The sequence below is a fragment of the Salibacterium aidingense DSM 18341 genome, assembly GCF_000429685.1.
Lineage (GTDB): Bacteria > Bacillota > Bacilli > Bacillales > Marinococcaceae > Salibacterium > Salibacterium aidingense.
In genome coordinates, this window is sequence record NZ_AUCI01000024.1 from 1 (window position 1) to 50504 (window position 50504).

Here is a 50504-nt window from a genome sequence, read left to right on the forward strand (position 1 = left end):
AAAATCGCCAGTTCTTCTTCTTTATCCGCCAGTTCCTTTTCTTTGGCTTTCAACTGGCGTTCCAGGTCTTTGACGTGTTGGTGGTCGACAACCGGTTCGTCGTCAAATTCGCGGTATTGCTTCATCCATTCATACAACGCGCTTCGAGGAATCTGTAAGTCCTCGGCAATGTCGGTGATGTTTTTCTGTTGTTTGTGCTGCTGGACATAACGGACCGTGTCCTTTTTAAAAGCTTCGCTGTACTGTTGACGCTGTTCACCCATGGGGGAACCCTCCTTGTTGGTTTTATCATGCCATGTCCATGAAGAAGGTGTCCACTTTTTATTCTAAATTTATTTGTTCCGCTATCCGGGCTCTGGGGCTGTTTTTTTACACTCTAAAGGGGGAATAACGGAACAGATGTCCGATCCCCCCTTCAAAATGGGAAAAACCGAAGAAATAACGGAATAAATGTCCTCGGCTAGCATGGTTTTTCAATTCAATACCAAAGAGAACTGGGACAATCAACTTTCCAAGGAGGGCATACACTGCCGTCAGACGCTTTCACTTCAAAGCACAAGAAGCGGCATCGGCTCCCAGCGGGTCACCGGCAGCGCCACCGCTTATGATCGGCTGCTGCTGCTTCGACGAACAGGAGGTTCTAGTGCCAGCATCTGCCACAGGACGTGACCGGTTTTAGCTGGCGAACCACTGAATGTCTTCGCTTTCCTGCTCCTGCCCCATGCGTTTCATCTTTAAGGCAAAGAAAAGGAGCTGTACCTTTTATACAGCCCCTTTCGAGTTAAAGTGATAATACTTTTTTTATCAAAGGATGGCCGGCGGGCAATCCTGTATAGGTTGTTAGTGCTCCTTCTTTTCCATTTTCCTGAATCTGCTGCTGCAGTTCGACGGCTTCCGGATCCTGTTCATACTGGAAATCGAGGCAGGCAGCGATGGTACCAGCCAGCGCCTCTGGTTCTTTGTTAAGCTCCATCAGTTCTAATGCCGGCCGGACCAACCTATCTTTAGGTCCCAATTTTCGTATAGGGCCTCTCCCGACTCTTTCCACTGAATCCGAAATATAGGGGTTACGGAAACGCTCGGTGATTTTAAAGCGGTACTGTTTCATATCCTCTGCGGAAAATCCGTGCTTGCTTTCGAGCAAAATGCTGGTCTCTTCTAACACCTGTTTAAATTTTTCATAAACCGCCGGGGTTTCTACGGCCTCTTTAATCGTTGGAAGACCTGCCGCGTATCCATGATAAGCGAGGGCTGCATGTCCTGTATTTACAGTAAACAGCTTTCGTTCAATATACGGCGTTAGATCTTCCACGAATGTAACAGTTGGCACATCAGGCCGGTCTCCTTTTAAGGAAGGAGTTTCCACCGCCCATTCGAAAAAAGGCTCTACCGTCACTGCTAACTCATTTTCGGGAGGCTGTTCCGGTACGATACGATCCACGGCTGCATTGGCAAACCCAACGAACATATCAGCCTGCTGTTTTTCTTCCGAAGTGAGGTGTTCTTTGATATAGGACTTTAATTGATCGGTGGCCCCAGCCATGTTCTCACAGGCAATGATATTTAACGGCCTGGAATGCTCCCGCCATCTTTTTTGCAGGCCTTTGGCCAGAGCCGGAGCAATGCTTTTCAGAACATTAGGGCCGACCGCAGTGGTGATCAGGTCTGCTTCTGCGATTCGTCCCAGCAGTTCCTCTTCCTGATGCATACTGTGAACCGCTTCGACATTCTCCACGTCTATCCCTTGTTTCTCTTCCCCCGCTAGCTCCACACGGTAGGCTTGTCTGTTCTGCAGCTTTTTAATCAAGTCGTCGTTGATATCAGCAAAACACAGCTCATACCCGGCTTCTGACAAAAGCTGACCAATAAAACCTCTCCCAATGTTACCGGCACCTATCTGCAGGGCTTTCATTTATTTCACCTCATTAAACTGAGCCAGCAGCGACGATTTATCAGGGGCCTGCAGCATTTTCGTAATGTTTTCTTCTTCAGAACAGATTAAGGCGATTTTCTGCAGAATTTCCAGATGTTCATTTTCTTTTCCGGCAATGCCGATAAGTACTTTGACCGTATTGCCGCCAAAATCAACCCCGTCCGGCACCTGCACAACAGCCAGGCCGGATGCATTAATTCGATCTTTGGACTCCTCTGTCCCATGCGGGATAGCCACATAATTCCCCATATACGTGGAGGTCAATTCTTCCCGTTCCAGCATTGCATCAATATAAGACTCTTCTACATATCCCTGATCTACTAAAATTCTCCCTGTTTCACGTATAGCTTCTTCTTTCCCGGAAAAGGCTGCGTTCATTTTAATATTTTCTTCCTGGAGAATAGGTTTACTCATTTTGCTCCACTCCTATCCTTTTATAATTTTTCTTTTAACCATTCACGAAAAGCGGAGCCCATATGCGCCTTGATCCGCTTTTCCTCTGCGGAAGCGAACACTTCCATGGCCTCGTCATCTGCGATCAGCTGTTCACTGATGGCACTCAGCACTTCGTACGTTTCTGCCGGATCTTCTTCCGGGGCCAGCAGTATTAAGAAATGCTCCACATCCGTACTGGTGCTGTCCATCGCCAGCAGGGGGATAGAACGGGCGAGCGGCTGAATATAAAAACAGGGACTCTTTACTTCCTTCGTTCTGGAATGAAATAACGCAAGCCGTGATTTCGGCAGGGCAATGCCGCCGCGCTCATACCTTGTCCATAACCCTTGCACTGCTGCTTCAGCATCATTCAGCAGTCCTGCTTTTTTTATTTGGATGCCGGCCGATCTCAGTACTTGATAGGCGTCTGCGTCCTCCGCCAGGGGCAGCACTTGAAATCTTTCCAGCAGCGTTACAATGATTCCGCTGTAACGTTGTATTCCATTTAATACCTGAATAGAATCTCTGCTGGATGTCCCTGTAGAATCCTCCGCAGGAGATGGGGTTTTTTTCCCTGCCAGCTGTTTAATAAAAAACCTGACCTTGTCCACGTCTTGATGGGTTAAAAAAGGGTTCACCACAATATTTGGAAAATCTTCACTGTTCAGCTCCAGTGTCGAAATGACGACATCGTATTGATCCTTATTTTCTTCTAGATCCATCATGGAAATATTTTTCAATTCCTTGATTTCCGGAACTTCTTTCCGCAGCCGGGTAACGAGCATTTTCGATGAACCGATACCGCTGGAACAAACAACAAGCGCATTTACTTTTCGGTGATGTTGTATCTTCTCCAGGGCAGACCCAAAATGGAGAGCTAAATATCCAATTTCTGATTCCGGCAGCTTCAGCTCCGGGAGCGCGTTTTCCGCAGCCTTTTTCACCAGAAGAAATAGTTCTTGATAATCTTTTTTTATTTCTTCCAATAATGGGTTGTGGATACGCATATTTTCCTGAATCCGGTATAAAGCAGGATCCAGATGGGCTACCAGTCCCTGATACAGCGATGGATCTTCTTTCAACGGTTCTCCTGTTGCGTTTTGCATATAGGCTATTAATGCTTTGGCGTGAACTGCAGAGGATAAGTGATCAAGATCAGGCAGATGATCTTGATCTTCTCTTATTTTTGCTCCTCGAAGGTGCATGGTAATATAGCCGATCTCGGCTTCTGGAATTTTGAGCTGAAATACTTTTTCCAGTCTCCATATCAGGGCCTGAGCCATCTCATATTCTTTCGTGTCCTTTAATGTTTCCAGATACGTTTCATTTATCTCAATGTTTTCTCCCTGGGATATGCGTTCTATCGCCAGCGTCAGGTGAACCACGAGACCGATATAGGCGCTGTCGGCGAAATAATAAGGAAGTTCCTCTCTCATATCCGCGAGGATTTTTTCCACAGTCAGCCATTTATCTTTTTCTACCAGACCAAGCAGTCTTTCTGATATCGTTCCGGAATCCGTACTGGAGGCTTTATTCTTAATATTTTCCCGCATGACACGAAATAAATCTGCTTCTGCAAAATTTTCCGCAATCAAACTGCTTATGGCTGCCCGCTTTGCAGATTCACTGCCTTGCACGATGACACCGAAGCCTCTTCTTCTATCCAGGCGGAGGTCAGTGGTTGTGAACCATTCCTCCAGCCTGTCGAGATCATAGCTGATGGTAGCTGTGGTGACCTTAAGCTCCACCGCCAGCGTATTCAGTTTTATCGGCTCCGTGCGTTCCAGCAGCTTACAAAGGATTAACGTCCTTCTTTCTTCACCTGAGTATTCGACCACAGAAGGCTGGAGCAGCGTTAATTCCAGGTCTTGTTTTTTACTTTCAGGCCCCTGGATTTTCACGCCTTTTCCTGTTGATTTTTTTAGTTCAAGGCCGAATTGCTGAACTGTTTTTTCCAGTCCTTTTAAATCCCGGTGGATCGTCCGGGAACTGACGTTCAAGGCTTCTGCCGCAACAGCGACCGGGGTATCGTCTTCCTGTTTTAATAAATAACGCAGCAATTCCCTTTCTCTTGCGGTGATATAGTCCATAGTCAAGGGAAATCCCCCCTTTCAACTACCCTACCATTATTCCTGATCCGCCTTCCAGCGATCTACAAGTTCATCGTACTTGTCGCTGCCAAGGAAATTGTCGACCGATACATGTTCTGCATCGGGACGTTTGGCTTCCGCCCGTTCCGTCAAATCTTTATGGGTAATAATCACATCGGCATCCTCCGGAATTTGATTGATCGCCGAATTTGTCACTTCCATATCAAGGCCGGCTTTTTTCACTTTATCTTTCAGGACAGAGGCCCCCATGGCACTCGATCCCATCCCGGCATCACAGGCAAACACCACTTTGTTAATGTCGTGTGCGGAAAGCTGGCCCGGCTTTGCTCCCTCTTCCTTCAGTCCGGATGTCACACTGCTTTCTTTGCCTTTCATTTCTTCCATTTTAGAAGCAGCGGACCCGAGATCTTCTTCTTCGGCTTTGCTGAAACGCAGAATCGCAGAGGCAATAGCAAAGGAGACGGCAGTTGCGATAATGATACCTAATGCGACACCGACATAGTTTCCGGGGGGTGTCATAGCAAAGTAGGCGATGATGCTTCCTGGAGAAGGTACCGCACGCAGACCAGCATCAAATAATACAAACGTAAATACACCGCTCATTCCGCCACCGATAACGGCAAGTAGCAATTGTGGTTTCATCAGAATGTACGGGAAGTAGATTTCATGAATTCCACCCACAAAATGAATAAGAGCTGCACCAGGTGCCGAGCTTTTTGACATCCCTCTGCCGAATACCCAATAAGCCAAGAGCACCCCAAGGCCCGGACCAGGATTGGTTTCCAGCATAAACAGTATGGACTGCCCGGTTTCGCTAACTTCATTGGTACCAAGCGGAGTCAAAATTCCGTGGTTGATAGCATTATTTAAGAACAATACTTTTGCTGGTTCAATAAAGATACTGGCCAGCGGCAGCAGACCGGCATTTACGATAGCTTCCACACCGGCAGCAAGGATATTGTTGAATCCTGCTACAAACGGGCCAATCGCGTAATAACCAATAATCGTCATCGCGCCGCCGATGATACCGGCGGAGAAATTGTTCACGAGCATTTCAAAACCCTGGCGGATCTTTCCATCCACCGCGTCATCAAATTTCTTGATCAGGTAGCCGCCAAGCGGGCCTATCACCATAGCCCCAAGAAACATTGGAATGTCTGCCCCAACAATGACACCCATGGTGGCAATGGCACCGACGACCCCGCCGCGGGTATCGTGGATCATCTTACCACCGGTATACCCGATTAACAGCGGCAGCAAGTAATTGATCATCGGATCCACCAACGAAGCCAGATCTTCATTTGGTGTCCATCCGTCCGGAATGAACAGAGCGGTAATAATCCCCCAGGCAATAAACGCCCCGATGTTCGGCATAATCATGCCGCTTAAATAGCTTCCGAAGCGCTGGACTTTCGCCCTGATCGAGCCGGATTTTTGGTTTTCTTCTGCACTCATAGAGACCCCTCCTCCATTTAATGTTGACATGATTTAAACGAATTATGACAAATGCCTAAGATGAATGACCTACACTTTTATAATAAAGCGTTGCCATTAGCGCCATCAATAGAAGGAAAAGAGGAATAAGGCAACAGCGATGTTGACAATATTTAAAAAGGGGGACTGTCCTCATGAACAGTTCCCCTTTTTACCTCCCTATATTTTCGAAACAATGTCGACGATCTGTTTTTTCGTGTCCGCCCCTTTTAACGAGTCACGGAATGTTTCATCCATCATCTTCCTCGACAACTGCTGTAAAATCTTTAAGTGATCATCTCCTGCGTTTTCTTCCGGCACGGCGATCAGGAATATCACTTCTACCGGCTTGCCGTCCAAGCTTTCCCATTCAAGGCCTTCTTCTGTTTTTCCAATCGCTATTGCCGCCTGTTGGACCCCGTTTGATTTACCGTGTGGAATGGCAAAACCAAACCCGATTCCGGTGCTTCCTTCCTGTTCGCGTTTTTGGATATCTTCCAGGCATTGGTTTTTGTCTTGAAGTGCGGATGCGGGCAGTAAATCCACCATTTCTTCCAATGCCTCTGCCCTGCTGGTGCTTTTTAATGCTACACTTACCGCGTCTTCCTGTACTAATGTGTCTATTTCCATCTCAGGATCCCTCCACAACTGGTTTCTTTAATACATTAGCGAGCAGGGCTGTCACAATCGTTCCTATGACAATAGCAATAAAGAACATGATCACGTTGTCTATCGCCCCAAATACGGCAACGACCGGACCTCCGTGCGGGACATGATCGGCGACGCCTCCCAGCATAGCAATAGCGCCGGCTGTCATTCCGCCTGCCATAATACTTGGGATGACGCGGAACGGATCCGCTGCGGCCAGAGGAATGGCTCCCTCTGTTATGCCGACAAGCCCCATGGCCACTGCTGCTTTCCCTGCTTCACGCTCGTCTTTTTCAAATTTCTTTTTAAACAAAAGGGAAGCCAGTCCCATGCCGAGCGGCGGTGTGCAGATAGCTGCGGCAATCGCTCCCATCACTTCCGGCTGCCCCTGCGTAATCAGGGCAGCACCGAATAAAAAGGCGACTTTGTTGAATGGTCCGCCCATATCAAAACTAATCATGGCACCGAGTATGATACCAAGCAGAATCCGGCTGCCGCCTTCCATTCCTTCCAGACCATTGGTCATTGCTTCCATTAATCCTGCGATCGGAGCACCTAATACGTAGATGAATATCAAGCCAACAGCCAAAGAAGCCAGAATAGGAATAATCAAAATCGGCATTATGGGCTGAATCATTTCCGGGACCTTTACCTCTTTAATCCACTTTGCAATATAACCGGCCAGAAATCCGGCAAGAATTCCTCCGATAAAACCGGCTCCGGCTTCACTGCCGTAAAAACTGCCATCGTTTGCGATGAAACCGCCGATCATCCCCGGCGCAAGTCCGGGCCGGTCCGCGATACTCATGGCGATGAACCCGGCTAGAATCGGCACCATAAAATTAAATGCCGTGCCGCCAAGCTGGTTGATCGCACTCCAGAACGTACCTTCCGGAATGGCAAGGCCGTCTTCCGTCGGTTCTCCACCCAGGCTTAGGGAGATGGCTATTAACAGACCGCCTACCACCACAAACGGAATCATGTAGGACACGCCGTTCATCAGATGGCGGTAAACCGGGTTCTGCTTTTTCTTCTTCTTCGCTTTATCTTCCTCAATTTTTTCCTTCGCCTTCTCTTTGCCGGAACGTTCGGAATACGTCGCTACCTCTTTGTTTTCAAACTGGGCAAGCAATTCGTCCGCTCTTCTTATGGCATCCGATGAAGCGACTTCAAGTACCGGCTTCCCTTCAAAACGTGATTTTTCTACTGTTTTATCAGCAGCTATAACAACTCCATCTGCGCTTTCTATATCTTCTTCCGTCAGTTCATTTTCTACTCCAATAGACCCTTGAGTTTCTACTTTTATATCTATACCCTTTTCTTTAGCAGCTTTATTCAGATTTTCTGCTGCCATATACGTATGGGCAATCCCATTGGGACAAGACGTAATTCCAACAAGCTTCATTCTGAAACCTCCTTTTTCTGTAAGTACCCTAAAAACTCTTCATACGTTTTTGCTTGTTTCACTTTTTGTGTGAATGTTTTCTGCTCCGATAACTGAAATAATTCCTTAAACAGAGCTTCTGCCTCCCCCGAAGATTCATACTCCACAGCAATAAAAAAGATCAGGGAAATGGTTTCTCCTTCCCATTCCACCGGATGTTCCAATATCCCTATGGCAATAGCGGAAGTCTTAACATCCTCTGCATGACCATGCGGAATAGCTATTTCCGGGGAAATAGCCGTGCTTCCCATTTTTTCCCGTTCCAGGGCATGTCTGCAAAGAGATGGAAAAGCAAACCCTTTCTCTGCCAATTCCCCTGCCAGCTTTTCAATCGCCTGTTCTCTGGAATCGGCTGTGAAGGCCGGGAAAAACAAAGAGGGATCACAATATTGAGCAATCGCAGGCCAGCCATCTTCTTTATCGTTCATCCAATGTACAAGAGCTTCTTGATCCTCTTTTGAAAAGACAGGGGAGATTTGGAATACTCGTTCATCGTCGATGGTTACCGTTGACAGTATTAAATCCGGGTGGAAATGCTGCTCTTTGAGTTTCCAGTTATGAACAGAGGAGACTTCCGTTTCCCTTATGCCCGGGAACAGGTTATTGAACTTTTCTTTGATTAAATAGGCCGTACCCATCCCGGTTTCACAGACAACTAACACTTTGCGCACGGGTTCGTTCATCTGACGGTGTCTCTCAATTGCCGATTGGAGGTGGATAGCCAAAAACCCAATTTCATCTTCCGGCACCTCTTTCAGCAAAGGTTCATCCACTGTCTGTGTCCAATGCCTTACCCATTCAAAGGAAGAAGCATATTCTTTTTTTGTTTCCGCCAGCATCGGATTATCCACTCTAAGCTGATAACGAAGCCGGTGCAGGGTGGTTTGAAAATGAAGCACCAGTGCTCTTTTAAAATCATCATCATAGGCCATATCCGAAGAAAAATCCGATGCTACCGCTTCAATAAATTTTTCCATAATGGACACGGCGTCGTTATCGAGCAGTTTCCAGGAGTCCAAGGTTTCTTTTTCATTCATTCTTTCACGCTTACTTCCCAACAGGTGCAAAGCAAAATAATCTGCCTCCTGCGCCGGTATAGTTATCTGGAAAACCTCGGAAATCCCTTGGACAAATTGAACGGCCAGCTTATACTCCGGATGATCGTTTATTTTTTCGTGAATGTCCGTTGTCGTTTTCTCAATCATTTTTCCTAAACGGAGACGCTGAATAAATATCAAAGTATGATATAACAAATTATTGCGGGCTCTATCGGTCAAAGGGAAACGAAGTGCTTGTTCCATTTTTATAAATTCCTGGAAAACGAGTTGAAAATCATAATCAAACGACGCGGGACGTTCCGTCTCTATGGAAAGATCCTTCATCATTCTACGAAGATTCCATTCATCTCCGCTTATCCGAACTCCTTTCGGCTTCCTCCGCTCCAGGTCCAGACCGTAATGCCGCAGCCACAGCTTTGCCTCGTCCAATAATTGAACAGCTTTGGAGCGGCTGACAAAATAGGTATTCATGATATCCTGTAACTGGATAAATTTACGGCGCCCGGATAATTCTAAAATCAATTCCCGTAAAGGTTCACTTAAGGTATGGGGTTTTGGCTCTAACGCCATTTTTATAATCTGGGCGGTTTTAATAGACGTTCTGAGCTTGATTCCTTCGCTTGGTTTCCGTACAACTTCAGCGTCAAGCTGCCATTCTTCCAACACAGCAGCAATACGGTCCGCATCATTTCGCACCGTCCGGGAGGTCACTTGAAAATGTTCTCCAATGGATTGCGAGGTGTGAAACCCCTCGTGGTTCAATAGAAATAACAACAGTTCTGTCTGCCGGTGATTTAACTGTTCCACCTCATCACCCCCTCTCTTCTGTAACCCCTTACACTATTATTGTATGATGAAAAAAATCCTATAACGTACATACCTTCTTCCGCAATATGTGGAAATGGACAGAGAATCGAAATACGAGGTTGAAGAGGATAAAATCAGAACGTCTATCATCGCTTACAAGAACAAGGTCATATACTCTTCATCCCAGTAAACCCCATTGTGCTTCAAGGCTGCTTTTTCCACCCCGTAAGTCTGAAAACCAAAAGAGTGATAAAACGCTTTGGCTTCCTGATTGGAAGAGACAACGGCGAGCTGCAGCTGTTCCAAATCCCAGATACGAGCCTGAGCAAATACAGCCTGCATCAGAGCCCTTCCAACCCCGGAGCCGCGATATCTTTTTGTTACATACATGGCTTCAATATCTGCTTTATGCCTCATTTTCTGAATCGATTTTTTCCAAACCATGACCGTTCCCACCAGCTGATCCTCATAAAAACTTCCAAATGTAACTGCATCCCGGCAAAGGAGGCGCTGCTGAACTTTTCCCATAAAATCGCCATCTTTCACTTCTTCCTGGTAAGTGGAAGCAAAAGCTTCCGGGCTGTCTGCTAAAGCTTCTTTTCGTAACGAAGCACAGGAAGGGGCATCTTCCACTGTTAGTCTTCTTGTCTGGCCTGTCATTCTTGAACTCCTTCTTTTTTCCACCATCGTTAAGAGGAGGAAATTGTCATATTTTCATAAAATGAGTTGCAAATGGGTAATCTGCGCTTTCCAGAAAGCCATGGGCCATGTAAAACCGGGAAGCTCGTTCCGTATCCGCGAATAAAACGAGCCACTCATAATAAGATTCGGCGTAACGAATCATTTCAGCAAGCAGTCTGGCGCCCACCCCATATTGGCGATAGTCCGCCGATACATAAAAACGTCTGATTCTCCCCGTTTCTTCTATATCGGAATAGGAATCCTTGGTGATGCCGCCGACAGCAATTAATGTGCCATCTTCCAGGCATGCCCCAAAAAGCGCTTCGCCTTGTTCTCCGGACGTATTCTCCCCAATCGCATACTCCCGTTCTAATCGTGTCAAAAAGCGAAGGTCCTCTGCTCTGCTTTCAGCGCAGAGACGATCCCATTCCACCTTATCCATCGTATCAATACGTCTTATCGAAATACGGTCCATCAATACCCCCCCTTTTCGTCTGTTTCTTTATACCTCCTTCTATTTTCCTAAAAATGTTATTTCAGCTACATTTATAAAATAATTGATGATATCATTGAAAAAGTAATTATACCAAATTCAGGCAGGCGGTTGTATATGAAACAGGCACTTCTTTCACGGTCTTTGCTCCTCCTTCTATCTATGTTACTGCTTGCATCTATTTTTCTTTCCTTCCTTTTTGACGAATACCGTTTTTATACCGGAATGGGAAGTGATGCAGCTATCGCACCTCAGGACAGCGGAATCGCTGTTTCTTATTATATAAACGGGAGTACCTATCTGTACACTGCCAACATGGACGGCAGTCATGCGGCCCGGGTTACCAATGCTGCCAGTGCAGACGAGACCAACCCGGTTTTTTCTCCCGACGGGGAGGAATTGCTTTTTTTAGATGAAACCAAGGAGCAGATCCATTCTTTATTTACGGTCCGGCTTGGAGAATCGGAACCACAACGTTTAACCGGGGACGACCTCCATATCCGGGATGCTGTTTTTTCCCCGAACGGTACGACGATATATGCCATTGGAATTCCAACGGAAGATTGGATGGCTGAAGACAGCACATCAGCGGGCAGTTTTGATATTTATGCGATAGAACGCGGGTCTGGGGAAACAGAGAAAATAACAAACAATGATTACTTTATCATGAGCCACTTATCCATTTCTCCGCAGGGAGAATATCTGCTTTTCAATATCACCGAGGAAAATAAGGAAGAAATACGTACTTATCCTTTATCGGAGACGAGTGATATTCCCGCCTCCTATAAACAATTTCCAACCGGAATCTATGGAGCGGTCCTTGCTCCGGATGGACAGCAGGTGGCTTACAGTGCCATATCAAACACTGCCGCAGCGGAGAAGACAAATCAATATGATCTTTTTCTGTTTAATAATGAAACGGGGCAGAGTGAACGATTAACCGCGGACAGCAGTAATATAGAATCCCCGTCTTTCTATCATAAATCCAACCAAGTGATGTATGTAGAAGATGAAAACTGGCCCGACCAGCCGGAGTCCTATAAACTTCGTTCCATGGATCTTGCCGATAAAGAAGCCACCACGATTGAGCTCGATGTTCCCAATCATTCTCAGCAGAGATGGCTTAGCTCGACGGCGCTCTTTCTCATGAATCCTACTACGACGCTCATCCTGTATGCGCTGCTTGGAGGTTTCGCAGCATTCAAACTGCGGCGCTTTCCGAAAGCCATTTTCCTGCCGGCGTGTGGAAGCGCCCTGTTAAGTGGTGCTGCGTATGGCATGAACTATTTTTATCCATGGACCTATCAGGATATTGTTATTGCCCTTGGCCCACCGGCTTTCAGTCTCCTTCTCTGTGCTGGACTCTTTTGGTTGTTAGGATTTAGCTTACGAAAACTGCCTAATAAGAAAAATCGTGGTTAAGACGATAGACCGTGCAGGGATAGGATAGTAGGGGAGGACAGTACAGCATCATTATTTGGAGCTAATGTGTTCCATGCAAAGGTTGGAGAACAGTAAGATTTCATGTTTATCTTTTAGTGTCTTCCAGGAGTATTTGGAGTACACTCCATCTCCTTATCGTTTTTCTAGCAAGCTCAAAAGCCACTTTGGAGAAGAATAAGAGCTGAAATTCGTTTGTTCCAGTTCTCCATAGCTGCCGCCTCCCTTCTTATGTGCCTTCGAGCGTTCGGGGGCTGGATACTTTTTGAACTTAGAACAGTAAAAAGCCGAGGCAACTTTCTTTTGACTCGGCTTTTCCAGTGTAGTTTCAGCTTAGACTCTTTATTAATGTTTGCTCCACATTAGCCAAATGATCGAGCATGGACGTCCGGGCAGCAGAAGGATCACGATCGGCAATGGCCTGGTAAATATTCTCGTGTTCTTCGTACAGCCGCTGCAGGGTTCTTTTTTCCGAGAACAGCCATACCCGGCGGCTTTCAAACATTGTTTTTCGCAGCGTATCAGAGAGCTGATCCATCATATCAACCATCAGGGTGTTACAGGATGCTTCTGCAACGGCCATATGGAAAGCAACGTCTGCCGCTTCGCCGACATTATCTTCCCCGGAAGCAATTCCCATTTCCTCCAATGCCTTTTTCATCTCTGCCAGTTGGGCTGTAGTATGCTTTTCCGCCGCCAGCTCCGCGGCCCCGACTTCCATGATTTTTCTGATTTCAAATAGCTCCAGCATTTCTTTTTTTGATATAATTCGTTCTGGTTTCATCGGGTCCAGTACTTCAGAGAAATCGTAATTATTCACAAACGTTCCTTCCCCCTGCTTTATCGTAACGATACCCACTGCCCGGAGTGCACTGAGCGCTTCGCGGACAGCGGAGCGGCTGACCTGAAACTGGTCGGAAAGGGAGACGACGGAATCCAGTTTATCTCCCGGCTGAATGTCTCCTTTTTTAATCATCTCTTCAATTTGTTCACGTACAATTTCAGAGATTTTCTTTGTTTCGATTTGTTTATACGTCATACGGCGTTCTCCTTCATGACCTATTGGGATTCATTATAACACAGGCTTGCCGCAGGCATTATCGGTCATCAAATAAAATGTACGTAGCACGTATCGGCCCGTGCACCCCCACCACCAGGTCCAGTTCAATATCCGCACTGTTGCTTGGCCCGGAGATAAAGTTAATACAGGAAGGAACGCGGCGCCCTGCTTCTGCTTCTTTATGAATGCTCCTGGTCACCTGGCTCATTCTTGGAACTATTGTACTCAGCGGAATTAATCCGATGTAATAGGTAGGCAGAAGACTGACCGACTGACCTTTGCCAACCCCGTTCATCAGTACTACAGTACCGGATTCTGCCAAGGTGTAATCCGCAAATGTGATGCCGAGGTCTGCCTGTTCCGAAATGCGGATGTTTTCCCGTCCGGGAGCTTCTCCCCAGATGTCAACGTCTTCCCGAACAAGGAAGGAATCCAATCCAAAAGCTGAAAAACGCGGGTCGTCCCAGACTACAGCCTTTTCTGCCCCGTATTTTTTTAGGACCGAATCGATAACAATTGGCAGCTTCTCCATTGTGGTTTCTTCCACGTCCGTATGGATAACCTCACATTGTTTCTTTAATACATCTACCAGTTGGTCCGTGGAGTAGTCCGCCATCACGTCCCATTGTGGCTGTGTCTCATATATCGGCCGGGTTACACCGGACCGCTTCCGCTCTCTCCCCAGTTTGGCGGCAATGTTGTTTAAAAAGGCTTCACGATTGTACATGGTTCCTTTTGTCATGACGAGCTCCCCTTTTTGCTGCGGTTTTTAAACCAGTCTCTAAACCTTTCTTTTTCCGGTGCGGGAAAGCTGCGGATTTCTGTCCAGCCGCTCATCATACCCGGTCCCTTTTCAATAGCTCCCTCTTTTGTTAGAGGAGAAAGCATATAAGGAGCTGTTTTCGTTGCCATCTGAAACAACCCGGGAGAACTGGCGGCAAGCCCGAATCCTTTCATGGCATAGGCCTCCCCGAGAGACGTTTTCTTTTCTTCTTCCGCAATAATTTTCCGGTGCTCAATTAAATGTTCATGAAGCGGTATTTTGACAGGGCAGGCATCCGTACAGGCTGCGCATAAGCTGGAGGCGTATGGGAGATCCTTATGATCTTCATACCCTTCCAGAAGCGGAGTGAGGACCGCCCCGATCGGACCTGGATAAATTGATCCGTAAGAATGCCCTCCCACGTGCCGGTATACCGGACACACATTGATACAGGCCGCACAGCGGATACAGTGCAGAGCGGATTGAAAAGCTGTTCCCAGTATGTTGGATCGCCCATTATCAAGGACGACAAGGTGGAACTCTTCCGGACCATCCAGATCATCTTCTCCCCTGGGTCCCGTCAACCCGGTCACATAGCTTGTAAGCTTCTGGCCTACCGCGCTGCGGCACAGCATACTGACCATGATATCAAGTTCTTCCCACGTTGGTACAATCCGCTCCATCCCCATCACAGAGATCTGGGTTTTTGGTATGGTGGTTGCCAGCCGCGCATTCCCTTCATTAGTTACCAGCGCGACACTCCCTGATTCAGCCACGGCAAAGTTGCACCCGGTAATTCCAATATCAGCTTCCAGAAATTCCTCCCGCAGCTGCTCTCGTGCAAACTGTGTCAATTCTTCCGGTTTCGAGGATTTATCGTATCCTTTTAGCCGTTCAAAGGTGTCCCGAATTTGTTCCTTATTTTTGTGCAGAGCTGGAGCCACAATGTGTGAAGGGGGGTCATGGTCGTCAACCTGCAGAATGTATTCCCCCAGATCCGATTCCACTACTTCGATTCCTATTTCCTCGAGGGCCTCATTCATACTTGTTTCTTCCGTAACCATTGATTTGGACTTAATAATTTTTTTAGCTTCTTTTTCAGCTGCTACCTTTTTCACATATTGATTGGCTTCTTCGGGGGTCTGGGCAAAGTATATATGCCCTCCGTTTTTCACGACATTATCGCTCAGCTGCTCCAAATAATAATCAAGATTTTCAAGTGTATGGGAACGAATTTGCTCGGATAACGTGCGCCACTCCTCCCAGTGCCCCAAGTCGTTTTCTGCTTTGGATTTGTTTGTATACAGCCGCTCCTGCGCAGACCGGACTGTTTCTCTCATGTAGGAATCATCCAGTCCTGTCTGGACACGCTCATTAAATGTTTGTTCCGGCGCGATTTTCATCGGCATAGTCTTCTCCTCCTTCCTGTATTTCTCTGTGGTTTAATACTTGTGCGATATGCATCACTTTCACCTTTTTATTCCGGCGGTTCATCCGGCCCCCGATATTCATGAGACAGCCGCTGTCTGCCCCGATTAAGATTTCTGCTTCCGTCTCTTCTACGTGATCGACTTTTTCATCGACCATCTGCTCGGAAATCGGCGTCATTTTCACCGAAAACGTCCCACCGAATCCGCAGCAATCCTGTCTATTCGGCAAGTCTCTTAAATCAAGACCTGTCACATTCTCCAGCAGCTTATAGGGGGCTTCTTTTTCCCCAAGAAGGCGCATCATGTGGCAGGAAGAGTGGTACGTGGCTCTGGCATGCAATACTGCCCCTGTATCTGTAACTCCCAGTTCTCGGTACAAAAACTGCGTAAGCTCATAGGTTTTTCCTGCCAGTTCTTCTGCACGTTTTCTCCATTTCGGTTCCTCTTCCAGCAGACCGGGATATTCTTTCAGCATCCCCGCACAGGATCCGGATGGGGTCACTACTGCTTCCGCCTCCTCGAACGTCTTAATCATATGCTTTGCGACTTTTTTTGTATCGGAATGATAACCGCTGTTAAATGCCGGCTGTCCGCAGCATGTCTGCTCTTCCGGAAAATCCACTTCACAGCCGTGTCTTTCCAGCAGTTCTACCATGTCTTTGCCTACGCCGGGATAAAACATATCCCCGAGACATGTGATAAATAAGGATACTTTCATCGGTTGTCAGGCCTCCCATGTTTCGTTAAAGATATGGTCATCTGATGACTTATGTTATGATAAGACTACCAAACTTTGTTACCGTTTACAATACGAATTACATTTATACATCTATAAATTCCAGTCCATTTTCCATTGTTCCGGGATGTGAATACCTGCCTGTTGAAAGGCGATATAATACTGGCCCTGATGGATTCCTTCATGCTGGATAGCTGTATGCAGAAGCTCCTCCGGGGCAATATAATCCTGATACATTCTAATTTCAGAAAGATGCGTATTTTCAAAAGATTGAGCCATCTCCTCTGTGCTCCGGCGAAGTTCCTGATGCAGATTAGCTTCATCTGCCACAAGGTAGCCGGGAAACTCAACTTTTCCTGTGACAAACGCGCTGCTGTACACACCCCGCACGCGGATGATATGCCTGAAGAGCTGGCGCACCGTCCCGACTTCATCAATCAGCGGTTTATCCCATAATGGTTCCGGCAGTTCTTCCGCCAGCTGATTGGTCATATCTGCCGCATAAGTAAATCCATCACTTTTCATCATTACTCACATCCTTTCCTACTTTTTCTGCATAGATAGAAAAATTCCTTTAAAAACGCTGAATATTGTTTTGAATATTATCATATCAAAACGCTGTATTTTTCTATTTCTTTGTTATGGAAGATCCCCCTTGGTCCGCTTTCAAAAAAACTTACATACGCACGTGTACGGTCACTATAGACGCGTCTTAGTGACCGTACCAGCGAAGCTCTATTACAGCAGATTCTGGCTTGTTATGAATGGAAGCCCATTTTTTGGGATATTTTGTTTCCCCCTTCATGAATAAGTTCCTTAACAAGATCCATTTGGTCTTCGATATAAACGGTAGGACCAAGTGCACCAATGGCAGCAATAACTTCTCCGTTCATGTCAAAAACAGGGGCCCCAACCCCTGTAACTCCCAGAGTTGTTTCGTCTGATTCTACATACAGTTTTGTTTCACGAATACGTTCCATCCGCTTCCGCATGACGCTGTTATCTGTCTCTGTTTTTGTTGTATAAGAGGCCCTCGGCTTTTCTAAGATTCGGTCACTCTCCGTTTTCGGCAGGAAAGCCAATATGTTCGGACCGAGCACGCCATAAGTATAAGGCCGGCGCTGTCCGATCGATGATGAAAATTTAAGACCGTGGTTTTTTTCCTTTTTATATACATAGATAATTTCATCCCCATCCGGAACAGCCATAATAATCGTCTGGCCAGTTTTCTCGTATATGTCTTCTAAAATTTCTTCTGCTTCCTCCCTTACGTCTAATGCGTATGGCGTAAGGGATCCTAAAGCAAAGAGCTGCACCCCGGGTTTATACTTCATCGTAGATTCATTAAATTGCACCAAACTTCTTCGTTCCAAGGTACACAGGATTCGATAAACGGTGGAATTTGGAATTTGTGTAATTTCTGATAATTCGTCGATATTTAATTCATATTTATCAGCCGAGAAGGCCAATAATATATCAACTGCTCGGTCCACAGATCGGATCGGATTCATATTTACAGTACGCATAAATACCTCCAGGAATAATTTTTCAATTTTAACTCTTTATTTATTCTAACAGATTTTCCGATTAAATAAGAAGTAAAACTCACTGAGCGAGTTATTATGACAACACACTGCCCTCCACTGCCCTTTGTTCTTTTTCCTAAATATTAATTCATATTGACTGTTATCTGAAAAGTTGCTATACTTTCATTACTAAATGAGTTAGTAATCTCACTAAGCGAGTCAGAAATGATAATTTTTACTAAACAAAGGGGGTTTATAGATGATTATAAATAATAAATCGACTCATTTACATATTTTGAAAAATTCAGAAATCTAGTTTTATTTTTTGACTTATGAAAGCGCTATCTTATTACTAAAAACACATTCTATCATAAGAGGTGAAAATATGAAAAAAATTTTGCGAAGGTTATTGATTACAGGAGGAGCTTTTCTTCTATTATCTGCATGCGGGGAAGGAAGTGACGCCGGTAACAGCGTAGAAGGGGGGACGGACCAACAAAACGGAGAAGAAGCAGCAGGGGGTGAAAGTGAACCATTAGAGGAAGGTCAAACACCAGATGAAAGTGGAGATACTTATAGTTTCGCTACTTCTCCTCAGGGAACTTCTGTTAATGCTATCGGAAATGGTTTGGCCAGCATGATTAATCAAAACTCTGATGTTTCCACTTCTATCCAGCCCTATGCCGGTATAAACGCATGGCTTCCACTATTAAATGAAGGGGAAATTGATTTAGGTGTAGACAGCGCACCAGATATGATCTTTGCTTATCAAGGAAACGAAGAAGTTGGTTATGATGAATCTCTTGATGAATTACGTCTTATCGTCCGGGGAAATTTTATCAAAGCAACCGGCTTAGCTGTTCGAGAAGACTCTGATATTGAAAGCGTTGCTGATTTGGAAGGAAAACGTGTCGCTTCGGACTTTTCTGGAGCAACAGTAGCTCAGCTTATATCCGAAGCAACCCTCTATGCCAACGGTCTTTCCTGGGATGACGTAAACGAAGTGCCTGTTCCTTCCATTGACCGAGGCGTCGAAGGGCTTCAGAACAATCAGCTTGATGCTACATTTGCACTTGTGCCATCTACGCCGTTAATGCAGGAAGCGCACAGTACTACCGGGCTGAAAGGCTTTGATTTTTTGGATGATTATGGACCGGATGAAATTGATAATGTTCCGGATGATGTGTTTAACGAAATTAAAACCCGTATACCTGCGGCACAGATGACCTCCGTTCAACCAGAGGGGTACCTGTCTGAAGAAACAACAGCCATCCAATATCCAAATTACCTTGTCAGTTCTACCCATATGAATGGCGAAGATATTTATGAAATGTTGGAGGCGTTATGGGAGCATCACGAAGAATTGTATGATGTTCATCCTTGGTTAAAGACCTGGAACCCTGAACAGATGTTTGATGAATCGCCCGAGATTCCATACCATGAAGCAGCTGTTGAATTCTTCAAGGATCAAGGTATTTGGACGGATGAAGCACAAGAAGCACAAGATGAGTTAACAGGAAATTAACTTTCATCTACTTACTAATATGGGGCTTGTCAAGGCTGATACATGGAAGCGGTAACCAGCCGTTTCCATGTGTAGCCTTCGATTCCAATATTAAAGTGGGAGGTCATCATTCTTATGGCAGATAATCATTCTCAACATTCAACCTCCAGCCCACCTAAAGAAGCAAATCCTGAACAAAAAAGATATCGAACGTTCGATAATACATTCATGAAGATATTAGTGAACTGTTCTTTATCCTTAATACCCATTGTCGGTATATTATTCGTACTGAACATCCATCAACAACTAGGGCTGGTCTTTTTTAACGAACAATATTTTGGTTTGTTTTTTGCGCTTATTTTGTTCGGAATATTTCTAGTCATTCCAGCAGCAAAAAATGCTTCCTTGACCAAAGTTCCTTGGTATGACTGGCTGCTCGCCTTAAGCGGACTTGTCGTCGGAGGTTATCTTCTGATTTATTACCCGGATATTATGTTAATGATCGGCCAGGTTACCACGGAACGCTTCATTTTATGTGTCATTGCTGTACTTCTTGTTTTAGAAGCGATACGCCGTATGCTGGGGATTATTTTATTATCGATTGTTGCTGCCTTTATTTCCTATGGTTTTCTGGCCCCATACTTACCGGGAGTCCTAAGAGGAAGCGGCACGGCGCCGGATCAACTATTCAATTATTTATACCTAGATCCTAATGCCATGATGAGTATGCTCGATTTAGCCTCCACCATTGGTTTAGTCTTTATCCTGTTTGGACAAATTTTAATTTACATGAAGGGCGGGGATATTTTAAACGATATTGCCTTATTCCTCTTCGGCCGGTTTCGCGGCGGACCTGCTAAAGGATCCATTCTCGGTTCCACCTTTATAGGCTCTGTCACTGGTAACCCCGTTTCCAACGTCCTGCTCACAGGAAATGTAACGATCCCTTTGATGAAACGTAACGACTTTAATGGCACCCAGGCAGGAGCGGTAGAATCGGTAGCTTCCACCGGGGGACAGATCATTCCTCCCGTTATGGGGATTGCAGCATTTATCATAGCAGAAAGTTTAGGGGTCCCTTATGTAGAAGTGGCTATTGCAGCCATTATTCCAGCTATTCTTTATTATTTATGTTTATTTTTACAGGTGGACTTTATTGCTGCGAAACGAGGGCTGGATGGGTTAAAGTCTTATATGCTCCCTTCCTTAAAGGGAATCTTAAAAGTCGTTTGGCTCATCATCCCTTCCTTTGGTTCGTTAGTATATTTCCTGTTCATCGTGGGCTACACTCCTGCATTATCAGGTATGTACGCTTCTATCATCGCTTTCTTCACATTGGGGGTTTTCCAATCCTACATCCGTAAACAGCTGTTTACGAAGTTGTTTGACATCCTTTTTGGGACCGGAAAGTTAATGCTTGAAATTACGATTGTATTAGCTGCTGCCGGCATAGTTATGGGAGTAACTGGTATTACAGGGTTAGGTTTCAATATTGGCATGCTCTTGCAGGGGCTAGCTGATTATGGATTGTTGACTCTTCTTATCGTAAGTGCTGGCGTTTGCATCATACTAGGCATGGGTATGCCCTCTGTTGCGGCATATGCCGTTGTTGCTGTGCTAGTAGCACCTACTCTCATCGATTTAGGGGTGCAGCCATTAGCAGCTCACCTTTTTGTCTTCTATTTCGCGATTGTGTCAAACTTCACGCCCCCTATAGCCGTGGCCTGTTTTGCAGCTGCTCCTATTGCTCAGGAAAGTCCGCATAAAATTGGTTTCCGTGCTATGCAGCTGGGTTTAGTGGCTTATATTGTGCCATTCCTGTTTGTATTTGCTCCAGAACTATTAATAAGTGTAGATGGGAGCCAATCATGGACTGCCACCGGAATCACATTAGTAACTGCAGCATTTGCCTGCTATCTGCTTGCCATGGGTGTGGAAGGGTATTTATTTGATCACTTGACCACCCCTAAAAGATTGTTCCTGTTCGTGATTGCAGGTTGTTTATTTTTCCCTTATTCCATTTGGGAATATAGTTGGATTTTGAACTATTCTGCTTTCATTATTGGAATTCTTTTCATTATTAGTGAGTGGAAATTCAGAAATAAAGAAAAAGACTATCAACCGGCCGATCCCTCTGAAAACTATGGTCTCCAAAAAGATCAGCCATAAAGAGATGAATTTTTAACCCGGCCCTTGTTTCCTTTTGTTAAGCTGCCGTGCTTATATTATATACCAAACCTGGCAGAGGGTTGATCAAAATGAGAGAAATCAATGCAAATCCCATACGTGCTGTAGAGCGGAGTATCACCGTTTTAGAAGCTTTTACGATGAATAAGGGAAAATTGAGCTTAGACGAGGTGGTTTCTTTTACCAATATTCCAAGGTCTACCGTATATCGGATTTTATGTACCTTGGAAATCAATGGGATGCTGGAGTTTGACGAAGAAGACCAACGTTACCGGCCAGGCCTTAAGCTTGTTGAAATAGGAGTCTTCCTTTCGTCATCTTTAGATATTTATCAAGAGGCTGAAGACGTTTTGTTAAAGCTTCAGACAGATACGGAACAGACAGTTGTTATGGCACTAGGGGATGAAAAAGACATTATTTATGTTTTTATTAAAGAAAATAATGAAGGCTTAAAATTCTCTTCAGTTGTCGGACAACGGCGCCCTTATACTTATGGCGTACTCGGCTATACCCTTCTCGCTTTTGAAGACAAAGAAAAAATGGAACGAATTTTGCGTGAAGAAATATCCAAACGGACTCCTTACACAGTGACCGACAGAAATGAAATGAAGCACCGTTTTGAAAACATTCGAATTCGCGGACTCTTTACGGAAACGGACGAAACAACCGTCGGAGTGACCGGTGTGGGGGCCCCAGTGTTTGACAGAAAGAAGAAACCTGCTGCGGCCATTGGAATTGTTGGTCCTTCCATACAATTAAAGGACACTAACCTTATAAAAGCTGAGAACCTATTATTTCAAGCAGCAGAAGAGATTTCTAACCGTATGGGCTATAAGGGGAATTTCTTCGTGAATAAATCCGTAAAGAAAGATAATTAATGGGAAAGGAGTCTATCATGAAAGCCATACGTAAAGTAAAACGGAAATATGGCGGGATTGCCATAGAAAATGTCCCTCCTCCCTCTCCTACAGACGAGGAAGTATTGATAAAAATAAAAACCGCATCCATTTGTGGGTCAGACCTCCATGCTTACACCTATTCTCCCACTCATCATTACATTACTACCCCAGTAACAATGGGCCATGAATGTGCTGGAGAAATAATAGAAGCAGGCTCCCAAGTGAAAGATTATCGGATTGGCGACCGGGTAGTGGTAGAGGCAATATTATATTGTGGAACGTGCAGCTCCTGCATGGAGGGAAATACCCATTTATGTGATGAATTTGAAGTTCGTGGGATGAAAAGAGATGGCGTATTCACTGAACAAATTGCCATCCACCCAAAATACCTGCATAAAATACCGAATGATTTACCATTTGATCAAGCCTGCTTGACGGAACCTTTAGCTGTTGCCGCTCATGCAGCTATAGACAATAGCCGCATCTCCCCAGGAGACCTTGTTTTAATTACCGGCCCCGGTCCAATAGGCATGTTAGCTTCTTATATAACCAAAGCAATGGGGGCTGTTCCAATCATTTCAGGAATAAGTTCGGATGAAGAAGTCCGTCTTCCCTTATTAAGAAAAAGTGGGTTTCATACTATTAACAGCGAAAAGGAAGATATACGTTTCGTCCTCCATCATTACTTTGACACCAACCATGTCGATGTCGTTTTAGAATGCTCGGGAACCTCTCAAGTTATCCAACCATCTCTGGGAGTGTTACGTAAAGGCGGGACTCTCACTCTTGTGGGATTATATTCAAAAATCGCTCAAGTCGACTTGACTCAGGCCGTGCGAAAAGAGATTACTATAAGATCCAGTTGCGCCTATAAATGGAAAAATTTTGAACAATCTTTAAAGCTTTTAGATTCTAATACATTGGATATCGATAACATCATTGCTCACTACTCAGCAGAGGATGCAGAACAAGCATTTGAAGATGCTGTAAACAAGAAAGTACCAAAACCAATTTTTCAAATTTCCTAAATTATTTGAGGGGGGATATAATGTCAAACCTACAAGGACAAGTGGCCTTTATAACAGGCGCTGCACATCCTCTTGGAATTGGACGTTCGATTGCCAATCATCTTGGATCTCAGGGAGCAAAAGTTATTATTGGTGATATTGATAAAAAATATTTAGAAAGTGCGGTTTATGACCTAAAGAAGCAAGGTATCGAGTCTGATTGTTATGATATTGATGTCAGTCGTTTAGATGAAGTTCAGACTGCGGTAGAGAAAATTATAAAAGCAGAAAACAAAATTGATATTTTAGTAAACAACGTTGGAGGAACAAGCAAAACAAACAGGGAAAGTGTCTCCGGCGGTGAAGATACCACCGCAACTTCAAGCAGCACTCCGGTTTTAGGAGTTTCCAATGCCACGCCGGAACAGTGGGAAAAAATTATAAATGTTAATTTAAATAGTGTGATTTATTGCTCACAGGCTGTGCTGCCTCATATGAAAAAACGGCAGTACGGACGTATAGTTAATTTCGCATCTGTGGCGGGCCAGCGCGGGGTAAGTAAAATTGAATCCTTTACGTCCGGGCCTTACTCTGTTGCCAAGGCAGCTGTTATCGGCCTTACACGGCAGCTTGCTATAGAAAATGCAGAACATGGTATTAATGTAAATGCTGTCTCGCCAGGATTCGTAAAATCAGCCCGCGGGCAGGCTTTAGATGACTTACCGGAAGAACATAAACAAGCGTTGCTCGAATCAATTCCACAAGGACGGTTTGCAGAATCAGACGAAGTTGCCAGTGTGGTTCTGGGGCTTTGTACCAGCCAATTTCAATACGTCACAGGACAAACGATTAATGTAAACGGTGGGATGTATTTCAGCTGAGCACTTCTATAGAGGCTGTTCCTGAGGTTTGCCGCAGGAACGGCCTTTTTTATTTAAGATAACGCTTTCAACACATATATTGACAACGCATAACATCCATGCTAAGTTAAAAGTGAATAAAGTGAGATGGTCATTCCATCTAGTGAGATGAAAGGAGAAGATAAATGACTACGGCAGCCAGTTATGACGAAAAAACGATTGAAGTAAAAGGCATCAATGTTCGAGTATTGCGGAAAGGAAAAGGGGAACCCCTGCTTTGGTTACACGGTGCAAACGGGGGAGGTTGGAATCCATTTTTAGAAGAATTATCCGAACATTATGACGTTATCGCGCCAGATCACCCTGGTTTTAACCAGTCGGACGTCTCTAAACAGATTGATTCATTTGATGATATGGCTTTTCACTACCGGGATTTTCTCGACGTTCTTCATTTAGAAAGCGTTAACATTATTGGCAGCTCTCTGGGAGCATGGATTGGCCTTCAATTTGCTCTGACCCATCAGCACCGCGTCCGCAAACTTGTCCTCTGCAATGCCGCCGGTATTAATATCCCTGGCGTAGAATCCATTGATCCCTTTAATTTGACTATTCATCAGCTGTCGGAACACTTATTTTATGACAAAGCTAGAGCCCCTGAAATGCCGCCGTTAGACAACATGCCGCTTGAAATGTTAAAAAACCGCTCCATGCATGCAAGACTTATGTGGGAAAAAGGCTACGATCCAAAACTTTTATCCCGAGCTGAAGGGGTGCACGTTCCAACCTTGATTATCTGGGGACGAAATGATGAACTAATCCCATTAAAGAACGGAGAAAACCTGGAAGCGGCCATGCCAAACTCTACCCTGGTCGTATTTGACGAAACAGGCCACTTGCCTTACATCGAAAAACGCGAACAATTGATTGAGGAAATTTTAAATTTTATTTAAAAGGAGCGATATGTGATGGTTCAAGTGTTTGGTTTTCATTTGATGCCTTATAAAAATATGCCTGAAGACTTTAACGAAAATTACAACAGTGCGTGGGTTAATTTTTCGAATTCTCATTTTGACCCGGAAACAGCAAACGAACTGTATAACTCCTACCTTGATGAGTTGGAATATTGCGAAAAAATGGGTTTTGATGGAATCGGGGTGAATGAGCACCATCAAACCGCATACGGGTTAATGCCTTCCCCTAACGTCATGGCCGGCACTTTAGCACGACGAACAAATCGTGCAAAGATTGCCATACTGGGAAACGCGATTTCTCTTCATCAACACCCTCAAAGAGTGGCTGAAGAAGTAGCCATGCTGGATGTTATTACAAAAGGACGCATTATCTCCGGATTTGTCCGGGGCATCGGGGCTGAATCATATTCCTTCCGCTTAGACCCGACGAAATCAAAAGATCGGTTCTTTGAAGCCCACGATATTATTACGCAGGCATGGACAGAAGATGGACCAAGCGCCTATCACGGTGAGCATTACGATGCTTTTAATATTAACTGCTGGCCAAAACCCTACCAACAACCGCATCCGCCAATTTGGTGCCCATCGCAGGGAAGTAAAGATACGATTAAGTTCGCCGCCGAAAAACGATATACCTATTTACAAACCTTCAGTTCGATTAAAAACGTTAAAAAATCTTTTGATGCTTACCGTGAAGCAGCAAAAGAAGCAGGATATACTCCGTCTGCCAGTCAGTTAGGGTGGTCTGTTCTTACCTATTGCGCTGATACAGATGAAAAGGCATACAGGGAAGCGGAAGAACATGCTGTCTATTTCTTTGATAAATTAATGGTTATGCCAAGAGATTTCTTCTTCCCACCTGGTTACGTTCCACCAGAAGCAATGCAGCAGATTTTAAAATCAAAAGCTGGGCTCGGTACACCAGGTGCCTTAAACTTTAGAGATCTTGTAGACGACGGATTTATTCTCGTTGGCTCGCCTGACACCGTAAAGAAAAAATTAAAAGAGTATCATAAAGAGCTCGGGTTTGGCGTTGTAAATATGAATGTTCAGTTTGGAGATATGACGCATGACAGAACGATGAACAATATTAAATTAATCGGGGAAGAGATTATCCCTATGCTTCACCAGCTCGAAGACCAACCGCAAACCGTATAATCATAAGAAGGAAAAGTCCAAAGCTTTTCCTTCTTAATTTAAACATTTAAGGAGACTGAAGGGAGGATAGAGAATGACTCTGAAACCGAAGTCCGCTGCTTTGATTATTATTGATGTGCAAAATGACTTTTGTTCGAAAGAAGGGGTAATGGCGCAGGCAGGAAAAGACGTTTCCCTTGTAAACCGCATACTGCCAGCGATTCACACAGCGATTAATGCCGCCGCAGCAAAAGGCTTGACTATTATATTTGTCCAAACCACTCATGACCCTTTCACCACCTCTTCTACATGGGCCGGCCGGGGGCGCAATATTGAGCAATTATGCAGCACCCATTGGGGAAAGGATTTTTACAACATTGATAAAGAGAAAGCAGATGTCATAATTAAAAAAAACCGTTACGATGCTTTTATAGAAACGAATCTTGACCTCATCTTACGTTCCCAGAATATTGAGGAGTTAGCCTTTGCCGGGTGTACGACAAATGTTTGTGTAGAGAGTACTGTACGGCACGGCTTCATGCTAAATTATGAAACTATTACTTTATCAGATGCTGTTGCAAGCTACACAATATCTGAACACGATCACGCATTGTTCAACTTAAACCAGTATTTTGGAAAAGTCATGACGACCGAAGAATATACAGCGTCTGTCGTTAACGAAGTTATCCCGACATTGCCGGAAAGGAGAAAATCATGAAAATACTAGGCATCTCTGGCACAATTATTGGCAGTAAAACATGTGCCGTTTTACAAAGTGTCATGGCCAAAATCAAGGATCTGTATCCGGAAGCTGAAGTGGAAATCCTGGATCTAAAAGACTACAACCTGCCATTCTGTGATGGCCGGGACCCTTCCGCCTACAGCGGTGATACACGCATCGTTATTGATAAGATCACAGAAGCCGACTGCTATATTATAGCAACCCCCATTTTTCAAGCTTCCATTCCAGGAACATTAAAAAATCTATTTGACCTTCTCCCTGTGGATGCTATGAAACATAAAGTTGTTTCCTTTATCGCAACAAGCGGTACGTATCAACACTATCTTGTTGTTGAAAACCAATTAAAACCGATATTATCCTATTTTAAATCCTATACCACTCCGTCTTTTGTATATATCCACAGGGATCATTTTGATACGAATAATAATATTATTGATGAAGAGATCCTAAACCGTCTACAACGCTTTATAAAGGAGACACTTACTTTTCAACTGACCCTATATAAGTATGAATTACAATAATCCAAAAGCAGGGGGGATTGTTGAGGATGGAAAACCACCAATGCTCTGAGACAGAAGAACTCATTCACCTTCCCGATTTATTATTTGTCCGCTATTGTGAGACGGCAGGCTCTATTAACCGCGGTGTGTATAATACTATTGACCATTACTTTTATCAGTGCGGCAGAACCTCTATCATGGAACGCCGCCGGATGATCATTTTGTTTCTGGATGATTTAACTGAAAAACATAGCATTCGTTCAAAGGGAAAAATAAACTTTGGGAAACAAGGACTCATCTCCCGACTGGAAACATTTAATCAAATATTTACTCAAGAATTATCCGGCTGCCGTGTTATTCAATCCAAGGAGGTAAGTGATCATGCCAGTTCATAAAAACACAGCTTCTGACAAAAATCAGCTGTCAAAACCTATAGTGCTTTATGATGATTTACATTCAAACGTCAGCTATATTATGGGCGGGGAAACGAATCTTGATAAAGAATTAATAAATTTCATGATAAAAAATGCCAAAGGGCTCGTCTCCCTGTGCATGGAACAAAACATGGCCGAGCATCTGAATCTTTTTCCCATAAAAAAAGATAAAAGAAGCGAGGACCGAAAAGAATTTACGGCTTCCATTGATCATACCGATTGTACAACCGGGATTTCTGCTTCCGAACGTTTCTACACCATTCATGCATTAACCAGAGAAGATGCTGCTGCTCGTGATTTTCAACGTCCGGGCCACGTTTTTCCTTTAATAAGTAAACCGAATAAGTTATTAGAACGCGAGGGAATTGCCGAAGCTGCGCTGGTCGCAGCTAAAATTAAAAATCTGGGGGCCTTGGCTGTCGTTTGTGACATTTTAAATGCACAAGGGGATATAGCCTCATTTCCTGAAGTCCAGCAATTAGCAGCCAGGCACCAAATAGAAATTTACAGATTCAGCTCGCTCCTTTCTAACCAAATATCCTCTACATCCTGGATTAAAGTGTTAAATGATGAAATAGTCGATAGTCAGCATCATATTGCAGTTTCTGAAATTAAACACACTCATTATGGGGAAACATACAAGCTCTATTACAATTACCATGAAATACCTGTCCACCGAGAAGTGGTCTATTATCAACCATGCCAAATTGGAGATTTATTAAATATGGCTACTTGCTCGTGTAGTCAGCATTTTATAGACTATTATGAGCAACTGATAAAGGGACATATTGGAGCTATTGCATTTGGAAACTTTCATAAACCCCAGGCAAAAAAGTGGAAAGACTGGTGCATTCAAAATGCTTTTACCCAGCAAGTCCAAAAAACAGCTGACAAAAAAATGACCGCTGTTCCTGTTTCAACATGAGGTTTTGAGCTGAACCTTTTAAAAATTACCTGATAATATTGACAATTGTCAAAATAGTTGCTAGAGTAATTTAAAATGAGATTGCCAACTCATTTAATGAGATTAGTTTATTAAATTGAACAGTTGGGGGCATGGTTATGTCTAATGAAACAGTAGTAATAGCTGGAGCCGGGCCTGTCGGAGTAACCCTCGCGGAAATTTTAAGTCTCAATGATATCCCTGTACTGCTTCTTGAAAAAGAAGCAGAGCCAAATAGAGAATGGCGTGCTTCCACCTTTCACGCCGGCACGATGGAGTTGTTAGAACAGGAAACCGGCGTCGTAAATCAAATGTTAGAAAAAGGATTCAAGGCATACAAAGTTCATTACAGGGACAGAAATGATGGTCTCTATGCTGAATTTGATTTTAGCAAGATTTCAGATAAAACGAATTATCCTTTTCGATTACAATGTTCACAGGCCACGTACGTAAAACTCGTATTCGAACGTTTGAAAGCGCGTTCAAATGTAGAAGTAGTTTTTAACTCTGAAGTTGTCAATTATGAACAAAACGAGAACGAAGTGAATGTAACTATCCGCACCATGGATGGTGAACAAACCTTCACTACTCCATATCTTATCGCTGCCGATGGCGGCAGAAGTACCGTTCGTAAATTAACAGAAGTTGGGTTTGAGGGCTACACCCATGAAGAACGCTGGCTACTGGTCGGAACTACAGCAGATTTTCATGATTATATCCCAGATTTGGCTTACGTCAACTATATTTCCGATCCAGAAGAATTTTTGTTTATCCTGCGGGTGCCTGAAGCCTGGAGATTTTTATATCCTGTTGCTCCGGCAACTTCCGATGAAGAAGCGCTTGATCAGGATAACATTCAGAAAACCATTCAAAAAGCCCTGAATACATCTGATCATTTTCCCATCGTGGAAAATACGATTTATCGTATTCATCAACGAGTGGCAGATCAATTTTACAAGGGAAGGGTCGTCTTGGTTGGGGATGCCGCCCATTTAAACAGCCCAATGGGAGGGCTCGGCTTAAACAGTGGAATACATGATGCCGTAGATCTAAGCCGACGGCTCGTGCGCCTGTTTAAACAAAGAACTGACCGAGAAGCTGAATTAAGGAAATACAGTGAAGCGCGCCAGCGTGTTGCTCTAGATTACGTCAAAGCAATCAGCGAAAAGAACACAAAATTGGTAAAGGAACAGGATGAAACGAAGCGGAAGCAATTGCAAAAAGAACTTAGGGAAGTAGCAAATGATCCTGAAAAAGAAAGGGAATGGCTGATTAATTCTTCCCTGATTGCCAGTGTACAGGATCAGGGAATTGGAAAACCCCCAGAAGAAAAAACGAAAAACTGAGTCAGAAACAGCAAGGGTTTATCACTCTTGCTGTTTCTTCTAATGAAAGGAAAGATCAACGATGCGGCAAGCTCATATTTGGATTAATAACGAAAATCGCCAGACGGAATCCTATCAGCCGGTTTTTGATCCGGGTGATTTACAAAACTGTATCGGTGAAACGGCAGTTGGCACAGCACAAGACGTGGAAGACAGCGTAACCGCAGCTGCTGAAGCTTTTAAGCATTGGAAACATACTTCATTAGAAGAACGGAAAAATGCATTACTTCAGGGAGTTGTTCATTTAAAGAAAAATATCAATGAACTTACGGAAATCGTATCGTTGGAGAACGGTGTTCCCTATCAAACAACGAAAGTAGAATTACAGCTTGCCATTTCCAGTATTTACAATTTAACTGATTTAGCTGACTCCTACTTTCAGCCGGAACATATAGAAGATGAAGAAAGCTGGGTCCGGGTGGAAAAAGATCCTAAAGGCGTGATTGCAGGTATTGTTCCCTGGAATGCTCCTATCGTACTGACAATGCAAAAACTTGTCCCGGCTGTATTAAGTGGCAATACGGCGGTGTTCAAACCTTCCCCTTTCGCCTCTATAGGAACAAGCTCTATTATTCAACTCATGGGGCTCCACTTGCCTAAAGGAGTGCTAAATGTCGTTCACGGCGATGGTGATGTCGGTGCTGCTTTAACTACTCACCCTCTCGTTCGTATGATTTCGTTTACAGGAGGCGGAAGAACAGCGAAAAGAATCATGAACACAGCGGCAGATTCTCTAAAAAACATTCATTTCGAGCTGGGAGGCAATGATGCTGCTGTTATATTAGATGATGCCGATGTAAAGGAAACAGCAAAAATGATTGTGAGAAGCAGCTTTCGAAAAGGCGGACAGTATTGTTTTGCTGTAAAAAGAGTCTATGTTCCCTCTTCCATTTATGAATCTTTTTTTAGAGAACTTACCTTTCAACTTCAACAAATAAAAGTGGGCCACCAGTTAACAGAAGGTGCCTTTTTTGGACCAATGAATAATAAACAGCAGTACGACCATGTCAAAAAACTAATTGAAGAAGCCGAACAGGACGGGGCCACTGTTATCGTGAGCGGACAAAAGCTGCAGCCGGAACAGTGGGAGAAGGGATATTATCTCCTGCCTGCGCTTGTGAAAGATATAGCACATAACCACCGCCTTGTGGTAGAGGAACAGTTCGGACCGGTATTACCGATCATTTCCTACGATGACCTGGACAAAGGCATTGATATGGCTAATGATACAGAGTTTGGTCTCGGCTCATCTGTTTGGTCCAGTGATCCAGATCGCGGCATTCAAACAGCAAAAAGACTGGAAGCGGGCTTTACGTTTATCAATGGGATTGCCCCATCAAAACTTGGTTTTAAGTACATGCCCTTTGGAGGTGTGAAACAAAGTGGGCTTGGACACGAAAACTCTGAATTAGTTTTTCATGAATATGTAAACCACCATGCGATTCATCTTCATAAATAAAACAGTCAAATTTGCCAAAAGTACAGCTCTTTGCTTATGGCCTTAATCCCGTACAAAGGAAAAGTTTATTAAAAATGAAAACCAAATATTATTGACTCTACCAGTAGTTTTTTGGTAACCTTAAGTTAATAAATGAGTTGGCAATCTCATATAATGAGTTGGAGGGTATCAAACAGTGAAAATAGCTATTTTTAACGATTCAACACTTGGAATTGTACACAATGACAAAATTTACGATGTAACTGATCTTGTATCCTGGGATAGAAAATATCCTCAGCAATCACTACTAACTCTTATGAATAATTATTCTGAGATAAAAGGAAAACTAGAAGCTAATTTAACAACTGAGCGGGCTCAAGATCTTGTAGATGTCAAATTAAATCCCCCCGTGCCGAAGGCCGGAAAAATTGTCGCAGCTCCCGTCAATTATTATTTGCATCAGGATGAAATGAATGAACAGTTTAATAACGCTGAATTCACGATTGAAAATTTAGGATTTTTCTTGAAAGCGCCTTCTTCCGTGATTGGTCCGGACGATACTATTAAACTGCCATTCAAAGACCGGAGAACAGACCATGAAGCCGAGCTGGCCTTTATTGTCGGTAAACAGGCCAAAGACGTCCCTGCCTCCGAGGCCCATAAATATATATTCGGGTACTTTGGCTTAATGGATATTACCGTTCGGGGAAAAGAAGATCGGCCATGGCGGAAATCCTTTGATACATTCACTCCGATTGGACCATGGATTGTAACAGCAGACGAGCTAGACAAGCCAAACGAAGTCGATCTCAACCTCTGGGTTAATGATGAAAAAAGGCAAGAAGCAAATACCCGGGATCTTATCTACGACTGCTATAAGTTTTTCGAAGCAGCTTCTCAAGTCATGACACTGGAACCGGGTGACATATTAACAACCGGCACCCCTCAAGGAGTAGGACCTATAACAGAAGGGGATATCGTCTCCCTTCAAATCGAAAGAGTCGGTAGATTTAAAGTCTCTGTCGAATACAAATAGGAGGTTTTTTACATGATTTCTGACAATAAGAAAGATCTTGAGAAACTACACGAACAGCTGGAACAAGAGAACATGGGCCCCCTATGGTCCTCCATACATGAATTAAATACAATTGAACCAAAATCCAAACCGGTTCCCTATTTATGGAAAAGTGAATTAATCAAAAAACGACTCAAAGAAGCGGAAGAATTGTTAACCGTTGGAGACGGCGCCGACCGCCGCGCTGTATTTTTAATTAACCCCGGTATGAAAGACCTGGAACCGGTAGGCTGGGGCGGCGCCACCCAAACGCTGTACGCCGCTGTTCAAGCGGTAAAACCTGGAGAAGTAGCGCCGGCACACCGTCATACCACCACCGCCCTGCGCTTTATTATTGACGGGCATGGCGGACAAGGGAGGGTAAATGGAGAAAGAATCACCTTTGAACCTGGTGACTTTTTAATCACCCCAACCTGGACCTGGCACGACCATACAAACATCGACGACCAGGAAGTTATATGGATGGACTGCCTAGATGTACCATTTACTAAATTCTTAGCCACCTGCTTTACCGAATTTCACGAAAAAAAGCAGCAGGATTTGCTGGTCGAAGACGATTACAGCATTAAACGCTACAATGGCGGCATGGTTCGCCCCGTGGATGATCGAGAAGAAAAAATAGCCCCGCTCGGACGCTATACCTGGGGGATGGCTAAAGATGGGATGGACGGCCTTGCACAAATGGAGCCAGATCCCTATGATGGATATGCCGTAGAATATATCAATCCTACCACAGGGGGAGATGCCAACGATCGGATCGGCAGCCGTATGCAACGATTAGAACCAGGGTTTAAAGGGAAAGCCCACCGCCATGTACACAGTACGATCTACCACATTTTTGAAGGTGAAGGCTATACGGTTATAGAAGGAGAGCGTTTTGACTGGTCAAAAGGAGATTTTCTGGTAGTGCCTACCTGGTGCTGGCATGAGCATGTGAATACTTCAGATTCAGCAGACGCCCACCTCTTCTCCACCAACGACTTACCAATAATGGAAGCCTTCAACTTTGAAGTTGTTGAAGCTTACAATGAAAACAACGGCCACCAGAAAATAGAAAGAATTTTCGAACCTATCATGTCTGACTAATGCTCTTTGCCGAGGCTCGCCGGCTGTCCCCAAAAAGGGTTTCCCACTGGGGACAGCCTTTTTGTCAGCCTGTACAGAGAGGTTTTATGACATATTTTTAAAGCGGTCATACTTTTCCGGGGACATAGCTATATTAAACAAAGAACCTAATACAAAAATTCCTAAGACTAAGGAAGGAAGACCGCCTAAATTATTCAGCATCTTCACTCCTCCAATATCGGCAAAACTGATCATGATCCAGGAGATCATGCTGATCGTAACACCCCAAATCATTTTGATGACGGCGGAGGGCTCGGGTGTTTCAGGAGAAATGCCTGTGGAGCTGATTCCGCTCATCGCACTATTATTGGAATCACATGCTGTAACGAAGGTAATAAAAGTAATAAAAACATAGAATGGTATTAATAGGCTGGCAAAGGGAAGACTGCCAAACACTTCGTATAAAACGGCTTGCGGACCGCTTTCGATTAAGGTTTCTGTCAAGCGGTTATCCCATAGATCCAGGTAAATAGCGGTCCCGCTGAAAATACTAATCCAAATGACTCCAAAAAACGCAGGGAGCACAAAGTTAACTAAAATCATGGTTTTTATTTTGTAGCCATAGGCGATTCTCCCTAAAAAAATTGATGTGATCAGGGCCCATGCAAACCAACTGGCCCAATAAAAGGTAGTCCAGTCTCCCGGCCAGGGGTCTCCTTCCATTTCCCCGGTAAATAAACTCATTTGAAAGAAGTTCGACGCAAAGGTCCCAAAAGCTTCAGTTCCGGCGTTCAAAATGTAATGGGTCGGTCCCAGAAGAAAAAGGAACACCATCATCACAACAAAGATTTTCATGTTTACGTTCGAAAGCGTTCGTATGCCGTTCATCAGTCCTGTTGATGAGGAAATGACAAACGTGAGCGTGACAACCGCAGCAATAACGGCCCACAAGAAGGGAGTACTCTCCACGCCCGTATAGTATTGAATTCCTCCCGATAGGTTCAAAATATTAGTTCCCATCGAGGCCGCCATCCCCAAAGCCAGTGTGTAAAGCGACACGATATCAACGATGGTTCCTGCTTTCCCCTGTGCTGTTTTCTCCCCTAACAACGGAATGAGCAGCGAACTCAAGCTGTACGGTTTTCTCATATTATAGTAAACAAACGCAAATACAACAGCCGGCACCGTATAAATAGCATAAGGGGTTACGGTCCAATGCAGGAACATAGACGAGAGCGAAAACATGGCAGCCTCAGGGCTGTTGGGATTTACTCCAATTGAATCAGCAGGATCGGATAATAGATAAACAGGTTCCACCAAAGACCAAAATAACAACGTGGCAATAGTGGTAGTTAGAGTAATCGCAAACCAGCTAAAAAATCCTAACAAAGGTTCGGCATCTGGCCCTCCAATTCGGACCTCCCCCAGTCTCGAAAAATAAACGCTCACACAGGCAAAAACCATCAATAAAGCAGCGATACTGAATAACCAGCCCACATTTGAAATCACCCAGTCGTTCCCGGCAGTGGTAACTCTTACAAAGAATTCCTTATGTAGCATGCTAAGGACAGCTGCCCCTATAAACAAAAGGAACGGCGGCCAAAAGACGGAATGTTTAATATTTAAAAACATCGGCCTCCCCCATTTTTTTAAGTTGAAACGCTTGTCTTCATGCCTGAATTAAATGTGTATGACACAAACGATCGAACATGCTACAGATGAGAAGAAAAAATAAATGCCCCTTATCGTTTCTTGTCCGCAATATGATTAAAAAAATGAGACTGTCCCTTGGAACAGCCCCATATTTTAAATATTATATTTTTCTTTATCATATCCCAGACGGGAAGAGACGTTGGCTCCAGCTTCCAGAATCGGGTCCTTTAATTCATGAATTCTGTCTTTTTCCATTCGTATCGTCGGGCCGGAAATGCTGATGGCACCGGCAATTTCCTCTTTGAAATTAAATATAGGAGCAGCAATACACGTAATACCGACTTCGTTTTCTTCCCGCTCAAAACCATACCCTTTCTTCCGAATATCTTTCAGATGATCAAATAACTCCGATTCCTCTGTTATGGTATGTTCCGTGTGGGGAGGAAGTCCCCGCTCGTCCATGACCTCCCGTGCTTCTTCTTCCGGCAGAAAAGCAAGTATCGTTTTTCCCGCGCTGGTACAATGCATCGGAGCCCGTTTTCCAACCTGGGAGTGCATACGGAGCGTTTCATTTCCTTCCAGCTTTTCAATGTAGACCGCATCTTTTTGGGAATAAATCACAAGATGAATCACTTCATTCGTTAATTCTTCCAGCTTCTTTAAGTAGGGAGCGGCTTCTTTTCGGACATCTATAGAATCCAGCAGTTTTGAACTCAGTTCTAAATATTGATAACCAAGCCGGTATTTCTTGGTTTCCGGATCCTGTTCAATAAACCCGTGATCAATTAAGGTAGATACAATCCGAAAAATGGAACTCTTATTTAAGCCCATTTGGGCGGCCAGTTCGGTTACACTAAACCCATCTTTTTTTGCGCTCACTAATTTGACAATTGTCAACGCCCTGTCGATTGATTTAACCATCATGTCCCTCCGCTTAGTTCCTGTCTCTTTCTTTATTATAACAGAAAATAAAAAAGCTTTGCCCTGATCAGGACAAAGCCGCCGCCTCTATATTAAAGTTTACTGTTATTGATACGTCTCTCTGCTTCTCGTTGAAGTTCACTTGCTTCAACAAGGATATCACGTACGGTTCTGATGAACTTTCTCATGATAATCCCCCGCTTCCTTTATTTGCTGTTTTCATTATCTATGACTGGCTTTAAAATCGCAAAAACCAATGAAAACCATGAAAACGAAAACAAATTTTATGAAAGCGGTCCTCATCACCAGATTTCTCTCATTTTTAAAGAATTCCTCTTTTTTTCACTATGATGTGATTTTCTTTTCTGAGGATTGAGTTAATAACGGCGCCTGGCGGCTGTAGGTATCATTATCAAGCTGCGCCAAAATAAACATGGCTAAATCTTCACGGGATAACTTTGTCCGAAAATTGCCGTCGCCAAGAAATCCAGCTTTCACCATGTTATTCCCTGGCTTATTGGTTAGAAATGGAACACGCACTATCGTCCAGTCTCTATCCGATTGACGGACGGCCTCTGCTGCATCAATGACATCATCTGTCTGCTCCTTTGTAAAAGCACGTTCTCCTGTTTTTATGAGTTTGTATTTCGCATCAAAGGCATCCTGTTTTTCTGTAATGCTTGGCGTCCCAACAGTAATGATTCGTTGAACATCGTGTTTTTCCATGCCCCGGAGCGTCCGTGTAATGGCTTTTGTAATAGGCTTTCCGGGAATCCTGCCGTGCGGGGCCAATAAACTAATGACTACATCCTGTCCCTGTACCGCTTTTTCAATTTTATCCTGTTCCATTAGTTCCCCTTGAATAATAGTCAACGCTTCCGGTCCCTGTTCTAATTTAGAAGGATCGCGGACATACACCGTCACATGGTGTCCCTGTTCCAGCGCTTTTCTGACTACAATTTTCCCAGTTCTTCCGGTTGCTCCAAAAATGAGCAGATTCATGATATCATCCTCCTCTTTTTTCTATCCTTCCATAAAAATATACCCGTTTATGCTGGGATTAAAAAAACGAGTTGCATCTTTTAAAGGAGAAGGACTCCGATAGAGGCGGACGCTTTTTTGCGGGCACGGCTCCAAATAGACGCTTCCTGCGGGGTCTCGAGACTCTGCTGTTCGGAGGTGAACCGCTGGAATCGCCACCTTCCGCTCCTTTCTTTCTCCAACATTGGCGTTTATTCATCGAGAGTGCCAAAATTATATACTTTTCTATCTTCTAATAAAAACACGAGCCTGAGAGGCGGCCCGCGTTTTCTTTTTCCTATTTTTGCCCTGTCGGTTCCTGGTCCAGTTCAAAGTCTTTTACATATGCTTTGGGCAGCATAATCTTTTCTTTGTCAAACTTGTCCAGCGGGAGTCCCTTTTGTACACGAATAGGGGTATCCGGATTGGCCAGGGCCTGGCGGGCAATCGCTGTAAAATCGGCAATATTATTCTCAATTAACGCAGCTGCCTTATCTGGATCCGCAAGACTTCCACAGGCAATCACGGGAACATTGCCATACTTCTGGGCGGCTTCTGTCATCGTCATTGTATTTTCCCCAAAACCAGGAGTTGCGGCATCATCATCAGAAATATGAATATAGTCCACTTCTGAAGCTCCAAGAGCGGAAAAAATAATCTTCGCGTCTTCCTCTCCGCCAGACCAGCGGTAATCCGGATCCGTTGCTTTTAACTGTGAAATACGAATGCCGAGAATCATATTGGTACCGATAGCTTTTCTGACCTCATGTATCGTTTCTAACAGCATACGGAGCCGGTTTTCCAGAGATCCTCCGTATTCATCTTCTCTGACATTGATGGACTCCGATAAAAATTGGTCAAGCAGGTATCCATTGGCTGCGTGCAGTTCGATGCCGTCAAAACCTGCTTCCTGTGCTAGTAGTGACGATTGGACAAAGCCCTGCTTCACCTGATCAATACCTTCTCTTGATAATTCTTCTGCTGTTGGAAACGCGCCTTCTCCCCCGTATACCGAAACTTTATCACCTGGCGGCTGAAAGAGGGACGGAGCGACAGATGTCTCTTTGTAATAATTACCCTGGGACTGGCCGCCGGCATGCATAAGCTGGGCAATCATTTTCGCGCCATGCTTTTGCACGTCTTTCACAATCGGCTTCCATGCTTCTTTATGCTTGGCTGTGGCAAGCCCGCCTTGATAATCGTACCCCTGACTGTATTCTGTATCCGGATAAACCCCTTCCGTAATGACAGTGGAGAACCCGCCGGCAGCAAATCGTTTATAATATTGATGAACCCGTTCGTTCGGCGTTCCATCCTCTTCAGAACTTACTCTGGTCATCGGCGCGACGATATAACGATTTTTTAAAATATGGTTACTGATATGCCCTTGTTCAAATAAGGTATTTTCATACTTGCTCATCGAATCACCTGTCTTTCCTGAGTATTTGCCGCGGGTTATGAGTTTACCACATGAGCGACAATGTTGCCGCGGCTGTGCTTTTCTCTTATTTGTTTTAAAGCGTCTGGCACACCTTCCAGATGGACTTCTTCTTCGAGCATGGGTTGAAGGTGCCGTCCTGCTGCCAGTTCTCCCACTTCCTCAGCAATCCTCCCAAGATCAGCAATCTGCTCGTGATCATCCGAGCGGTAAACAAAACCTAACGCTATTTCGTGAATACTCGGTGCCAGGGTTTTGGGATCATACGCGTCAAAATCAGGGAGTCCTGTCACACATATTAAATGTCCATTGTATACTAAATAGTCAAAGGCTTCTGTTGCCGTTTCCGGTCCCACCATATCCATAACGATGTCGACTCCGCGGCCCTTTGTGTATTTATGCACCTCTTCCACCACATTTTCGTTGTGGTAATCAATCATTTTATGCGCGCCTAATTTTTGGACATACTCCTTATTTTCCGGAGAACAGGTGGTGATAATTGTTAATCCTGAAAGAGAAGCGAGCTGAATGGCAAACCCTCCGACAGCCCCCGCTCCTGCCTGTATCAAAATAGTTTGATTCTTACTCATTTGTATTTTTCGATGGAAGGCCTGATAGGCAGTAAAGGCCGGAGTGGGCAGGGTCGAAGCTTCCGCAAAGCTCCATCCTGAAGGAATCGGAGCTAACACTTCTTCGGAGGCGAGGATATATTCCGCAAAACCCCCTTGATGGGCAAGGCTTGCATGGAAATATACCCTATCCCCTGGGTTCCATTTTGTAACATTACTTCCTGTTTTATCAATTTCACCAGCGACATCCAGTCCAGAAATATGCGGATACTTCCATTCGGGGAGACCGCCGCCTTCAATTAATTTAAAATCAACCGGGTTCAGCCCTGTCGTATGCACTTTTACCCGTACTTCTTCCGGACCGGGACCGGGTGTTTCAATATCTATCATCTGCAGGTTATCTAGTGAACCGGGGCTATTTACCGCTAAAGCTTTCATACGTATACCCTCCCTTATTTTTCATAAGGCTATACCTCACAGAAGTATATTTCAAACAATACGGACGAAATCCTTCATGGGTTCATAAAAAACGAGCATAAACAGCGTCTATGCCCGTAAGGAAAAATATGGGAGGTGGAAAATCCGGCGGGCGTACGGCCGTCCGCCCGGCAGGAAACACTATGAAGCCTGAACCAGGTAGGTAGTGTTCTCACTGTTTCTCAAGAAGAAATTTAGGCGTCTCCCTCAACTGATGCTCTTATTGGAACCACGGCATCATGCAGCTGCTGTTCCAGCTCCTGCCGGAAGCGCTCGGTTTGTTCGCTGCTCCATTCCAGTTCCGCAGCCATAAAGGCCTGTACCGCCTCTTTCCATTCATGAACCCAGTGTATATCAAAATAAAGAGCGCCGGTACGCCTTGTAAAAAAGTCAAGCAGGGTTTCTGTCATTTCTTCCTCCAGTGCGTATTTTACCTGTGCGTAAACAAACGGGGGCAGCCCATATGGTTTTCTTTCTTCCGTCGACTCCTGCTGAATGATTTCATAGAGCCGGTCCACGTTGGAACCATAGGTGTCCGCCAGCTTGGATGCTTCTTCCGGGGAAAGGCCCGCTTCCTCTCCCAGCTTAGTTTTTTCTTTTACAAACGCCTGGAACGCACGGGCATCGCCGACATCCCCGCCGGAAAGTGTCCAATGCTTGGTCTGGCAGCGCTGAAAAATAAGCTCATACTCTTTCTGAAATCGTTCAGCCACTTTATCGACCACATTTTCCGCCATTTTCCGATACCCGGTAAGTTTCCCGCCTGCAATGGAAAAAATGCCGGATTGGTGCTCCCACACCTCATCTTTCCGGGAAATTTCCGATGGATCTTTTCCTTCTTCTGCAATCAGCGGCCGCAGCCCGGCCCAGCTCGATTCGACGTCTTCTGCCGCCACATTCACATCAGGAAACATATAGTGGATAGCATCCAGCAGATAATCTCGGTCTTCCTCTGTCATTTTAGGGTTGGCAATATTTCCTTCATACACCGTATCGGTTGTTCCGACATAGGTTTTGCCTTCCCGGGGAATCGCAAAAACCATCCGGCCGTCGGGAGTGTCGAAGTAAACAGCCTGGGTCAGCGGAAATATACTGTTATCAAAGACAAGATGAATTCCTTTTGTGAGTCTAAGGTGCTTATCTTTTTTGGCGTTGTCTTTTTCGCGTAGTTGATCCACCCAGGGGCCGGCCGCATTAATAATTTTACGGGCCCTTATCCTATACGTTCCCCCGTTCAATTGATCCTCTGCTATCACGCCAACCGCCTTTTGTCCGTCATACACAAAATCAATGACTTTTGTATAGTTGAGAAGAGCGGCTCCGTTTTGGGCGGCTTCTTTGGCGGTTTCAATCGTTAACCTTGCGTCATCTGTCTTATATTCGACATAGTAGCCGCTGCCGCGAAGGCCTTCTTTTTTAATCAGGGGAGCTTTCCGAAGGGTTTCCTCCCGATTGAACATCTGCCGGCGTTCACTTCGTCTGACGCCGGCGAGAAAATCATAGACACGCAGGCCGAGGGAGGTGGATACCGGCCCGAAATTACCGCCTTTGTGGAAGGGAAGCATCATCCATTCCGGGGTGGTTACGTGCGGGGCATTTTGATATACAATCTCTCGTTCTTTTCCAACTTCCGCCACCATTTTCACTTCAAACTGCTTCAGGTAGCGCAGCCCTCCGTGCACCAGCTTGGTCGAGCGGCTGGACGTTCCTGCAGCAAAGTCCTGCATCTCAACAAGCGCCGTATTCATCCCCCTCGTTGCCGCATCGAGAGCAATCCCGGAACCAGTGATCCCGCCTCCTATGACTAACACATCAAATTCCTCATTCTCCAGCTGCTGTTTTACTGTCTTTCGTTGTTTACTGGAAAACATCGCTGAGACCTCCTTCATTAAAATAAGTAAATCTGTTTTCGTAATAAATAAATGACATTCTGTGATGAATAAATTCTCTGCCACAAGAAGAATCCATCCCTTGCCGAGAGATGTATAAGCCCAAATAATGAAAAAACAAGGGGATACAATAAGGAAAATCCTGTAGAATTGTTTTCCCTATTAAAAAAAACCAGAAAATCCCTTTTTTCTATTTTAAAAAAGGGTTTTCTGGTTTCTCATGATCTCCAACCATCCTATTAACTTTTGTCCTTATTTAAAAACCATCGCTGCTTCGACAGCTTTTCTCCATCCATTATATAGGTTTTCCCGACGGCTGTCATCCATTTCGGGTTCAAAGGTAACATCTACTTTCCACTGGTCAGCAATGTCATCGCGGCTGTTCCAATACCCCACCGCCAGTCCCGCAAGGTAAGCTGCCCCCAAGGCTGTCGTTTCGTTCACCTCCGGACGTTCTACCGGTACATTCAGGATATCGCTCTGAAACTGCATAAGAAAGTCATTTTTCACCGCACCGCCGTCCACCCGCAGCGTACTCACCTCAATATTGGAATCGGCGGCCATGGCATCCAGTACATCTTTTGTCTGGTAGGCGAGGGACTCCAAGGTTGCGCGGACGAAGTGCTCCTTCTCGGTACCCCGGGTAAGACCAAACACCGCTCCCCGGACATCTGAATCCCAGTAGGGCGTGCCAAGGCCCACAAAAGCGGGGACGACATAGGCGCCATCTGTCGAATCCACTCTTCTGGCATACTCTTCTGAAGCTGCGGCGTCCTTCAGCATCCTCAGGCCGTCCCGAAGCCACTGAATTGCAGAACCGGCAACGAAAATACTGCCTTCCAGCGCGTAATCCACCTTTCCGTCTAATCCCCACGCCAGCGTCGTCAACAGGCCGTGTTTCGATTGAATTGCTTCCTGTCCGGTATTCATAAGCATAAAACAGCCGGTGCCATACGTATTTTTCGCCATTCCTTTGTCAAAGCAGGCCTGCCCGAACAAAGCTGACTGTTGGTCTCCGGCGGTACCTGCAATAGGCACATTTTCTCCAAAAAAGTGGTAATCTACCGTGTGCGCGTACACTTCGGAGGAGGGGCGCACCTCTGGAAGCATCGATGCCGGGACATCAAGAATCTCGAGCAGTTCATCATCCCATTTTAAGTCATGGATATTATACATTAACGTGCGAGAAGCGTTGGAATAATCCGTGACATGAGCTTTGCCGCCGGATAACTTCCAGATCAGCCAGGTATCTATCGTTCCAAATAAAAGCTCTCCCCGTTCTGCTTTATCGCGGGCTCCTTCAACACGGTCGAGCATCCATTTTACTTTGGTTCCGGAAAAATACGGATCCAGCAGCAGTCCTGTTTTGTTCCGGAACGTTTCGTTCAGATTCTGTTCCCGCAGTTCCCGGCAGATGTCTTCTGTCTGTCTGGACTGCCACACCACCGCGTTGTAAATCGGCTTCCCGGTTGACTTATCCCAGATTACCGTCGTTTCGCGCTGATTCGTAATACCGATGCCGGCGATCTGCTCCGGCTTAATATCTGTTTCTGTCAGGGCTGTTGCGATAACCGCAAGGATACTCCCCCATATTTCCGACGCATCATGCTCGACCCAGCCCGGGTGTGGAAAATGCTGTGTGAACTCTTTTTGAGCCGTCTTCACAATTTTCCCATTAGAATCAAATAAAATCGCCCGTGAACTGGTCGTCCCCTGGTCAAGAGCCATAATATACTTTTCCATACAGACCGCTCCTCTCTTTCGAAAAAATCCACACCAATGCCTTTTAGGCACGATAACAACCTAAAAGCCGGTGTGGATCTCAATATCTCCGTCACATCTATTAACTTACCTTTAACCTACTACACAATTGAAAGCGCCGTCAATACTTTTGACGGACGTTTATGTTTTTTCTTGATAATACATTAAAACTTTCTACTTTCATTTTCCTAATGATAAATTATTTATAGACTACTCTTTCTATAGTTCCTGTTCTATACTGTTAGATACAAATATTAGGTGAGCTTGAAAATGATCCGAACGTAACGGACAAAAAATTCCCAGGAAACCCAACACGCTCTTATAGGTCTAAATCGCCTTTGAAAATAATAGCTGAATTAAGTACATGGGAAAGACATTCCGAGGAAGAAATAAATCATATGCTTACCCTCTATAAAAACGTTACGTGAACAAGGAAAGGCTGTCCTATACGATTAACCTTCAACAGCTGTAAAGTCATCATTTAAAATAATTTTACAAATATTCACATCATGGCCTGGTTCCGGAATAAATTTGATATTTTTTTAAGTTATCACGACTCGAGGGAAGTGCCTCCTTTTTGTTGACATAATGATAATGAAGCCATACAGTTGCCTATAACAATGACGGGGAGAGATGAAAATGTACGATTTTGTGATCATTGGCGGCGGGATTGTCGGGCTTGCGGCCGGGTATTCGATTCAGCAGAAAAAACCCAATGCTTCGATTCTAGTTCTGGAAAAAGAATTAGATTGGGCAGCCCATCAAACCGGCCATAACAGCGGGGTGATCCATTCCGGCATCTATTACAGACCGGGGAGCTACAAAGCATCGTTTGCCCGGGCAGGCAATCAGTCGATGAAAACCTTTTGTGAAGAGCATAGCATTGCCTATGACGCCTGCGGTAAAGTGATCGTGGCGGCAGACGACAAAGAAATAACGCCTCTTGAAAACCTCTATCAGCGCGGCATTCAAAACGGGCTAGCAGTTGAAAAGCTTTCCACTGCGCAGTTAAAGGAAAAAGAACCATATGCCGCCGGAGCTGCCGCCCTTTACGTTCCTTCCACCGGGATTGTTGATTTCAAGCAGGTGAGCCAAACCCTGGCCGGCCTTCTCGAAACAGGGGGCGCCGTAATGAAACGGGGAACAGAGGTAACCGCTGTTACCGAAACGAATGAGAACGTCATAGTGGAAACAAACCGAGAGACATATGAAGCCGGCACGCTTATTAACTGTGCGGGGCTGCACAGTGACCGTATCGCCCGGATGGCAGGCTACCTCACTGATGTGAAAATCGTTCCGTTCCGGGGAGAGTATTACAAGCTGAAAGAACAGAGTCGCCACCTTGTAAAGAACCTGATTTATCCCGTTCCAAATCCTGATTTCCCGTTCCTCGGGGTTCATTTCACACGAATGATGGACGGGGAAGTGGAGGCCGGCCCTAATGCGGTGCTGGGCTTCAGGCGAGAGGGGTACCGCAAACGTGATATGCATGCCCGGGATTTTTTCGAAGTGATGACCTACAGGGGATTCTGGAAACTGGCGGCTCAGTACAAAAAAGAAGGAGCGAATGAAATAATTCGTTCCCTCCGTAAAAAGAAATTCGTAGAAAGCATGCAGAAGCTGCTGCCGGCCATCAGCGCAGACGATGTGGAAACCGCACCAGCTGGTGTGCGGGCACAGGCGTTAAAAGCAGACGGGAGCCTGATGGATGACTTTCATATCATCCAGGGCCGCCGCAGCCTGCATGTATGCAATGCGCCATCTCCCGCCGCTACCGCTTCTCTCCAAATCGGTGAAGAAATTGCCTCCCGCGTTCTTTAAGATCTGGGACGCGGCTCCGCTTCCATGAGCAGGTCAACCAGGTGGACCGCCTGCATATCACCACCTTTTCCTTCCCGCTCCACGCCCAATTTCATCTGCAGCAGACAGCCCGGATTCGTGGTCACAATGGCTTCTGGTTCGGCCCGTTTCACGTCTGCCATTTTCACATCTAAAATGTCCATCGAATCTTCATAGTTTACGATATTATAAATACCAGCCGACCCGCAGCAAAAGTCCGGGTTGTTCATTTCTTTCAATGTAAGCCCCGGTATGTTTTCCATTAACAACCGCGGCGGCTCCTTCACCCGCTGCACATTCGACATATGGCAGGACGGCTGATAGGTGATTTCCTTTGATACTTCCTTTGAAAATTCAAGATTATCAAGTTCGACCAGCACTTCCGAGATATCTTTCACTTTTTCTTTAAAAGCCAACGCTCGTTTGTGCCAGTCCGTGCCTTCTTCAAACATATGATCATACTCGATCAGGCGCGCGCCGCAGCCGCCGGCATTATTTACGATGTAATCGACGTCTTCTTCTTCAAACGCCTTAATATTTTCCATCGCCTGCTCCCTTGCCATCTCAACCTTGCCGGAATGGGCATGCAGTGCGCCGCAGCATGTCTGCTTTTCCGGAAGAATAACTTCTGCTCCGGACAGGCGGAGCAGCTCCACTGTATTCTGATTCGTACGGAAAAACACACTGTCCATGACACAGCCGGTGAAAAATGCTACCTTTGCGGTTGAGGTTCCGTCCGGTTTCACCCGCCGGTTCCGCTGTTTTCGTTCTTTCGGTGACGGCTGCGCGGGAATTACCTTTTCAAATTCTCCAAGGTGCAGCGGTGCCATCGAGGTCATCCGAAGGGTATTTGCCGCTTTCTGCAGCCCAGATACCTGATACAGCCAAGTGGCATTGCCAAGGCGGGTCATCCAGGAAGAAGAAGGAAAAAAAGAGCCAAACAGAAAGTCCTCTGTTTTCTGCTGCCGCTTCGATTTTGTCCGGTTATTCTCCAGCGTCTCTTTCGCGGCTTCTAGTAAGTCCCCATACTGCACATCGGTAGGACAGACGGTGGTACAGGCCATGCAGCCGAGGCATTTTTCAATTGGTTCTTCCAAATCTTCAAGCGATGCCTTTCCTTCGGCGACCATCTTTATCATATTAATACGGCCGCGCGGGGAATGTGTTTCTTTTTCCATTGTTTCATAGGTGGGACAGGCGGGCAGACAGTAGCCGCACTGCACACAGTCAAATGTTTTTCCGTATTCCAGCGATTCTTTTAACGATTTTACCTCACTCATCACGTAACACCAACTTTGTCTGTCCTTTTTCAGGGAAGATTTTACCCGGATTCAAAATATTGCTCGGGTCCCAGGCTGCTTTAATCCGTTTCATCATGTCCACGCCGACCGGTCCAAGCTCCTGTTCCATAAAAGCGGACTTCATCGTGCCAATGCCATGTTCCCCGGATAAAGTGCCGCCAAGATCAATGGCCGCTTCGAAAATTTCCGCCACCGCGTTTTCGACCCGTTCCATTTCTTCCGTGTCCCTTTTATCACACATGACATCGGGATGAAGGTTACCGTCTCCGGCGTGGCCGAATACGACAATATCTACATTGTACTTTTCCTTAATCGCCTGCAAACGGCCCATCATCGGGCCGATCTTGCTCCGCGGTACGGTGGCATCCTCTGACACTTTGGTTGGCTTAATCGTTGCGATGGCCGGAGATACAAGCTTTCTGGCCTGCCATATTTTCGCCGCTTCTTCTTCGGTCTCTGGAATTTGTGTTGCTGACGCTTCAAGTTCCTCCATAATTTTCTGGACCTGTTCTGTTTCCATTTGAATCGCTTCCGGATGGCCGTCCAGCTCAATAATTAAGATCGCGGCAGCTTCCACCGGGAGTCCGATCGGATTATAGTTTTCAACCGCTTTAATGCATTCCTGATCGACAAATTCCATTTTCGACGGCAGAATTCCGGATGTAAGCGTTTTCGAAGTGGCTTCGCCTGCCAGCTCCACGTCATCAAACACAGCCATCAGGGTCTGTACAGCCGGTGGTTTTGGTACAAGTTTTACCGTAGCTTCTGTAATCACCCCTAGTGTTCCTTCCGAGCCGATAATCAGTTTTGTCAGGTCAAAGCCGGTGACATTTTTAATGGTTCGCCCGCCGGTTTTCATGATCTCTCCTTCCGGGGTCACCACTTCAAGGCCGATTACGTAATCCTTCGTCACGCCGTATTTGAGGCCGCGCGGTCCGCCGGAATTTTCGGCAAGATTGCCGCCGATCGTGCATACATGAGCGCTGCTTGGGTCCGGCGGATACATCAAGCCGTGCGGTTCAACTGTTTTATTAATATCAGCTGTCAGCACACTTGGCGACACAATTGCAATGAGGTCATCCGCAAACACATCGATGGTTTCCGGCCACTGCGACATATCCAGTACAATTCCGCCTTTCACCGGAAGGGGCCCGCCGCTTAAACTGGTGGACTGTCCTCTCGGTGTAACCGGCACCATGTATTGGTTCGCGGTTTTCAAGACATGTACCGTTTCTTCTTTATTTTTTACCTGCACCACGGCTTCCGGCAGATATTCTCCGAAGGAAGCGTCAAAACTGTAGCTGAAACGGTCTGCTGTATCTGTTAATATCTGCTTTTCAGGAATGTTCTCCTTGAGCTTCGTTATCCAACCGCTCATTGATATCTCCTCTTTTCATCGTAAAGTGTTCTTTCGCATTCGTGAGATGTTCATTCATGGCATTTTCAGCAGCGGACGGCTCCTGATTTTTAATCGCATCAAAAATTCTGTCGTGCTCTTCCAACAGCTGCGGCCGTTTCCCCGCATCCATCATATAATTCATAAGCAGAAACTTGATAGCTTTGCGGTGCAGCGTTGAAATATTCTCCATCGTCTGGATTAATACACTGTTATGAGAAGCTTTTGCAATTTCCCGGTGAAAAGCAATATCTTCATCGTGCCCAATTTGGTCCTGGCGCTGCGAGGCACTTACAGACCCGAGCGCACGCTCAATGTTCTGCAGGTCCTCCATGGATCTCCTCTCTGCCGCAAGACGGGCGGCCCCGGATTCCACGATCAAGCGTGTTTCAAACACATGAACGATTTCTGCGGGATCGATAAACTCAAACGGTGTCTCTTCCAATAAGCTACCTGCCGGAATGGACTGCACCACACTTCCGCCGCCCTGTTTTGAAACAATCAAGCCGCTTGCTTCTAAAATGCTAAGCGCTTCCCTAACCGGGGTCCTGCTCACGCCAAACATTTCCGTGAGCCTGCTTTCTGTCGGAAGCCTGTCCCCCGGCTGCATGTTCTCTGACTTCATCATCTCCTTTATGTAGTCAAAAATCTGGATGGACACTTTTTTCCGATCAATCTTCATCTGCAAGGAACCTTCCCTTATAAAAATTTGTATGATAAGTATACAATATTAAATAACACTCCAAAAGAGTTAATTTCTGATTTTTTGTTATATCAGTTGCAATAGGAGGGTACTTCTCTTTACAATGGAATATTGTAAGAAACCCGTATAAGCCTATACGCGTGTGTATCTTGCAAATATAACACAGATAGGTGATGGAAATGGAAAATAATTACCAGGTACTGCTTTATTACAAGTATGTCTACATCGACGATCCGGAGGCGTTTTCGATCGAGCATCTTGACTACTGTAAAGAGCTCGGCCTGCGCGGACGGATTCTCGTGGCGCATGAAGGATTGAACGGCACTGTATCCGGTACGGTGGAACAGACGAATCAATATATGGAAGACCTTCGGAAAGACCCTCGTTTTTCCGGCATTGAATTCAAAATCGATAAGGCGGACGGTCACGCCTTTAAGAAAATGCACGTACGGCATCGGGATGAAATCGTCTCCTTCCGCCTCGAAGAAGACATTAATCCAAACGAACTTACCGGCAATTATTTAAGCCCGAAAGAGTTTTACAAAAAAATGCAAGAAGAAAACACTGTTATTATCGATGCCCGCAATGACTATGAATACGACCTCGGTCATTTCCGCGGCGCCATCCGTCCGGACATCAATGCGTTCCGCGAACTTCCGGAATGGATTGAAGACCATAAGGAGGAACTGGAAGGCAAGCAGATCCTCACGTACTGCACCGGCGGCATCCGCTGTGAGAAATTTTCCGGCTGGCTGAAAAACAAAGGCTTCGACAATGTCAATCAACTTCACGGCGGTATTGTCTCCTATGGCAAAGATGAAGAAGTGCAAGGGAAGCTGTGGGACGGCCAGTGCTACGTTTTCGATGAAAGGATCAGCGTTCCAATCAACCAGGAAGAGCATGTTATCGTCGGCCGCGATCACTTTGACGGCCAGCCGTGCGAACGTTACGTTAACTGCGCCGCCCCGGAATGCAACGACCAAATTCTCTGTTCGGAAGAAAACGAGCACAAATACCTGCGCGGCTGCTCCCCTGAATGCCGCATTGATCCGGAAAACCGTTATATTATTGAACACTCCCTGACCCAGGACGAATGGGAAGAACGGTTAAACCTGATTGGGGAAAGCCTGAAACAAAGAGTATAGCCCCATTATGGGCCGGGCATCTCCGGTGTTTCCGCAGCGTATGGAAAGATGGGCGGACATTTATTCCGTTAAGGACCGATATTATGGGGTTTTGAAGGAAGAGACGGACATATTGGATCTATGTCAAGAAAGTAGACACCCTTTTTTATGATTTGTCCGTTATAAAACGGAACGGACGCAGGTTTTTTCCCACCTGTCAGGATAGAT

General features: G+C 45.2%; 44 protein-coding genes and 1 pseudogene. 19 read left to right on the forward strand and 26 right to left on the reverse strand.

The genetic code is table 11. The annotated features are described in order from the left end of the window. From G475_RS0118025 to G475_RS0118075, 10 genes are all read right to left on the reverse strand, one after another. Positions 1–263 (reverse strand): transposase (locus tag G475_RS0118025; RefSeq protein WP_026702475.1); only part of this gene is annotated, 263 nt, incomplete at its 3' end. Between the two features lie 518 nt (positions 264–781). After that, complete coding sequence (locus tag G475_RS0118035; RefSeq protein ID WP_026702476.1) at positions 782–1912, reverse strand: mannitol-1-phosphate 5-dehydrogenase; 1131 nt, start codon at positions 1910–1912, stop codon at positions 782–784. Continuing rightward, positions 1913–2347, reverse strand: a complete 435-nt coding sequence (locus G475_RS0118040; protein WP_026702477.1) for a PTS sugar transporter subunit IIA — start codon at positions 2345–2347, stop codon at positions 1913–1915. Positions 2348–2367: 20 nt separating this feature from the next. After that, the gene (locus tag G475_RS0118045) at positions 2368–4458 is read right to left on the reverse strand and encodes a BglG family transcription antiterminator (protein WP_035711812.1); all 2091 of its coding nucleotides are present in this window, start codon (positions 4456–4458) and stop codon (positions 2368–2370) included. A gap of 36 nt (positions 4459–4494) precedes the next feature. Next, on the reverse strand, positions 4495–5934 hold the full coding sequence (locus tag G475_RS0118050) for a PTS mannitol transporter subunit IICB (RefSeq protein WP_035711791.1): 1440 nt from the start codon (positions 5932–5934) through the stop codon (positions 4495–4497). A 198-nt stretch (positions 5935–6132) separates the two neighbouring features. Continuing rightward, entirely contained in the window at positions 6133–6582 is a 450-nt protein-coding gene (locus G475_RS27570) for a PTS sugar transporter subunit IIA (protein WP_026702480.1), read from the reverse strand. 1 nt (position 6583) lies between these two features. Next, positions 6584–8005 carry a PTS fructose transporter subunit IIC gene (locus G475_RS0118060; protein WP_026702481.1) on the reverse strand — a complete coding sequence of 474 codons (1422 nt, stop codon included), beginning with the start codon at positions 8003–8005 and terminating at the stop codon, positions 6584–6586. Continuing rightward, positions 8002–9909 carry a BglG family transcription antiterminator gene (locus tag G475_RS0118065; RefSeq protein ID WP_026702482.1) on the reverse strand — a complete coding sequence of 636 codons (1908 nt, stop codon included), beginning with the start codon at positions 9907–9909 and terminating at the stop codon, positions 8002–8004. The genes G475_RS0118060 and G475_RS0118065 overlap by 4 nt, the downstream gene beginning before the upstream one ends. Positions 9910–10062: 153 nt before the next feature. Next, entirely contained in the window at positions 10063–10569 is a 507-nt protein-coding gene (locus G475_RS0118070; protein ID WP_026702483.1) for a GNAT family N-acetyltransferase, read from the reverse strand. 46 nt (positions 10570–10615) lie between these two features. Beyond that, the gene (locus G475_RS0118075; RefSeq protein WP_026702484.1) at positions 10616–11065 is read right to left on the reverse strand and encodes a GNAT family N-acetyltransferase; all 450 of its coding nucleotides are present in this window, start codon (positions 11063–11065) and stop codon (positions 10616–10618) included. Positions 11066–11200: 135 nt separating this feature from the next. On the opposite strand from G475_RS0118075, the gene G475_RS0118080 reads away from it, so the two are divergent. Further along, positions 11201–12505, forward strand: a complete 1305-nt coding sequence (locus G475_RS0118080) for a TolB family protein (protein WP_026702485.1) — start codon at positions 11201–11203, stop codon at positions 12503–12505. 346 nt (positions 12506–12851) lie between these two features. Here the strand turns inward: G475_RS0118080 and G475_RS0118085 are convergent, their stop codons facing one another. From G475_RS0118085 to G475_RS0118110, 6 genes are all read right to left on the reverse strand, one after another. Continuing rightward, positions 12852–13562, reverse strand: coding sequence for a FadR/GntR family transcriptional regulator (locus tag G475_RS0118085; protein ID WP_026702486.1), 711 nt, complete (start codon positions 13560–13562; stop codon positions 12852–12854). A 58-nt stretch (positions 13563–13620) separates the two neighbouring features. Beyond that, on the reverse strand, positions 13621–14325 hold the full coding sequence (locus G475_RS0118090) for a LutC/YkgG family protein (RefSeq protein ID WP_026702487.1): 705 nt from the start codon (positions 14323–14325) through the stop codon (positions 13621–13623). Next, positions 14322–15755: a LutB/LldF family L-lactate oxidation iron-sulfur protein gene (locus tag G475_RS0118095; protein ID WP_026702488.1), complete on the reverse strand. Its 1434-nt coding sequence runs from the start codon at positions 15753–15755 to the stop codon at positions 14322–14324. Before G475_RS0118095 ends, G475_RS0118090 begins: the two co-directional genes overlap by 4 nt. Next, positions 15721–16494, reverse strand: coding sequence for a (Fe-S)-binding protein (locus G475_RS0118100; protein ID WP_026702489.1), 774 nt, complete (start codon positions 16492–16494; stop codon positions 15721–15723). Before G475_RS0118100 ends, G475_RS0118095 begins: the two co-directional genes overlap by 35 nt. Before the next feature lie 111 nt (positions 16495–16605). After that, positions 16606–17040, reverse strand: coding sequence for a DinB family protein (locus G475_RS0118105; protein WP_233275811.1), 435 nt, complete (start codon positions 17038–17040; stop codon positions 16606–16608). A gap of 230 nt (positions 17041–17270) precedes the next feature. After that, on the reverse strand, positions 17271–18038 hold the full coding sequence (locus tag G475_RS0118110; protein ID WP_026702491.1) for an IclR family transcriptional regulator: 768 nt from the start codon (positions 18036–18038) through the stop codon (positions 17271–17273). A gap of 385 nt (positions 18039–18423) precedes the next feature. Here G475_RS0118110 and G475_RS0118115 point away from each other — a divergent pair, with 385 nt between their 5' ends. The 15 genes from G475_RS0118115 (at position 18424) to G475_RS0118185 (ending at position 34206) form a co-directional block, all read left to right on the forward strand. Further along, positions 18424–19563 carry a TAXI family TRAP transporter solute-binding subunit gene (locus G475_RS0118115; protein ID WP_026702492.1) on the forward strand — a complete coding sequence of 380 codons (1140 nt, stop codon included), beginning with the start codon at positions 18424–18426 and terminating at the stop codon, positions 19561–19563. A 114-nt stretch (positions 19564–19677) separates the two neighbouring features. After that, positions 19678–21711, forward strand: coding sequence for a TRAP transporter permease (locus tag G475_RS25550; protein ID WP_051302675.1), 2034 nt, complete (start codon positions 19678–19680; stop codon positions 21709–21711). Between the two features lie 89 nt (positions 21712–21800). Beyond that, the gene (locus tag G475_RS0118125) at positions 21801–22607 is read left to right on the forward strand and encodes an IclR family transcriptional regulator (protein ID WP_026702493.1); all 807 of its coding nucleotides are present in this window, start codon (positions 21801–21803) and stop codon (positions 22605–22607) included. A 17-nt stretch (positions 22608–22624) separates the two neighbouring features. After that, positions 22625–23656 carry a zinc-dependent alcohol dehydrogenase gene (locus tag G475_RS0118130; protein WP_035711819.1) on the forward strand — a complete coding sequence of 344 codons (1032 nt, stop codon included), beginning with the start codon at positions 22625–22627 and terminating at the stop codon, positions 23654–23656. 20 nt (positions 23657–23676) lie between these two features. Further along, positions 23677–24516: an SDR family NAD(P)-dependent oxidoreductase gene (locus G475_RS0118135; RefSeq protein WP_026702495.1), complete on the forward strand. Its 840-nt coding sequence runs from the start codon at positions 23677–23679 to the stop codon at positions 24514–24516. 164 nt (positions 24517–24680) lie between these two features. Beyond that, the gene (locus G475_RS0118140) at positions 24681–25445 is read left to right on the forward strand and encodes an alpha/beta fold hydrolase (protein WP_026702496.1); all 765 of its coding nucleotides are present in this window, start codon (positions 24681–24683) and stop codon (positions 25443–25445) included. Positions 25446–25460: 15 nt separating this feature from the next. Next, entirely contained in the window at positions 25461–26624 is a 1164-nt protein-coding gene (locus tag G475_RS0118145) for an LLM class flavin-dependent oxidoreductase (protein ID WP_035711797.1), read from the forward strand. A gap of 73 nt (positions 26625–26697) precedes the next feature. Then, positions 26698–27321 (forward strand): cysteine hydrolase family protein, encoded by a 624-nt coding sequence (locus G475_RS25555; protein ID WP_035711801.1) that lies wholly within the window; start codon positions 26698–26700, stop codon positions 27319–27321. Further along, the gene (locus G475_RS25560) at positions 27318–27866 is read left to right on the forward strand and encodes an NADPH-dependent FMN reductase (RefSeq protein ID WP_051302678.1); all 549 of its coding nucleotides are present in this window, start codon (positions 27318–27320) and stop codon (positions 27864–27866) included. The genes G475_RS25555 and G475_RS25560 overlap by 4 nt, the downstream gene beginning before the upstream one ends. A 26-nt stretch (positions 27867–27892) precedes the next feature. After that, positions 27893–28240 carry a hypothetical protein gene (locus G475_RS26475; protein ID WP_051302680.1) on the forward strand — a complete coding sequence of 116 codons (348 nt, stop codon included), beginning with the start codon at positions 27893–27895 and terminating at the stop codon, positions 28238–28240. Then, positions 28227–29204, forward strand: a complete 978-nt coding sequence (locus G475_RS26480; protein ID WP_051302682.1) for a 3,4-dihydroxy-2-butanone-4-phosphate synthase — start codon at positions 28227–28229, stop codon at positions 29202–29204. Before G475_RS26475 ends, G475_RS26480 begins: the two co-directional genes overlap by 14 nt. A gap of 137 nt (positions 29205–29341) precedes the next feature. After that, entirely contained in the window at positions 29342–30568 is a 1227-nt protein-coding gene (locus G475_RS25575) for an FAD-dependent oxidoreductase (RefSeq protein WP_051302684.1), read from the forward strand. A gap of 61 nt (positions 30569–30629) precedes the next feature. Next, positions 30630–32066, forward strand: a complete 1437-nt coding sequence (locus G475_RS25580) for an aldehyde dehydrogenase family protein (protein ID WP_035711803.1) — start codon at positions 30630–30632, stop codon at positions 32064–32066. Positions 32067–32241: 175 nt separating this feature from the next. Next, a complete protein-coding gene (locus G475_RS0118180) occupies positions 32242–33081 on the forward strand; it encodes a fumarylacetoacetate hydrolase family protein (RefSeq protein WP_026702498.1) in 840 nt (279 codons plus the stop codon). A 12-nt stretch (positions 33082–33093) separates the two neighbouring features. Next, positions 33094–34206 (forward strand): cupin domain-containing protein, encoded by a 1113-nt coding sequence (locus G475_RS0118185; RefSeq protein WP_026702499.1) that lies wholly within the window; start codon positions 33094–33096, stop codon positions 34204–34206. Positions 34207–34290: 84 nt separating this feature from the next. Here the strand turns inward: G475_RS0118185 and G475_RS25585 are convergent, their stop codons facing one another. From G475_RS25585 to glpK, 7 genes are all read right to left on the reverse strand, one after another. Continuing rightward, positions 34291–35817, reverse strand: coding sequence for a BCCT family transporter (locus tag G475_RS25585; RefSeq protein ID WP_051302686.1), 1527 nt, complete (start codon positions 35815–35817; stop codon positions 34291–34293). A gap of 174 nt (positions 35818–35991) precedes the next feature. Then, positions 35992–36759: an IclR family transcriptional regulator gene (locus G475_RS0118195; protein WP_026702500.1), complete on the reverse strand. Its 768-nt coding sequence runs from the start codon at positions 36757–36759 to the stop codon at positions 35992–35994. Between the two features lie 345 nt (positions 36760–37104). Then, positions 37105–37761, reverse strand: a complete 657-nt coding sequence (locus tag G475_RS0118205; protein WP_026702501.1) for an NAD(P)-dependent oxidoreductase — start codon at positions 37759–37761, stop codon at positions 37105–37107. Positions 37762–38077: 316 nt separating this feature from the next. Continuing rightward, positions 38078–39199, reverse strand: coding sequence for an oxidoreductase (locus G475_RS0118215; protein WP_026702502.1), 1122 nt, complete (start codon positions 39197–39199; stop codon positions 38078–38080). A 35-nt stretch (positions 39200–39234) separates the two neighbouring features. Beyond that, the gene (locus tag G475_RS0118220; RefSeq protein WP_026702503.1) at positions 39235–40224 is read right to left on the reverse strand and encodes a zinc-binding dehydrogenase; all 990 of its coding nucleotides are present in this window, start codon (positions 40222–40224) and stop codon (positions 39235–39237) included. Between the two features lie 233 nt (positions 40225–40457). Further along, positions 40458–42134 (reverse strand): glycerol-3-phosphate dehydrogenase/oxidase, encoded by a 1677-nt coding sequence (locus tag G475_RS0118225; RefSeq protein ID WP_026702504.1) that lies wholly within the window; start codon positions 42132–42134, stop codon positions 40458–40460. Positions 42135–42404: 270 nt separating this feature from the next. Then, complete coding sequence (gene glpK, locus G475_RS0118230; RefSeq protein ID WP_026702505.1) at positions 42405–43895, reverse strand: glycerol kinase GlpK; 1491 nt, start codon at positions 43893–43895, stop codon at positions 42405–42407. A 263-nt stretch (positions 43896–44158) separates the two neighbouring features. On the opposite strand from glpK, the pseudogene G475_RS26910 reads away from it, so the two are divergent. Continuing rightward, positions 44159–44369: pseudogene (locus G475_RS26910) on the forward strand (NAD(+)--rifampin ADP-ribosyltransferase); the annotation flags it as partial. 183 nt (positions 44370–44552) lie between these two features. Beyond that, positions 44553–45734: an L-2-hydroxyglutarate oxidase gene (gene lhgO / locus G475_RS0118235; RefSeq protein ID WP_026702506.1), complete on the forward strand. Its 1182-nt coding sequence runs from the start codon at positions 44553–44555 to the stop codon at positions 45732–45734. On the opposite strand, the gene G475_RS0118240 is transcribed toward lhgO, so the two are convergent. The 3 genes from G475_RS0118240 to G475_RS0118250 are packed head-to-tail and all read right to left on the reverse strand — an operon-like array spanning position 45731 to position 49131. Continuing rightward, on the reverse strand, positions 45731–47032 hold the full coding sequence (locus G475_RS0118240; protein WP_026702507.1) for a (Fe-S)-binding protein: 1302 nt from the start codon (positions 47030–47032) through the stop codon (positions 45731–45733). The two genes, lhgO and G475_RS0118240, sit on opposite strands and share 4 nt — an antisense overlap. After that, complete coding sequence (locus tag G475_RS0118245) at positions 47025–48431, reverse strand: FAD-binding oxidoreductase (RefSeq protein ID WP_026702508.1); 1407 nt, start codon at positions 48429–48431, stop codon at positions 47025–47027. The genes G475_RS0118240 and G475_RS0118245 overlap by 8 nt, the downstream gene beginning before the upstream one ends. Further along, entirely contained in the window at positions 48391–49131 is a 741-nt protein-coding gene (locus G475_RS0118250; RefSeq protein ID WP_035711809.1) for a FadR/GntR family transcriptional regulator, read from the reverse strand. The genes G475_RS0118245 and G475_RS0118250 overlap by 41 nt, the downstream gene beginning before the upstream one ends. A 200-nt stretch (positions 49132–49331) precedes the next feature. Between G475_RS0118250 and trhO the strand changes: the two genes are divergently transcribed. Then, the gene (gene trhO, locus G475_RS0118255) at positions 49332–50297 is read left to right on the forward strand and encodes an oxygen-dependent tRNA uridine(34) hydroxylase TrhO (protein WP_084414185.1); all 966 of its coding nucleotides are present in this window, start codon (positions 49332–49334) and stop codon (positions 50295–50297) included. The last annotated feature ends 207 nt before the right edge of the window (positions 50298–50504 follow it).

Bases quoted from the DNA above. Each gene is read 5' to 3' on its own strand.
- G475_RS0118035 (WP_026702476.1), bottom strand. From the start codon at position 1,912: ATGAAAGCCCTGCAGATAGGTGCCGGTAACATTGGGAGAGGTTTTATT.
- G475_RS0118040 (WP_026702477.1), bottom strand. From the start codon at position 2,347: ATGAGTAAACCTATTCTCCAGGAAGAAAATATTAAAATGAACGCAGCC.
- G475_RS0118045 (WP_035711812.1), bottom strand. From the start codon at position 4,458: ATGGACTATATCACCGCAAGAGAAAGGGAATTGCTGCGTTATTTATTA.
- G475_RS0118050 (WP_035711791.1), bottom strand. From the start codon at position 5,934: ATGAGTGCAGAAGAAAACCAAAAATCCGGCTCGATCAGGGCGAAAGTC.
- G475_RS27570 (WP_026702480.1), bottom strand. From the start codon at position 6,582: ATGGAAATAGACACATTAGTACAGGAAGACGCGGTAAGTGTAGCATTA.
- G475_RS0118060 (WP_026702481.1), bottom strand. From the start codon at position 8,005: ATGAAGCTTGTTGGAATTACGTCTTGTCCCAATGGGATTGCCCATACG.
- G475_RS0118070 (WP_026702483.1), bottom strand. From the start codon at position 10,569: ATGACAGGCCAGACAAGAAGACTAACAGTGGAAGATGCCCCTTCCTGT.
- G475_RS0118075 (WP_026702484.1), bottom strand. From the start codon at position 11,065: ATGGACCGTATTTCGATAAGACGTATTGATACGATGGATAAGGTGGAA.
- G475_RS0118080 (WP_026702485.1), top strand. From the start codon at position 11,201: ATGAAACAGGCACTTCTTTCACGGTCTTTGCTCCTCCTTCTATCTATG.
- G475_RS0118085 (WP_026702486.1), bottom strand. From the start codon at position 13,562: ATGACGTATAAACAAATCGAAACAAAGAAAATCTCTGAAATTGTACGT.
- G475_RS0118090 (WP_026702487.1), bottom strand. From the start codon at position 14,325: ATGACAAAAGGAACCATGTACAATCGTGAAGCCTTTTTAAACAACATT.
- G475_RS0118095 (WP_026702488.1), bottom strand. From the start codon at position 15,755: ATGCCGATGAAAATCGCGCCGGAACAAACATTTAATGAGCGTGTCCAG.
- G475_RS0118100 (WP_026702489.1), bottom strand. From the start codon at position 16,494: ATGAAAGTATCCTTATTTATCACATGTCTCGGGGATATGTTTTATCCC.
- G475_RS0118105 (WP_233275811.1), bottom strand. From the start codon at position 17,040: ATGATGAAAAGTGATGGATTTACTTATGCGGCAGATATGACCAATCAG.
- G475_RS0118110 (WP_026702491.1), bottom strand. From the start codon at position 18,038: ATGCGTACTGTAAATATGAATCCGATCCGATCTGTGGACCGAGCAGTT.
- G475_RS0118115 (WP_026702492.1), top strand. From the start codon at position 18,424: ATGAAAAAAATTTTGCGAAGGTTATTGATTACAGGAGGAGCTTTTCTT.
- G475_RS25550 (WP_051302675.1), top strand. From the start codon at position 19,678: ATGGCAGATAATCATTCTCAACATTCAACCTCCAGCCCACCTAAAGAA.
- G475_RS0118125 (WP_026702493.1), top strand. From the start codon at position 21,801: ATGAGAGAAATCAATGCAAATCCCATACGTGCTGTAGAGCGGAGTATC.
- G475_RS0118130 (WP_035711819.1), top strand. From the start codon at position 22,625: ATGAAAGCCATACGTAAAGTAAAACGGAAATATGGCGGGATTGCCATA.
- G475_RS0118135 (WP_026702495.1), top strand. From the start codon at position 23,677: ATGTCAAACCTACAAGGACAAGTGGCCTTTATAACAGGCGCTGCACAT.
- G475_RS0118140 (WP_026702496.1), top strand. From the start codon at position 24,681: ATGACTACGGCAGCCAGTTATGACGAAAAAACGATTGAAGTAAAAGGC.
- G475_RS0118145 (WP_035711797.1), top strand. From the start codon at position 25,461: ATGGTTCAAGTGTTTGGTTTTCATTTGATGCCTTATAAAAATATGCCT.
- G475_RS25555 (WP_035711801.1), top strand. From the start codon at position 26,698: ATGACTCTGAAACCGAAGTCCGCTGCTTTGATTATTATTGATGTGCAA.
- G475_RS25560 (WP_051302678.1), top strand. From the start codon at position 27,318: ATGAAAATACTAGGCATCTCTGGCACAATTATTGGCAGTAAAACATGT.
- G475_RS26475 (WP_051302680.1), top strand. From the start codon at position 27,893: ATGGAAAACCACCAATGCTCTGAGACAGAAGAACTCATTCACCTTCCC.
- G475_RS26480 (WP_051302682.1), top strand. From the start codon at position 28,227: ATGCCAGTTCATAAAAACACAGCTTCTGACAAAAATCAGCTGTCAAAA.
- G475_RS25575 (WP_051302684.1), top strand. From the start codon at position 29,342: ATGTCTAATGAAACAGTAGTAATAGCTGGAGCCGGGCCTGTCGGAGTA.
- G475_RS25580 (WP_035711803.1), top strand. From the start codon at position 30,630: ATGCGGCAAGCTCATATTTGGATTAATAACGAAAATCGCCAGACGGAA.
- G475_RS0118185 (WP_026702499.1), top strand. From the start codon at position 33,094: ATGATTTCTGACAATAAGAAAGATCTTGAGAAACTACACGAACAGCTG.
- G475_RS25585 (WP_051302686.1), bottom strand. From the start codon at position 35,817: ATGTTTTTAAATATTAAACATTCCGTCTTTTGGCCGCCGTTCCTTTTG.
- G475_RS0118195 (WP_026702500.1), bottom strand. From the start codon at position 36,759: ATGGTTAAATCAATCGACAGGGCGTTGACAATTGTCAAATTAGTGAGC.
- G475_RS0118205 (WP_026702501.1), bottom strand. From the start codon at position 37,761: ATGAATCTGCTCATTTTTGGAGCAACCGGAAGAACTGGGAAAATTGTA.
- G475_RS0118215 (WP_026702502.1), bottom strand. From the start codon at position 39,199: ATGAGCAAGTATGAAAATACCTTATTTGAACAAGGGCATATCAGTAAC.
- G475_RS0118220 (WP_026702503.1), bottom strand. From the start codon at position 40,224: ATGAAAGCTTTAGCGGTAAATAGCCCCGGTTCACTAGATAACCTGCAG.
- G475_RS0118225 (WP_026702504.1), bottom strand. From the start codon at position 42,134: ATGTTTTCCAGTAAACAACGAAAGACAGTAAAACAGCAGCTGGAGAAT.
- glpK (WP_026702505.1), bottom strand. From the start codon at position 43,895: ATGGAAAAGTATATTATGGCTCTTGACCAGGGGACGACCAGTTCACGG.
- lhgO (WP_026702506.1), top strand. From the start codon at position 44,553: ATGTACGATTTTGTGATCATTGGCGGCGGGATTGTCGGGCTTGCGGCC.
- G475_RS0118240 (WP_026702507.1), bottom strand. From the start codon at position 47,032: ATGAGTGAGGTAAAATCGTTAAAAGAATCGCTGGAATACGGAAAAACA.
- G475_RS0118245 (WP_026702508.1), bottom strand. From the start codon at position 48,431: ATGAGCGGTTGGATAACGAAGCTCAAGGAGAACATTCCTGAAAAGCAG.
- G475_RS0118250 (WP_035711809.1), bottom strand. From the start codon at position 49,131: ATGAAGATTGATCGGAAAAAAGTGTCCATCCAGATTTTTGACTACATA.
- trhO (WP_084414185.1), top strand. From the start codon at position 49,332: ATGGAAAATAATTACCAGGTACTGCTTTATTACAAGTATGTCTACATC.